At 45.8% G+C, this 57,671-nt stretch carries 53 protein-coding genes, 1 tRNA gene and 1 pseudogene (2 of these 55 only partly in view); 26 read left to right on the plus strand and 29 right to left on the minus strand.

The genetic code is table 11. The features are described 5' to 3' along the window. The 3 genes from JGK20_RS02230 to JGK20_RS02240 all read left to right on the plus strand — a co-directional run. A protein-coding gene (locus JGK20_RS02230) for a CO2 hydration protein (protein ID WP_293185541.1) crosses the window boundary here: on the plus strand, positions 1 to 49 show its 3' portion. It extends 1,118 nt beyond the left edge of the window; the window shows 49 of its 1,167 coding nt (coding positions 1,119-1,167); the start codon falls outside the window, past its left edge; its stop codon occupies positions 47 to 49. A gap of 195 nt (positions 50 to 244) precedes the next feature. Beyond that, complete coding sequence (locus tag JGK20_RS02235; RefSeq protein WP_293185543.1) at positions 245 to 469, plus strand: hypothetical protein; 225 nt, start codon at positions 245 to 247, stop codon at positions 467 to 469. Beyond that, the gene (locus tag JGK20_RS02240; protein ID WP_293185545.1) at positions 462 to 836 is read left to right on the plus strand and encodes a type II toxin-antitoxin system PemK/MazF family toxin; all 375 of its coding nucleotides are present in this window, start codon (positions 462 to 464) and stop codon (positions 834 to 836) included. Before JGK20_RS02235 ends, JGK20_RS02240 begins: the two co-directional genes overlap by 8 nt. A gap of 237 nt (positions 837 to 1,073) precedes the next feature. Here JGK20_RS02240 and JGK20_RS02245 read toward each other — a convergent pair whose 3' ends face one another. The 8 genes from JGK20_RS02245 to JGK20_RS02280 all read right to left on the minus strand — a co-directional run bounded on the left by JGK20_RS02245 (position 1,074) and on the right by JGK20_RS02280 (position 10,371). Next, positions 1,074 to 1,793, minus strand: coding sequence for a PHP domain-containing protein (locus tag JGK20_RS02245; RefSeq protein ID WP_293185546.1), 720 nt, complete (start codon positions 1,791 to 1,793; stop codon positions 1,074 to 1,076). Positions 1,794 to 2,019: 226 nt separating this feature from the next. Continuing rightward, complete coding sequence (locus tag JGK20_RS02250; RefSeq protein WP_293229158.1) at positions 2,020 to 4,491, minus strand: bifunctional serine/threonine-protein kinase/ABC transporter substrate-binding protein; 2,472 nt, start codon at positions 4,489 to 4,491, stop codon at positions 2,020 to 2,022. A gap of 690 nt (positions 4,492 to 5,181) precedes the next feature. Beyond that, entirely contained in the window at positions 5,182 to 5,349 is a 168-nt protein-coding gene (locus tag JGK20_RS02255) for a hypothetical protein (protein WP_293229160.1), read from the minus strand. Positions 5,350 to 5,362: 13 nt separating this feature from the next. Then, positions 5,363 to 6,601 carry a HetZ-related protein gene (locus JGK20_RS02260; protein ID WP_293229162.1) on the minus strand — a complete coding sequence of 413 codons (1,239 nt, stop codon included), beginning with the start codon at positions 6,599 to 6,601 and terminating at the stop codon, positions 5,363 to 5,365. Positions 6,602 to 7,198: 597 nt separating this feature from the next. Further along, a complete protein-coding gene (gene dtd / locus JGK20_RS02265) occupies positions 7,199 to 7,642 on the minus strand; it encodes a D-aminoacyl-tRNA deacylase (RefSeq protein ID WP_293229165.1) in 444 nt (147 codons plus the stop codon). A gap of 298 nt (positions 7,643 to 7,940) precedes the next feature. Continuing rightward, on the minus strand, positions 7,941 to 9,110 hold the full coding sequence (locus JGK20_RS02270) for a GTP-binding protein (protein WP_293185553.1): 1,170 nt from the start codon (positions 9,108 to 9,110) through the stop codon (positions 7,941 to 7,943). Between the two features lie 537 nt (positions 9,111 to 9,647). Further along, the gene (locus JGK20_RS02275; protein WP_293185555.1) at positions 9,648 to 10,049 is read right to left on the minus strand and encodes a fasciclin domain-containing protein; all 402 of its coding nucleotides are present in this window, start codon (positions 10,047 to 10,049) and stop codon (positions 9,648 to 9,650) included. A 79-nt stretch (positions 10,050 to 10,128) separates the two neighbouring features. Then, entirely contained in the window at positions 10,129 to 10,371 is a 243-nt protein-coding gene (locus tag JGK20_RS02280) for a hypothetical protein (RefSeq protein ID WP_293229168.1), read from the minus strand. Between the two features lie 93 nt (positions 10,372 to 10,464). Here JGK20_RS02280 and JGK20_RS02285 point away from each other — a divergent pair, with 93 nt between their 5' ends. Together JGK20_RS02285 and JGK20_RS02290 are read left to right on the plus strand one after the other, a co-directional pair. Further along, the gene (locus JGK20_RS02285) at positions 10,465 to 11,370 is read left to right on the plus strand and encodes a ferritin-like domain-containing protein (protein WP_293185554.1); all 906 of its coding nucleotides are present in this window, start codon (positions 10,465 to 10,467) and stop codon (positions 11,368 to 11,370) included. A gap of 203 nt (positions 11,371 to 11,573) precedes the next feature. Next, positions 11,574 to 12,077, plus strand: a complete 504-nt coding sequence (locus JGK20_RS02290) for a YbjN domain-containing protein (protein ID WP_293176532.1) — start codon at positions 11,574 to 11,576, stop codon at positions 12,075 to 12,077. Positions 12,078 to 12,275: 198 nt separating this feature from the next. Here the strand turns inward: JGK20_RS02290 and JGK20_RS02295 are convergent, their stop codons facing one another. Further along, positions 12,276 to 12,725: a divergent PAP2 family protein gene (locus tag JGK20_RS02295; protein WP_293229171.1), complete on the minus strand. Its 450-nt coding sequence runs from the start codon at positions 12,723 to 12,725 to the stop codon at positions 12,276 to 12,278. 14 nt (positions 12,726 to 12,739) lie between these two features. Beyond that, a complete protein-coding gene (gene crtE / locus JGK20_RS02300; RefSeq protein WP_293176548.1) occupies positions 12,740 to 13,669 on the minus strand; it encodes a geranylgeranyl diphosphate synthase CrtE in 930 nt (309 codons plus the stop codon). A 452-nt stretch (positions 13,670 to 14,121) separates the two neighbouring features. Here crtE and JGK20_RS02305 point away from each other — a divergent pair, with 452 nt between their 5' ends. The 3 genes from JGK20_RS02305 to JGK20_RS02315 all read left to right on the plus strand — a co-directional run bounded on the left by JGK20_RS02305 (position 14,122) and on the right by JGK20_RS02315 (position 19,764). Continuing rightward, positions 14,122 to 16,389: a family 2 encapsulin nanocompartment cargo protein terpene cyclase gene (locus tag JGK20_RS02305; RefSeq protein ID WP_293229174.1), complete on the plus strand. Its 2,268-nt coding sequence runs from the start codon at positions 14,122 to 14,124 to the stop codon at positions 16,387 to 16,389. 156 nt (positions 16,390 to 16,545) lie between these two features. Further along, positions 16,546 to 17,955 carry a family 2B encapsulin nanocompartment shell protein gene (locus tag JGK20_RS02310; protein WP_293229177.1) on the plus strand — a complete coding sequence of 470 codons (1,410 nt, stop codon included), beginning with the start codon at positions 16,546 to 16,548 and terminating at the stop codon, positions 17,953 to 17,955. Positions 17,956 to 18,357: 402 nt separating this feature from the next. Further along, entirely contained in the window at positions 18,358 to 19,764 is a 1,407-nt protein-coding gene (locus JGK20_RS02315; protein WP_293229180.1) for a family 2B encapsulin nanocompartment shell protein, read from the plus strand. 90 nt (positions 19,765 to 19,854) lie between these two features. On the opposite strand, the gene JGK20_RS02320 is transcribed toward JGK20_RS02315, so the two are convergent. Then, on the minus strand, positions 19,855 to 20,742 hold the full coding sequence (locus JGK20_RS02320) for a LysR family transcriptional regulator (protein ID WP_293229183.1): 888 nt from the start codon (positions 20,740 to 20,742) through the stop codon (positions 19,855 to 19,857). Between the two features lie 111 nt (positions 20,743 to 20,853). Here JGK20_RS02320 and JGK20_RS02325 point away from each other — a divergent pair, with 111 nt between their 5' ends. Beyond that, positions 20,854 to 21,342 (plus strand): GNAT family N-acetyltransferase, encoded by a 489-nt coding sequence (locus JGK20_RS02325; protein WP_293229186.1) that lies wholly within the window; start codon positions 20,854 to 20,856, stop codon positions 21,340 to 21,342. A 23-nt stretch (positions 21,343 to 21,365) separates the two neighbouring features. Next, on the plus strand, positions 21,366 to 22,196 hold the full coding sequence (locus tag JGK20_RS02330; protein ID WP_293176546.1) for a class I SAM-dependent methyltransferase: 831 nt from the start codon (positions 21,366 to 21,368) through the stop codon (positions 22,194 to 22,196). Positions 22,197 to 22,499: 303 nt separating this feature from the next. Here the strand turns inward: JGK20_RS02330 and folD are convergent, their stop codons facing one another. After that, on the minus strand, positions 22,500 to 23,375 hold the full coding sequence (gene folD / locus JGK20_RS02335) for a bifunctional methylenetetrahydrofolate dehydrogenase/methenyltetrahydrofolate cyclohydrolase FolD (RefSeq protein ID WP_293176518.1): 876 nt from the start codon (positions 23,373 to 23,375) through the stop codon (positions 22,500 to 22,502). Positions 23,376 to 23,528: 153 nt separating this feature from the next. Between folD and JGK20_RS02340 the strand changes: the two genes are divergently transcribed. Continuing rightward, positions 23,529 to 23,960 (plus strand): DNA-binding protein, encoded by a 432-nt coding sequence (locus JGK20_RS02340; RefSeq protein WP_293176516.1) that lies wholly within the window; start codon positions 23,529 to 23,531, stop codon positions 23,958 to 23,960. A gap of 341 nt (positions 23,961 to 24,301) precedes the next feature. Here the strand turns inward: JGK20_RS02340 and JGK20_RS02345 are convergent, their stop codons facing one another. Then, positions 24,302 to 24,580 carry a hypothetical protein gene (locus tag JGK20_RS02345; protein WP_293229189.1) on the minus strand — a complete coding sequence of 93 codons (279 nt, stop codon included), beginning with the start codon at positions 24,578 to 24,580 and terminating at the stop codon, positions 24,302 to 24,304. Here JGK20_RS02345 and JGK20_RS02350 point away from each other — a divergent pair, their 5' ends adjacent. Next, on the plus strand, positions 24,581 to 24,883 hold the full coding sequence (locus JGK20_RS02350) for an NUDIX domain-containing protein (RefSeq protein ID WP_293229192.1): 303 nt from the start codon (positions 24,581 to 24,583) through the stop codon (positions 24,881 to 24,883). It abuts the gene before it with no gap. A 317-nt stretch (positions 24,884 to 25,200) separates the two neighbouring features. Here the strand turns inward: JGK20_RS02350 and JGK20_RS02355 are convergent, their stop codons facing one another. Then, a complete protein-coding gene (locus JGK20_RS02355) occupies positions 25,201 to 25,749 on the minus strand; it encodes a 3-isopropylmalate dehydratase (RefSeq protein ID WP_293176510.1) in 549 nt (182 codons plus the stop codon). Between the two features lie 178 nt (positions 25,750 to 25,927). Here JGK20_RS02355 and JGK20_RS02360 point away from each other — a divergent pair, with 178 nt between their 5' ends. From JGK20_RS02360 to JGK20_RS02375, 4 genes are all read left to right on the plus strand, one after another. Continuing rightward, positions 25,928 to 26,797 (plus strand): hypothetical protein, encoded by an 870-nt coding sequence (locus JGK20_RS02360; RefSeq protein WP_293176508.1) that lies wholly within the window; start codon positions 25,928 to 25,930, stop codon positions 26,795 to 26,797. Between the two features lie 552 nt (positions 26,798 to 27,349). Further along, positions 27,350 to 28,540 (plus strand): RNA-guided endonuclease TnpB family protein, encoded by a 1,191-nt coding sequence (locus JGK20_RS02365; protein ID WP_293176506.1) that lies wholly within the window; start codon positions 27,350 to 27,352, stop codon positions 28,538 to 28,540. Between the two features lie 110 nt (positions 28,541 to 28,650). Further along, positions 28,651 to 30,864 (plus strand): GAF domain-containing protein, encoded by a 2,214-nt coding sequence (locus tag JGK20_RS02370; RefSeq protein WP_293176504.1) that lies wholly within the window; start codon positions 28,651 to 28,653, stop codon positions 30,862 to 30,864. Positions 30,865 to 31,420: 556 nt separating this feature from the next. Further along, the gene (locus tag JGK20_RS02375) at positions 31,421 to 33,100 is read left to right on the plus strand and encodes an AarF/ABC1/UbiB kinase family protein (protein WP_293210276.1); all 1,680 of its coding nucleotides are present in this window, start codon (positions 31,421 to 31,423) and stop codon (positions 33,098 to 33,100) included. A gap of 78 nt (positions 33,101 to 33,178) precedes the next feature. Here JGK20_RS02375 and JGK20_RS02380 read toward each other — a convergent pair whose 3' ends face one another. After that, the gene (locus tag JGK20_RS02380) at positions 33,179 to 33,478 is read right to left on the minus strand and encodes a DUF433 domain-containing protein (protein WP_293176500.1); all 300 of its coding nucleotides are present in this window, start codon (positions 33,476 to 33,478) and stop codon (positions 33,179 to 33,181) included. A 120-nt stretch (positions 33,479 to 33,598) separates the two neighbouring features. On the opposite strand from JGK20_RS02380, the gene JGK20_RS02385 reads away from it, so the two are divergent. Together JGK20_RS02385 and JGK20_RS02390 are read left to right on the plus strand one after the other, a co-directional pair. Next, complete coding sequence (locus JGK20_RS02385; protein WP_293176498.1) at positions 33,599 to 33,817, plus strand: hypothetical protein; 219 nt, start codon at positions 33,599 to 33,601, stop codon at positions 33,815 to 33,817. Between the two features lie 2 nt (positions 33,818 to 33,819). Further along, positions 33,820 to 34,155 carry a type II toxin-antitoxin system PemK/MazF family toxin gene (locus JGK20_RS02390; RefSeq protein WP_293176496.1) on the plus strand — a complete coding sequence of 112 codons (336 nt, stop codon included), beginning with the start codon at positions 33,820 to 33,822 and terminating at the stop codon, positions 34,153 to 34,155. A gap of 101 nt (positions 34,156 to 34,256) precedes the next feature. Here JGK20_RS02390 and JGK20_RS02395 read toward each other — a convergent pair whose 3' ends face one another. From JGK20_RS02395 to JGK20_RS02415, 5 genes are all read right to left on the minus strand, one after another. Further along, on the minus strand, positions 34,257 to 34,469 hold the full coding sequence (locus JGK20_RS02395) for a type II toxin-antitoxin system HicB family antitoxin (protein WP_325315532.1): 213 nt from the start codon (positions 34,467 to 34,469) through the stop codon (positions 34,257 to 34,259). Between the two features lie 365 nt (positions 34,470 to 34,834). Then, the gene (locus JGK20_RS02400; RefSeq protein WP_293176494.1) at positions 34,835 to 35,224 is read right to left on the minus strand and encodes a hypothetical protein; all 390 of its coding nucleotides are present in this window, start codon (positions 35,222 to 35,224) and stop codon (positions 34,835 to 34,837) included. After that, positions 35,203 to 35,613 carry a HEPN domain-containing protein gene (locus JGK20_RS02405; RefSeq protein WP_293176492.1) on the minus strand — a complete coding sequence of 137 codons (411 nt, stop codon included), beginning with the start codon at positions 35,611 to 35,613 and terminating at the stop codon, positions 35,203 to 35,205. Before JGK20_RS02405 ends, JGK20_RS02400 begins: the two co-directional genes overlap by 22 nt. A gap of 188 nt (positions 35,614 to 35,801) precedes the next feature. Next, positions 35,802 to 35,874 (minus strand) — tRNA-Glu (locus JGK20_RS02410). 90 nt (positions 35,875 to 35,964) lie between these two features. Next, positions 35,965 to 37,011, minus strand: a complete 1,047-nt coding sequence (locus JGK20_RS02415; RefSeq protein WP_293229194.1) for a M28 family peptidase — start codon at positions 37,009 to 37,011, stop codon at positions 35,965 to 35,967. Positions 37,012 to 37,176: 165 nt separating this feature from the next. Between JGK20_RS02415 and JGK20_RS02420 the strand changes: the two genes are divergently transcribed. Continuing rightward, positions 37,177 to 37,923, plus strand: coding sequence for an FkbM family methyltransferase (locus tag JGK20_RS02420; protein ID WP_293176488.1), 747 nt, complete (start codon positions 37,177 to 37,179; stop codon positions 37,921 to 37,923). A 195-nt stretch (positions 37,924 to 38,118) separates the two neighbouring features. Here JGK20_RS02420 and JGK20_RS02425 read toward each other — a convergent pair whose 3' ends face one another. Together JGK20_RS02425 and JGK20_RS02430 are read right to left on the minus strand one after the other, a co-directional pair. Beyond that, positions 38,119 to 39,153 carry a histidine kinase gene (locus JGK20_RS02425; RefSeq protein ID WP_293176486.1) on the minus strand — a complete coding sequence of 345 codons (1,035 nt, stop codon included), beginning with the start codon at positions 39,151 to 39,153 and terminating at the stop codon, positions 38,119 to 38,121. A 493-nt stretch (positions 39,154 to 39,646) separates the two neighbouring features. Then, positions 39,647 to 41,047, minus strand: a complete 1,401-nt coding sequence (locus JGK20_RS02430; RefSeq protein ID WP_293176484.1) for an S-layer homology domain-containing protein — start codon at positions 41,045 to 41,047, stop codon at positions 39,647 to 39,649. A gap of 65 nt (positions 41,048 to 41,112) precedes the next feature. Here JGK20_RS02430 and JGK20_RS02435 point away from each other — a divergent pair, with 65 nt between their 5' ends. Then, entirely contained in the window at positions 41,113 to 41,658 is a 546-nt protein-coding gene (locus tag JGK20_RS02435; RefSeq protein ID WP_293210272.1) for a hypothetical protein, read from the plus strand. Positions 41,659 to 41,745: 87 nt separating this feature from the next. Here the strand turns inward: JGK20_RS02435 and JGK20_RS34415 are convergent. Continuing rightward, positions 41,746 to 41,808: pseudogene (locus tag JGK20_RS34415) on the minus strand (hypothetical protein); the annotation flags it as partial. Between the two features lie 473 nt (positions 41,809 to 42,281). Between JGK20_RS34415 and JGK20_RS02440 the strand changes: the two are divergent. The 5 genes from JGK20_RS02440 (at position 42,282) to speD (ending at position 47,684) form a co-directional block, all read left to right on the plus strand. Next, entirely contained in the window at positions 42,282 to 42,761 is a 480-nt protein-coding gene (locus JGK20_RS02440) for a BON domain-containing protein (protein ID WP_293176480.1), read from the plus strand. Between the two features lie 158 nt (positions 42,762 to 42,919). Beyond that, a complete protein-coding gene (locus JGK20_RS02445; protein WP_293210267.1) occupies positions 42,920 to 43,099 on the plus strand; it encodes a hypothetical protein in 180 nt (59 codons plus the stop codon). Positions 43,100 to 43,178: 79 nt separating this feature from the next. Continuing rightward, complete coding sequence (locus tag JGK20_RS02450; RefSeq protein ID WP_293210265.1) at positions 43,179 to 44,387, plus strand: general stress protein; 1,209 nt, start codon at positions 43,179 to 43,181, stop codon at positions 44,385 to 44,387. A gap of 1,520 nt (positions 44,388 to 45,907) precedes the next feature. Beyond that, entirely contained in the window at positions 45,908 to 46,969 is a 1,062-nt protein-coding gene (locus tag JGK20_RS02455) for a pentapeptide repeat-containing protein (protein WP_293176474.1), read from the plus strand. 292 nt (positions 46,970 to 47,261) lie between these two features. After that, complete coding sequence (gene speD, locus JGK20_RS02460; RefSeq protein ID WP_293176472.1) at positions 47,262 to 47,684, plus strand: adenosylmethionine decarboxylase; 423 nt, start codon at positions 47,262 to 47,264, stop codon at positions 47,682 to 47,684. A 293-nt stretch (positions 47,685 to 47,977) separates the two neighbouring features. Here the strand turns inward: speD and JGK20_RS02465 are convergent, their stop codons facing one another. After that, positions 47,978 to 48,568 carry a hypothetical protein gene (locus tag JGK20_RS02465; protein ID WP_293189527.1) on the minus strand — a complete coding sequence of 197 codons (591 nt, stop codon included), beginning with the start codon at positions 48,566 to 48,568 and terminating at the stop codon, positions 47,978 to 47,980. Positions 48,569 to 48,713: 145 nt separating this feature from the next. Here JGK20_RS02465 and queF point away from each other — a divergent pair, with 145 nt between their 5' ends. After that, complete coding sequence (gene queF / locus JGK20_RS02470) at positions 48,714 to 49,133, plus strand: preQ(1) synthase (RefSeq protein ID WP_293229197.1); 420 nt, start codon at positions 48,714 to 48,716, stop codon at positions 49,131 to 49,133. A 157-nt stretch (positions 49,134 to 49,290) separates the two neighbouring features. Here queF and JGK20_RS02475 read toward each other — a convergent pair whose 3' ends face one another. The 5 genes from JGK20_RS02475 to JGK20_RS02495 form a co-directional block, all read right to left on the minus strand. Beyond that, on the minus strand, positions 49,291 to 49,503 hold the full coding sequence (locus JGK20_RS02475; RefSeq protein ID WP_293229200.1) for a DUF2283 domain-containing protein: 213 nt from the start codon (positions 49,501 to 49,503) through the stop codon (positions 49,291 to 49,293). A 316-nt stretch (positions 49,504 to 49,819) separates the two neighbouring features. Next, positions 49,820 to 51,226 (minus strand): cytochrome c biogenesis protein, encoded by a 1,407-nt coding sequence (locus tag JGK20_RS02480; protein WP_293224025.1) that lies wholly within the window; start codon positions 51,224 to 51,226, stop codon positions 49,820 to 49,822. A gap of 195 nt (positions 51,227 to 51,421) precedes the next feature. Further along, positions 51,422 to 52,153 carry a cytochrome c biogenesis protein CcdA gene (locus tag JGK20_RS02485; protein WP_293145339.1) on the minus strand — a complete coding sequence of 244 codons (732 nt, stop codon included), beginning with the start codon at positions 52,151 to 52,153 and terminating at the stop codon, positions 51,422 to 51,424. Positions 52,154 to 53,272: 1,119 nt separating this feature from the next. Further along, positions 53,273 to 53,566: an ATP-dependent Clp protease adapter ClpS gene (gene clpS / locus JGK20_RS02490; protein ID WP_293145351.1), complete on the minus strand. Its 294-nt coding sequence runs from the start codon at positions 53,564 to 53,566 to the stop codon at positions 53,273 to 53,275. A 469-nt stretch (positions 53,567 to 54,035) separates the two neighbouring features. Next, positions 54,036 to 57,671, minus strand: the 3' portion of a protein-coding gene (locus JGK20_RS02495; protein ID WP_293189525.1) for an amino acid adenylation domain-containing protein. 708 nt of this gene lie beyond the right edge of the window; only the last 3,636 of its 4,344 coding nucleotides appear in the window; its start codon lies beyond the right edge, outside the window; it ends in the stop codon at positions 54,036 to 54,038.

Raw genomic sequence — 57,671 nt, forward strand, 5'->3', positions numbered from 1 at the left:
GGCAAATCAGCCAACTATCAGGGCTTGTCAGTTGTTCCCGGAAAGATGAAAGAGGCTGGATGTCTGTTGCTACGATCGGGAGCGGAAGCAATCTCGATCGGAATCCAGCACGTCACATCTATGAAAGGCTGGGCTCCGGGCTGCTACCTCTTCTTGAAGCTCTAGATTAACCTTGACAAAGGTTGTAGCATTGGTTAGTATGATAGTACAGTCATACTCGTCAGTCGCATGAAATTAATAATTTATGAGCAAAAAAGTCAGTATTACTTTGGATGACACAATTCTAGATTTTGTCGATCGGCTAGCAAGTAATCGTAGTAGTTTCATAAATGAAATTCTCTGGAAGGAAAAAAGGAGGATTATGATGCAAGAGCTGGAAAATGCTTATAAAGAGCAGGCTAGCGATCCTGATTTTCAAGAAGAGATTTCCGTTTGGGATGTTGCGGTAGGCGATGGTTTAAATGCCTAACGGGATATTAACTTACAAACGAGGAGAAATATGGTGGGTCGATCTAGAACCCACGACCGGTCATGAAACCGGTAAGCAGCGTCCTTGTCTAATTTTGCAGAATGATGTTGGCAATCAAAATGGGACAACTACAATAGTTGCCCCTTTATTGCCTTGGAAAAAAACTTATCCATTCGTTGTGAATGTTGTTCCAACTTCGCAAAATGGACTAAACGGAGAACGGCACATAAACTTAAGTCAAATGAGAGCTGTAGATGCTCAAAGAATTAAAAACAAACAGGGAGTTTTAGAAGATTTTTATTGGGAAGAAATTGAGAAGGCTGTCTGTATTGAGCTGGGTTTTAATTTGGTATTTAAAGAAACATGATTGAGGTTTCGTTTTCTCGCTTCGCTCGTTTATCTATAACGTTTGTCAAGCGCTGTGAGGTACGCTGGCTCCTCCGATGCTTTCGATCTGAGAGTACCTCATGTTACTGAGAAAGGCTATAGTTTCCCAAACTCTTTTGAACCAGCAAACGAAAATGCGGTCAGCATGATAATTTCGATCGCCGATCGCCAATCTAAAAGCTCAAATACCAAATCCCATGACGCACCTTAATGCTATCTAGATTCGGACAAGAAGACTCAGGCCGTGAGAATCAGTTCCACAAGTTCCCAGCAAACCATAGGTTTCAGCTAAATCTTTGACTAAAGCAGTTTGTTTGGGACTCGGTTTCCAAGGATTAGGATTACCGTAAGCATAGTAAATTTCTACGCCGTCAATGCCAAGACGGGCTGCTTCTGGGATTAGTTGATCTGCGATCGATCGATACCGGCAAGGATGTGCTAGAACTGCTAAACCTCCTGCTTCCTGAATCGCTTCAATTACCCTGGCTGCGGAATAAGAAGCGTGGCCTTCAGTGCCTTTACCTCGCAAGTAAGGTGTGAGACTGGGATGTTCAGGATCGAAGGCGTAAGCGAGAATGTGTACGTCGTTTTTGAGCAATTCAGCGTTAATTTCAGCGCCAGTCCAAAGAGTCGGCGCTGCGGTAGTCCTGTCGGGATGCTTTAATTTCCAGTTATCCAGCCAAATTTGAGCTTGAACGTAGCCTTTGGTGCTGTGGTGATCGGTGATAGCGAAGCCTTTGAGGCCGCCTGCGATCGCAAGTTCCATCAATTTCTCGGGCTTCAATCGCCCGTCGGAGTAGACTGTGTGCATATGGAAGTTATAGGAACCCGGACAGCTATCGGCATCAATCGTCTGCAAGACTTGTTTGAGTGCCGAGATATTCTGGGATTCTGGTTTGAGGCTAGAACTTGTTGAGGGAGCGAGATTGACCGTCATAAGCATTATTATAAAAAAAACTAGCTTTGTTAACTATATCTAATTTTTTCTTTAAATGTTGGGGGCTGATACCCACAGGTACTTTCAACAGTTGACAGTTGACAGTTGACAGTTGACAGTTTGAGAGAAACCTCTACCCTTAAGTCTGAGGATTGAAGTAATGAATAGTCTGAGTTTAATTTCTCCCGGGCGGGCGGGCTTTCAACCAATTCTTTCTGGCAAAGCGTTAGTCGCACTTTAAACCTGCGGCGGCGGCTGTCGGAAATTCGATCGGCACAAACGTAACACCAAATTGTTCTCTAGCACACGGAACAACGTGCGCTAAAGCTTTAGGAGGGTTTTTCCGATTTCCAGTTGTCAAGTCAAACTCAATTATACCCGTGGCACCGTCAGCTTTAAAGTCTGGAGATGCTAAGGTTTTTTGCATTCCTTCACGGCTGGGTTCTGGCTGTAATTCTAGGGATTTAATCAGCGTTTTAGCGGCATCGTAGGTTAAAGCCGATCGAGTATTGACTGGGCCTCCCCACAATTTTTCAGCATTAACTGGAAACTTTTTATCAAAACTGATTAACGGATGCCAAAACACGGATACGGCGAGTTTTTCAACAGACTTTACCTGTTTTACTGCTTCTAAAGTTCTCGGATCGTATAGAGTCCAAGGGCCGACCATCCAATTGCGATTGTTGTTGATTTTAATCATTTCGATCGCATTTTCTCCAGCCTTAGTAACTTGACCGTCTGGAAAGACAGCTAGGGCTGTTATTCCGGCTTTCTCAACTTCTTTGATTGCTGCTTCGGCGTTAAAATCATTTTTAGATAAGTCGTAATTACTGGTTCTAAAAGTAGAACCTCCTTGGGCTTCAAATTGCTTTTTGAATTCTTCCCACAAAGAAGCGCTAAACGGACTGTTGGGATTGTAAAAAACTGCTACTTTTTTTGCACCGACTTTAATCAGTTGATTTACTAAGCCTTCAGCTTCTTTGCTAGTTGTTGGGGCTGTCCGAAAGAAAAATTTCCGAGGTTTGCGCGTTAGTTCTTCTGTTGTGCTTCCCGGAGAAATGGCGATTAGTTTATTTTGATTGTAAATATCTACTGTTTCCACGGTCATGTCGCTGGTGTAGTGTCCGATGACGGCTAAAATATCGGGCTGAGTGACTAGGTAATTTGCCCTTTGCTTTGCGTAGGATTTGATATTGCCGTCATCCGCGATGATGATTCTGAGACCTTTTTTCCTAATAGCTTTTGGTTCGAGAAAGCCTTGACCGGGAAAATCTTTATTGCTGTTATTTGCAACGAGGAGACCTAAATTAACTTCAGTTTGAGCTTGAGCAAGACCTCGCAGCAGTTCTTCGGCTAAATCTGCGTTGACAATGCTACCGTCCTGATTTCTGCGGATGGGAACAACAATTGCGATGGTATAATACTCTGCATTGATTGCTTTGAGCAGGGCATTGTTCATGTAAATTAAAGTTTCTGGGTCTCTGCGGTCTTCTCGCCAGGACTGTTTGAGCAATTTTAAAGCTTCAGAATAATTGGCTTCGGCAAACTCATTGATTCCCCTTTGTTTTGACCAAAGGGCGGAGGTTTGCACTAGAAGTTTTTCGCCAGAACTTACACCATCTGGGGAGGGTGTAGGTAGCGTTTGTGGCTGGGAAATTCTGGGGATTAGCGGGTAAATTTTGGGGATTGAAATTACGATCGCCCCTGCCGCAATTACCGCAACACCTAACAGCAGCCACCGAAAGCGATCTCGCAACACCCGCTCAGGTTTTGGTGACTGAGGCCCTGGGTTAGCTGGCAGGGGCGAGATCGCTTTATGAGGTTTTGTTTCGGGTGGTGGAGGCGATCGCATCGCGTCCAACTCTTCCAAAACCTCAGTCACAGATTGGTAGCGGTCTTTAAAGTGGTAGCGAACCATTTTATTAAGAATATTTTTTAGACGATCGCTAACTTGTAAAGTCTGTCGATTGTGCATCAAGTAATCCCAGATAATTTCACAAGTCTTGGGATCTTCCGGGAGATCTCTAGGATGCTGCCCAGTTAGAGCTTGAATGACGATCGCTCCTAGGGCGTAAATATCGTTATAAGGTTGAGCTTTACGCCCGTTGGATTGTTCGGCCGGCATATAACCGCTGGTGCCGATCGCCTGCGATGTGAATATTTTACCTGTAGAGTCAGCCGTCAAAGTGCTGATTTCTTTGACAGCCCCAAAATCAATTAAAACAAGTTTTTTATCTGCTTCGCGCCGAATTAAGTTAGAAGGTGTAATATCGCGGTGAATAATATTTTCTTTATGGACAAACTGTAAAATTTCCAGAATTTCTCGCAACAAGGCGATCGCCTCCTCCTCCATCCACTGTTTACCTGGAGTGAGTTCTTCCTTGAGCTGATTTCCTTTAATGTATTCTTGAACTAAGTAAAAATGGTCATTTTCTTCAAAAAAAGCGAATAATTCGGGAATGCACGGGTGATTGCCGAGACGGTACAAAGCGCTAGCTTCTTTTTCAAATCGCATCCTTGCCTTCTGCAAGACGCGCGGATCGTTCGATGAAGGAAAAGGAATTTCCTTAACAACGCACTCGGGATTTCCGGGTTTGGCTAGATCGTTAGCCCTGTAGGTGATCGCAAACCCTCCCCGTCCCAATTCCTTGATAATTTTGTAGTTTTCGTGGAGGATATGCCCTGACTTGAGACACATATATTTTCCAACACCTGTTGACTGGCTGAGGTCTTTGATGTTGATTATAAGCTTTTTTGTTACCAGATACAGCTTGGCAGTATATCAAATTTATGTGGGTGTATGTCAAAAAAAATATAACTGTCAGCAATTCCTCATTCATTAAGCAATTTTTTTAATTATTTATTTGTAGGTATTTATCTGTAGGGTAGGTGAGTTTGAGAAATATTTCAATTCCTAGTCTGAGATTAGATACTGATGCACTGCCACGATATTAGTCAGGTGCGTCAGTTTGTGATACTATTTTGACAAAAAAATGCTACACAATAAATATTATGTTTGTTTACACTGACCCTGTCGATCGGGTGCGTCGCTGTTAATACCAATTTAAAAAAAGAATGCAACAGTATTCTTCCCCCGCAATACAGCGGGGGGGCTAGGGGGGGTCGAAGAGTGTTGCACGATTTTAAAAAAATGGTATAAATTGTCGATATTTTTTAGGGATTGTTGATGGCGACACACCCTACGACTACTGACCTCACCTCTGGTAAAATCATCTTTATAAGTTCGTAGTGAGGACTTCAGTCCTCGGATTTTTATGAGGACTGAAGTCCTCACTACGAACCATTTTTACCTTTTTTTATTACATAAAATATGATAATGATTCCTATAAAAAACAAATTCCCAGGCATAAGCTGGGAAGAAAAAATATTACAAATAATGTTGTTTTAATAAATTGAATTTCCCGGGAAGCGGCGATAATTTGGGTGATAATTGAGCAGCGCTGGTAGATTTGAGAGCGGACTGCGGGGCGGGCATTCCGGTTCCGGTGCCGCACCCGATCGCATTTTCCAATCTCAATAAAACACTTGCGTTCATGTTGGATCACCCGTTAAGCTTGAGTGCTGTTGCGAGTCTGGCTTGCCAGATCCAACAGTTGTGCCCAGCGTTTTTGGACTTGTTTGGGGGTGCAGTTGAGTGCAGTGGCGATCGCCTTATCGCATTCTTGATTCCGCTTCATTGCTAACAGTTCTTGTTGTTCGGGCGACAGTTGAGCGCGAAATGTTTCCCATTTGTCCGAAGTCATGCCCAGTTTTTGATCTACATCAGCACCCAGCCATTCGTGAACGAGTTTCCAGTTTTGAGTGCGGGCAAATTTTTCGACGTGGTACTTAAACCGTTGTTGCAGGTAGTCGCGCTGGCGGGAGGACAAACCGAGAACGCGATCGATTTCCGAAGCCGAAAGGTCTTGCAATTTTAAAGTTAAGTAGCTAACACATTCTGGCTGATTTTGCGATTCCAGATAAGCAATCAATTCAGCGACTACTCGATCGCGCAACACAGCATCAGCCGGATCGACAGTTTCCGAAACCATTTGTTCGCGGACTTGTTGCAGCGCCGGAGAGCGGCTGTACATTTCTGCATCTTCTCCCTTGCCGGATTCTACAGCCATTTCAATGTCGATCGCAGTTTCAGGAGGTTGGCCCTTAGCAAATCCTTGAGCGCGCAGCACGATCAGGCGTTGGCGGTTGCGGCCGGGTAAACCGATTTGGCGCTTGGCGTATTGTTCGGTGAAAGCCATGTACTCAGCCAATTCAATCTGGGTGCGGGGAGTGTAGTTGAGATCCAGTTGGTGTTCGCGGCGGAAAGCGCGCAAAGCTTCGATGTAAAAGCCTTGCAAAAAGTCTTCAATCATGTTGTAGCGAGCTTGGAAGTTCAAGTTCGATCGGAAGGAAGCAACATGACGGTAAATCATCGATGCGAGGTGAGAGTGCAGTTGGACGCGGCCTTGTTTGGAACCGAGGCGGTAGAATTCGAGAGTTTTTTGCAACCGGTGTTCGGCCAAGGTGATTTGCCAAGCTTCAACTTCGCCGGAAATTTGGATGCGATCGCTTTTTTGGCAAATCCGTTCGACTTCCTTAGCAATTCGCATCGCCACTGCTTGAGCGCTGCGGCTGGCAGTTTTCATTTCTGCTTCCAACTCTTTGAGGGCGAATTCAGCCAAAGCCAAGACATCGATGCTGGAAACTGTATTGATTTCGGCGGTTTGTTCGGTGGAGGCGGCTGGAATGAAGTTGAGGTTAGAAACAGTGTTGCAGTTGACGGGGTTGGTGGCAGTTGTGACAGTCATGGCGTTTATCGGGTGGTAGCGCAGTGCGAGGACATTTTTCAGGGAGCGAGGCGGCAGTTGCTGGCGGTTTCGCTTGGCACGGCTGATTCAACTCTCTATGTATTGAATATAGGGAAATACAGATAGGCACAGTGATGCCAGTGTTCCACTCTCTCATGCAACATTTTTTGGCTGCCGAATCTGATTTTAAGCGCTGGCTGTTGACGATAGATTTTATTGCCTTCAAAGCCTGACTGTACAAGCCTTCTGAGCTGTTATGCGGGTGTGGCGATCGCGACAAAGATGGACGGTGTTCCGGGGCCGCTGAGTGGACAATTTAGCAACTGGCCTTTTGAGGGGGTTTTCGGCGTCGGAGATTGCGGAATTGAGACTCGGCAGAATGTAGCGAACTGCACTATCTTCAGAACCTACGCCACAGCAGTTGGGAAACCCGGTCAATTTAGAAATTTTCTTTTAAAAGGGGCAACGGCTTTTTTTGAACGAACCGCGAAGATACTAAAGAAGAGAACAAGAAGTATTAGTGTCAGTCTTGGACGCAACTGGCACATTAAAAAAAGGTACGTTGTTGCGCTTGAGCGCTCAAGCGCAACAACGTACCTACTCTAATACCAAAGTGACTGGGCCGTCATTCTCGATCGACACTTGCATCATGGCTCCAAACAGCCCTGTTTCAACTTTTAAGCCACTCTGGCGCAACTTTTCGACAAATTTTTCATAAAGTTTTTCGGCGGCTTCTGGGGCGGCAGAGCGATCGAAGGAAGGGCGCCGACCTTTGCGACAGTCGCCGTAGAGGGTAAACTGACTGACAACCAGGAACTCGCCGCCGATGTCTTGTACGGATTTGTCCCAGCGCCCGCCGTCGCTGGCCGAGTCGGGAAACAAACGCAATTCTAGGCATTTCCGAGCCATCCAGTCGAGTTCTGCTTCGGTGTCGGTGTCCGCAATACCTACAAGCAAGTTGAGTCCGCAGCCAATTTTGCCGATAATTTTACCGTTAACTTGGACTTGAGATGATTTGACTCGCTGGATGATGACTCGCATGGGAAATCTCAAACAGTCCTGGACATATATAGGGATAAATTCTTAGGTACGTAGTTGCGCTTCAGCGCTCTTTCCGATATCCCAAAAAGAGCGCTTAAGCGCAACTACGTACCTGGATTTTAAGAGCGCTTAAGCGCAACTACGTACCTGGATTTTAAGAGCGCTTAAGCGCAACTACGTACCTGGCGCAACTACGTACCTGGATTTTAAGAGCGCTTAAGCGCAACTACATACCTGGATTTTAAGAGCGCTTAAGCGCAACTACGTACCTGGATTTAATGTGACAGTTGCGTCCAGGTTAGTTTTTTCCGAATCCTTTCCCGCGATTGGGTGCAGGCATACAGAGACAGTTTTCGATTTGCGATCGCAAAGTCTCGGTATCCAAACCCTGACCGATCAGAACAAGTTGGTTTTTCGGCTCACCTTTCCACTGGTCGTCATCCATTGAAAATCGCTTGCCGCTCAAGTGGAAAATATGCCGTTTCGGACTTTCTTCAAACCACATAATCCCTTTCGCGCGAAACACGTTTGTTGGCATTTGGTGGTCTAAGAAATATTGAAATTTCCTCAGAGAAAACGGCTTGTCGCTTTGGAAAGAAATTGAGGTAAATCCGTCATTGTCTAAATGGCCGGAGTGGTCGTGATGGGCATGATCGTGATGATCGTGATGATCGTGATGATCGTGATCGTGATGACCGTGATCGTGATGGTCGTGATCGTGATGGTCGTGATGATCGTGATCGTGATGGTCGTGATCGTGATGATCGTGATCGTGATGATCGTGACTGCTAGAAGTTTCCTCAGATTGGAAATATTTGTCAGATTCAAACAATCCGACGCTGAGGACTAAAGGTAAGGGAACTTGCGATTTTACCGTTCGCAAAATTCGAGCACCTTGTTTGACATCGCGAATCTTAACTTCCAACAAATCTAAATCTGCTTCTTCAACCAAATCTGTTTTGTTGAGAATAATAATATCGCCGTAAGCTATTTGACTGTAGGCTGCTTCTGAGTTGAACAAATCTAAGCTGTAGTTGGCTGCGTCTACTACTGTAACTATTGAATCTAGACGGGTCATGTCGCGCAGTTCTGTGCCTAAAAAAGTCAGAGCTACTGGCAGCGGGTCGGCGAGTCCGGTGGTCTCGACTACTAGATAGTCGAGCTTTTCTTGACGTTCTAAAACTTTGTAAACTGCATTAACCAAATCTTCGTTAATTGTGCAGCAGATGCAGCCGTTGTTCAGCTCAACCATGTTGTCGTCTGTAGTGACAATCAGTTCGTTGTCGATGCCGATTTCACCAAATTCATTGACTAAAACTGCTGTTTTCAAACCTTGCTGGTTGGTCAGGATGTGGTTGAGCAGGGTTGTTTTGCCGCTGCCGAGAAATCCTGTAATGATTGTAACGGGCAATCCGTGTTTGGGAGCGTCCATCGCCGTTTCTGTCTCGGACTGAGTTGTAGATTGCATAACTTGACTGTCAAATAATGTCGATCGCACTTTCCTTGTGGTTCTTATTGTATCTTATTTAAGCTCAGCCCCCATCAACCCGGTTTCTGGGAGAAATTTTGGGTTTCGCGGCATGGCATCTACGCATCAACCGCAAATAAGCTTCAGAGTACGAATGCTATTGGCTTACAGCCTGTTTTTCCGGTAAATCCAGCGGCGACAAATTTGGGGCAGACAATCGCTTCGTGCGATCGACCAATTCCCCCTGCTCTATGATGGTTTTTGCGATCGCGCTGCTTCATTCAGTTGACCGCTTGACAGCTTGTCGTGAGCGAAGTCGAAGGGTTGACCGCTTGACAGTTGATAGCGACATCTACCTGGAAGTCCGAGGATTGGAGTAATGAATAGTCTGATTTTAATTTCTCCTTAAAAGACTTGGGGCTTTCAACCAATTCTTTATGGTAAGATATTTATTTTTAACTATCAATTAAAATCGGGCGGTGGCTAACAACAGCCACCGCCCTCAAGATAGTATTATTGCACTATCTAAATCTGTGCTTACGCAGGAAGCAAGACTGTATCGATGATGTGGATGACGCCATTATCAGCAGCAACATCGGCTGTGGTAACGGTAGAATCATTGATTTTGACGCCATTGGAAGCATCAATTTTCACTTCTGAACCTTCAACTGTTTTGGCAGATTTCAGCTTGACTACATCAGCAGCCATAACTTTGCCAGCAACGACATGATAAGTCAAGATTTTTGTGAGCTTAGGAATGTCCTTAAGCAGTGCTTCTACAGTACCTGCGGGAAGCTTAGCAAAAGCTTCGTCTGTGGGTGCGAAAACTGTGAAGGGCCCGGTGCCTTTGAGAGTATCGACTAAACCAGCAGCTTTGACGGCAGCAACCAGAGTTGTAAAAGAGCCTGCCGAAACGGCGGTATCAACGATGTCAGCCAAGTGAGTCACCTAGGTTTTGTCTTCCATAAATCAATATAACGCTTAAAAGTTAATTTAGCTACCTAAATTTTTCTTTTATTTATTCAGTTATTCTGATATAAATAGCAAAATATTCTTCTAGAAATAACTTATAAAATACCTGTCTAAAGGTAGATAAAAATATCGAAATTTTATTGTATTTTAATGCAAAACAACCTGTTCCTAAATACATTGGTAAGCCGATCGCGAATCGTGCGATCGCCCCTCCGGTGTTAAATGTGAATTCAGGGCGATCGACATAAATAACTGAGCTGGCAAAACCTTCAAGATCGATCTTTGCCAAAAGCGCACACAAAGTTTCTGCCTGCTGAGGTCATTGGTATCCTAAAAACTGCGTTACACTTATACAGGTATCTTTACAAAACAACATACAAACATGACAGTTGCCTATCCCCGCAAGCTTCGCAACGGCATGGGAGCGCGCGAGATTTTAAGTCAAGTGGTGCGCGATCGCGAAATCCACTTGATTACCCTCAACCGCTACCGCTACAGCGAACAGCGCAGTTGCAAAGACCTCACCGACTTGATCGAGCAGCTAGACGGCGAACCGGCCGAACTCGTGCGGGATCTTTCCCGGCATATCTCGGACGAAGCGCGACACGCCATGTGGCTTACAGACTTGCTCGCAGACATCGGCGAGAAGGTGGGAACGCCGCCAGGAGTCTCCTACATTGACGAATTTGAAAGGTTGCTCGACAGCGACCAAAAAGACCCTACCAAAGACCGCGAAGATTTTGTAATTTCTTCCCTAGCGGCGATTAACGTCACCGAGAAGCGGGGATGCGAGTATTTCTCAGCGCACATCCACGCCCTCAAAAATGCTCCTCAAACCGACGAAAACGTCAAAATCCGCGAAACCATCGAAAAGATTTTTCCCGAAGAAGCTGGTCACGTCCGCTGGGGCAACCGCTGGCTGGGTAAAATTGCTGCGAAGAGCCCGGCACACCGCGAGAAGGTGGAACAGGCGAAACGCAAGTATGCAGCGATCGAACAAGCAGCATTTGCATCGGGAATGGATATCATGCTGGGAGCAGAACTGCGTCGCGTCACCCGTCTCGTGGACATTGCCAACACGATGCCGATGTGGGAACGCCCACAATACCTGATGGAACGCTTGCCAGCCACTCTGCTCGCCCCCGATTTGCAAATGACCAGAGTCGATGTAGCTCAGCGGGCCTGGAACCGAGATCCGCAAGCATTTGTGGAGAAATTTGTGCCGATGTTCCTCAATGGATTAAAACCGATTGAGAAGAAGCCCGCGGCTGCTAAGCCCAAGGCTTAGATACAGGTGAGGGAGAGCTCAGGATATGGGTTCCCAGGCACAGCCTGGGAACCACTCATTATTTAAGTCATACCGAATTCTTTAATGTAAAATCCAAAACCTAAAATCCAAAATCCTATAAGTCCTATTTTGCTAAGTCCTGAAGAGGAAGTAAACTGTATTGGTAAAGATTATTGGAACACTTTTCCGTTTAAATATTAATCATGACTAACAGCGAGCCAAACCCACAAACACCTTCCGCAGAAAGCCTCTCTAGCGAAAGCGCGATCGCCTCCGAGCAGGTCGAAAAAGCCACAGCAGTGAGCTATGCCGAAGAAATTGAAACTGTGATTGCCAGCATGGCTGTAGACCAAAAAGTGATGGTCGGTCAAAATGAAGCTGGCGGACATCTTTGGAAATTCAAGTACGGGAGCGTTGAAGTGTTCGTGCAACTCACGGGCGAAACCGAAAATGATACTTTAACTGTTTGGGCTTTTGTGCTTCAGTTGCCGGCAAAGAATGAAGCTGAATTAATGCGGAAACTGCTAGAAATGAATTGGCTGGCTACTTTAGAATCTCATTTTGCGATCGTTGACAACCAAGTTGCCGTAATATCAACTCGGACGATCGCCGAAATCTCTGCTGGGGAAATGTCACGCGCTATTACTATTGTAGCCACCATCGCCGATGACAACGATGACTTGCTGCAAGCAGAATTTGGTAATTAGTCATTAGTCATTAGTCATTAGTCATTAGTCATTAGTCATTAGTCATTAGTCATTGGTAATTAGTCATTAGTCATTGGTCATTGGTCATTGGTCATTAGTCATTGGTAATTTGAACCAACTGTCAACTGTCAACTGTCAACTGTCAACTGTCAACTGTCAACTGTCAACTGTCAACTGTCAACTGTCAACTGTCAACTGTCAACTGTCAACTGTAGAAATCGCGATTCCCAGCCCCAAACCGACGAACACTTGAAAAGGAGTGTGTCCCAGCAACTCTTTCAGGCGAGCCTCATTAAAGTTGTGGTCTTCCTCAAAAAACTCGTCGATAATTTGGTTGAGGATTTGAGCTTGTTTCCCTGCTGCTTGGCGGACTCCAGCAGCGTCGTACATGACAATAATTGCAAAGATGGCTGCGATCGCAAATTCTGGACTTTCCCATCCCATCGTTTGTCCGACTCCCGCAGCCAAAGCGCCCACAAAAGATGAGTGAGAGCTGGGCATTCCGCCCGTTGTTACCAAATACCGCAGATTAAACTTACGATTTTTGATTAATTCGATCGGCAATTTAATGATTTGAGCCGACAGACAAGCGATCAAAGCAACTATCAGTACATGATTGTGTAAGATGCCGCTGCAAATTTCCTGCATATTCTTTAGTATTTCTAGTTACTGCGGCTGGTAATAAAATCGGCGATTCCCAATAAAGGCTGGGCTTTACTTCCAAACACTGCCAATTGAGCCTTAGCATCAGCAACAAGCTCTTTGGCTTGGCGCCGAGACTCCTCAATTCCCCACAAACTCGGATAAGTCACCTTTCCGGCTTGAACATCTTTGCCAGCGGTTTTGCCCAATTCTTCTTGAGTAGCAGTAATATCCAGAATGTCATCAATTATCTGGAAAGCCAGCCCAATATTTTTAGCAAAACGCGAAAGCCGCTGCAAATCCGCAGCAGAAGCCCCAGCCAGAATTCCCCCACAAACCACGCAGGCTTCTAACAGCGCGCCGGTTTTGTGAGCGTGAATGTAGGTCAAAGTTTCTATAGAAACATCTTTCAATCCTTCCGATTCCAGGTCAAGTACCTGACCGCCTACGAGTCCAGCAGCGCCGGACGCGCGCGCCAAATGGGCGATCGTCTGCAACACCTGTAGGGGGGGTACGTTCTCAGTTTTAGTGGCGATAAATTCAAAGGCATAGCTCAACAAACCATCGCCAGCCAAAATTGCGATGTCTTCGCCGTAGACTTTGTGGTTAGTCAGTTTGCCGCGCCGATAGTCATCATTGTCCATTGCCGGCAAATCGTCGTGAATTAGCGACATGGTGTGGATCATTTCCAAAGCGCAAGCTGTGGGCATTGCCATTTGGGAAGTGCCACCGGCGATTTCGCACCCAGCCAGACACAGGATCGGACGTAGCCGTTTGCCCCCTGCTAGCAGTGAGTAGCGCATGGCTTCGTAAATTTTCTCTGGGTAGATGACCTGGATCGCACCGTCGAGAGCTACCTCGATCGCCTTTTTTTGTTCGACTAGGTAAGTAGATAAGTCGAAAGCGGATTCCGGTTGAGACGAATCCATTTCTGTTGCTGCAAATACCATCCCTTGCTCTCTTGTACTGAATGTGACGAAAGGATACTGTGAGTTGTTTTGGTCGATCGCGCCGACTTTTAGGGGGGCGATCGCTCGAAATCTGAGACTCAATTTAATCATTTTACGGGTGTTGTTGCACAGAAACTTATTAGTGTGGATGTCAAGGATTTAGTTTTGCTTGAGGGTTGGGATATGAAGTTGTTGACACCGGAACAGATTCGGGACTGAATCTGCTTTTCTGAGCAGTCAAGAGATGTGCGATCGATCGCTCTGCTTCACCAAACTATTTTGTTAAATTTTATTGAGTCGAGCGCTACCGTGGATATGAACTAGCCTACTGTACAATCACAAACCACATATTGGACTTGGCTAGGCCGACGAGAGCGATCGCCAACCGCCACAACTCAGCCGTTGGTCGGCAAAAATACCAATAAGACTCAACAGAAGGTTACACGCCGATTATGCAACCATTTAAATTGCCAGAATTTTATATGCCTTGGCCGGCGCGGCTGAACCCTAATCTGGAAGCCGCGCGAGTTCATTCCAAAGCATGGGCTTACGAGATGGGGATACTTGGCTCAAAAGAAGAAGCCCAAGGCCAGCCTATTTGGGACGAACGCAAATTCGATGCCCATGACTACGCCTTGCTTTGCTCCTATACCCATCCAGACGCACCAGCAACGGAACTAGACTTAGTAACCGACTGGTATGTGTGGGTATTCTTTTTTGACGACCACTTTCTGGAAATCTACAAGCGTAGTCAAGACATGGTTGGGGCGAAGGAATACCTCGATCGACTGCCAGCATTTATGCCGATCTACCCTAACGACACCCCTCCCGTTCCCACCAACCCAGTAGAGCGGGGCTTGGCAAACCTGTGGTCTCGCACCGCCTTTACTAAGTCTGTGGAATGGCGGCAACGATTCTTTGAGAGTACCAAAAACCTCTTGGATGAGTCGATGTGGGAACTTGACAATATCAACCAAAATCGAATTGCCAACCCCATCGAATACATTGAGATGCGGCGTAAAGTTGGCGGCGCACCCTGGTCTGCGGATCTGGTGGAACACGCCGCGTTTGTAGAAGTTCCGGCCAAAATTGCCGCAACTCGACCAATGCGGGTCTTGAAAGAAACATTTGCCGATGGAGTACATCTACGCAACGACCTATTCTCCTATCAAAGAGAAGTAGAAGATGAAGGCGAGAACTCGAACTGTGTATTGGTCTTAGAACGCTTCCTCAATGTGAGTACCCAAGAGGCGGCTAACCTCACTAATGAACTGCTGAACTCACGGTTATATCAGTTTGATAATACTGCTGTCACCGAGTTACCTTCCCTGTTTGAGGAGTACGGAGTAGATCCAGTAGAGCGTGCCCATGTTCTCCTTTATATCAAAGGACTTCAGGACTGGCAGTCGGGCGGTCACGAGTGGCATATGCGATCGAGCCGCTACATGAACAAACAGGAAGCGGATAATTCTGCGACACCAACGATTCTGGGTGGGCCTACTGGACTAGGCACATCGGCGGCGCGGCTTGAGTCGTTATACGCCAACTTGGGTTTAGGAAGGTTCAAGAGCTTTACTCACGTTCCCTACCAGGCTGTAGGGCCAGTGAAATTGCCCAATTTTTATATGCCCTTCTCTACTACTTTGAATCCCAATCTGGATGCCGCGCGGAATCATTCTAAGGAATGGGCGCGCCGGATGGGGATGCTGGACTCACTACCAGGCATTCCTGATGCTTTCATCTGGAATGACCACAAGTTTGATGTTGCTGATGTAGCCCTATGCGGTGCGTGGATACATCCGAATGGGTCTGAGCATGAGCTAAATTTAACAGCTTGCTGGCTGGTTTGGGGAACCTATGCCGATGATTACTTCCCAGCACTCTACGGGAATAACCGCGACATGGCTGGCGCGAAAGTGTTCAACGCCCGACTGTCGGCGTTTATGCCTCTCGACGACTCCACCCCCCCAGCGGTGCCGACTAATCCGGTGGAACGTGGCTTGGCAGATATTTGGTCTCGAACTGCTGGCCCGATGTCTGCTAATGCGCGGACTGAGTTCCGCCGTGCGATCCAGGATATGACTGACAGTTGGGTGTGGGAACTTGCCAATCAAACTCAAAATCGGATTCCAGACCCGATCGATTATATTGAAATGCGTCGTAAGACGTTTGGTTCGGATTTGACAATGAGCTTGTCTCGACTAGCCCAGGGCGGCGAGATACCAATGGAGATTTACTACAGTCGGCCAATGCGATCGCTGGAAAATTCCGCGGCCGACTTTGCCTGTTTCACTAACGATATCTTCTCCTACCAGAAAGAAATCGAATTTGAAGGGGAAATCCATAATATCGTACTGGTTGTGCAGAATTTCCTCAACTGCGATATAATCCAGGCTGTCGAGATTGTGAACAATCTGATGACCGCGCGGGCGCAACAGTTTCAACACATTGTCGCCACCGAACTGCCAGCCCTTTTTGACGATTTCAACCTGGATGAAAGCACTCGCGAGAAACTGCTTGCATATGTCGAGAAACTAGAACAATGGATGTGTGGCGTACTCAAGTGGCATACGAAAGTAGACCGCTATAAAGAGTTTGAATTGCGTAATAGTGCTTCGCCAATAGTGCGACTGCTCAACGGGCCCACAGGGTTTGGCACTTCGGCAGCACACATCAAATCTTTGGTCGGTGCAAGCAGTTTTTTGGCCAATAATCGGTAAATTTGAATCGAATTGTATCTTTTTGTCAAAGATACGATTTGATTGTCTCTTTTTACAAGATAATCTGTCTTGCTAACTTAGGTTTTTCTCGATCGCCCATTCGGTGAAGTAAAACCAAGTTGTTTTTTGAGTAACTAGAAAGTGAAGAATTAGTTTATGACCTATTCCAATGATTCGGGTTCAGATGTTGAGAATCAGCAGCCTCAGTTGAGTTTAAGTACAGCAGCAGCCCGTAATTTGGCGACGACCACCAAATCTGCACCGCAGATGCAGGAAATTACCTCGCGGTGGTTGTTGAAACTGTTGCCGTGGGTGCAAACAAAGGGTGGTGTATATCGAGTTAACCGTCGATTAAGTTATACCGTAGGTGATGGAAGAGTCTCTTTCACCAACACTGGCGCAACTGTACAAGTAATTCCCCAAGAACTTACTGAGTTGCCATTGCTCAGAGGGTTTGAGGACACAGAAGTTTTAACTGCGTTGGCCAACCAGTTTGTGCAGGAAGAGTACGCTGCCGGGGACACGATCGTTGAAATAGGTCAAGCAGCCGATCGAGTATTATTGATCGCCCGTGGTAAAGTTAACAAGATTGGTCTTGGCAAGTATGACGAACAGGTTGTTTTAGATGTACTCGCTGATGGCGATCGTTTCGGTGATGAATCTCTAGTAGAATCTCAAGACACCTGGCAGTATACCCTCAAAGCTCTTACCAGATGTATCGTATTAGCATTACCTCAACAGGCGTTTGAGCAAATCCTTAACCAGTCCGAAGCTTTACAAACTCAGGTCGATCAGTTCCGCGCCATCCTCAGCCAGCCACAAACTACTGAAGGTGAAGCTGCTATTAATGTATCTGCGGGACATCGCGGCGAGACTGAGTTGCCTGGTACTTTCGTTGATTACGATCTCTCACCCCGCCAATATGATTTGAGCATTGCCCAAACCGTGTTGCGGATCAGTACCAGGGTAGCCGATCTGTACAATGAACCAATGAATCAGACCGAGCAACAATTGCGTCTGACTGTTGAGGCATTACGGGAACGTCAAGAACACGAAATGATCAACAACCCAGAATTTGGGTTGCTGCATAACGCTGACCTCAAACAACGCATCTACAGTAGCACTGGCGCACCTACGCCGGACGACATGGACGAATTGCTGGCTACGGTATGGAAAGACCCTGGCTTCTTCCTGGCTCATCCCCGCACGATCGCAGCCTTTGCTCGCGAGTGTAACCGCATAGGCATCTATCCACAAAGCATTGACATGGGCGGCCACCAAGTACCGGCTTGGCGTGGTGTACCGATCTTTCCCTGCAACAAGATCCCCATCACAAATACCCGCACCAGTTCTATCCTCTTACTCCGCACTGGTCTTGAAAAACAAGGCGTTATCGGTTTACATCAAACTGGTATCCCTGACGAATATCAACCTAGCTTGTCTGTCCGCTTCATGGGCATCAGCGAAAAGGCAATTATGTCTTATCTCGTCACAGCTTACTACTCCGCAGCCGTCCTAGTACCTGACGCCCTCGGCATTCTCGAAGATGTAGAAGTCGGTCGTTAATTAGACCTCGACCAGATTTATTGTGGAACAGGCATCCTGCCTGTTCAAAACTTGCTTTTCCAATAATTATTGTGGAACAGGCATCCTGCCTGTTCAAAACTTGCTTTTCCAATAATTATTGTGGAACAGGCATCCTGCCTGTTCAAAACTTGCTTTTTTGGAGAGGTCTAAGAGGTCTATTGGTGCTGAGAGGTTAAGGCAAATGATTTTTGTCGATCGGTAATTACGCTCTATTTTAAGCGTTAAATCCAGTAGACTTCTCTCAAAAAGCTTGTCTGGAACAGGCAAGATGCCTGTTCCACAATAATTATGGGAGATGTCTAGTAATTATTGACAAAACAATTGCCTTAACCTCTCACCTATTAGAGCGGGTATTTTTGTTAGTAAGTAAAGGATGAGGTAATGACATATTCTAATGATTCGAGTTTGGAAGTTGAAGGTCAGCAACCTCAACTGAGTTTAGGTACAGCCGCAGCCCGTAATTTGGCGACGACAACCAAATCTGCACCGCAAATGCAGGAAATTACCTCGCGGTGGTTGTTGAAGATGTTGCCATGGGTGCAGATCAAAGGTGGTAATTATCGGGTAAACCGTCGTTTAACCTATACCGTGGGTGATGGGAGAATTACTTTCACCAATACAGGCGCGACTGTGCAGGTAATTCCCCAAGAACTTTGTGAATTGCCCTTGCTGCGAGGGTTTGATGATGTTGAAGTGTTGACGGCTTTGGCCAGTCGATTTGTGCAACAGGAGTTTGCACCCGATGACATCATCGTACAGTCAGGTCAACCAGTCGATCGGCTTTTCCTGATCGCTCATGGTAAAGTTAATAAATTTGGTCTTCCCAAATATGAAGAAGAACCTTTATTGGGCGCGTTAGCTGATGGGGATCATTTTGGCGATGAGGTTTTAGTAGCGTCTCAAAGCAATTGGAAGTTTACGGTTAAAGCTGTGACTCGATGCACAGTATTAAGCTTACCACAACAAGCGTTTAGGGAAATTCTGAACCAGTCGGCGGCTTTGCAGACTCAGATCGATCGAGCCGTAACTCGCGCACAATTACCACAGAATAAGCAGGGTGAAGCCACCATTGCTTTATCTTCAGGACATACTGGAGAAACTCAATTACCAGGGACTTTCGTTGACTACGAACTTTCTCCCCGCGAATATGAGTTAAGTATTGCCCAAACTGTGTTAAGGATCAATACTCGCGTCGCTGATTTGTATAATGAACCAATGAACCAGATGGAACAACAATTACGTCTGACGATTGAGGCATTACGGGAACGTCAAGAATATGAATTGATCAATAACCGTGAATTTGGTTTACTGCACAATGCCGATCTTAAACAGCGTCTTCACCCCCGCACTGGTGCGCCTACTCCTGATGACTTAGATGAATTGCTTACTCGCCGCAGAAAGTCGAAGTTCTTCCTAGCTCATCCTCGCACTATTGCAGCCTTCGGCCGGCAGTGTAACCGCCTCGGTATCTATCCACAAAACATCGACATGGACGGAAGTAAAGTTATTGCGTGGCGCGGTGTACCTCTTCTTCCTTGCAATAAGATACCCATCACCAAAAACCAAACCAGTTCTATTCTTGTGATGCGTACTGGTGAAGAAGATCAGGGCGTGATCGGTTTACAGCAAACAGGAATACCCGACGAATATCAACCAGGCCTATCTGTTAGATTTATGGGTATTAGTGAAAAGGCCATTATGTCCTACCTTGTTACTGCATATTACTCCGCAGCCGTGCTAGTACCTGACGCACTTGGTATCCTTGAAGATGTTGAAATCGGGCGTTAGGAGGGATTCCGGTTGGGACTAATCGATCGGCGATCGAGGTCGATCGCGCCGACTTTTACGGTGGCCGATCGATCGGTACGACTCTAATCCCTAATATTGAAGACTTGATAAGTCTCTGGCTGTCTGCAAAAACCGCTGCACCGCTGGCGTGGGATTGTCGCGCCAAATTAGAGCAATTGAGACGATCGGACTTGGTTCTTGTAAATGTTTGTAAACAACCCCAGTGCGCTGGAAGTTTTGCATCGATGCGGGGACGATCGCCACCCCCATCTCGGCGGCTACCAAGCTGATAATTGTCTGCATTTGAATCGCTTCTTGACCGGCGATCGGGCTAAAACCTGCTTGCAGACACAGACTGACGATCGGATCGTACAATCCTGGAGCTAGGGAACGGGGAAATAGTATGAAAGGTTCGGCAGAAAGTTCGCGCAATTCTACAACAGCGCGATCGGCTAAATAATGCGTTTCTGGCAGCGCCACGATCAGAGGTTCTCGAAAAACGATTTCGGAATTTATGCCATCTTCCTCGATTGGAGGGCGCACGAAGCCGATATCAATGCGCCCGAACCGCAGTCGCTGCAATTGTTCGTTAGTTGTGAGTTCGTGCAGTTCGAGCTTGACGGCGGGACACCGAGTGCGAAACGCCTGCAAGATGGCTGGAACTACATTGTGCGCGGCGGAACTCACAAAGCCTACAGTGAGTTGACCGAGTTCCCCGCGGCTGGTTTGTTTGCCAAGTTGAATAGCGCGATCGACTTGTAGCAGAATTTTCTGTGCTTCCTCAAAAAAAACCTGTCCGGCTTCCGTTAGCACAACTGTCCGCTTGGTGCGACGAAAAAGTTGAAAGCCCAACTCTGCCTCCAAATGCTGAATTTGTTGACTTAGCGGAGGTTGAGCCATGTGCAGTCTTTCCGCTGCGCGAGTGAAATTCAGTTCCTCTGCAACGGCAATAAAGTAACGCAAATGTCGCAGTTCCATAGCTTCCCAATCATTAATATTTTAAAAGTATAAGTTATTAGCTAAAAAGATATTGGACATTGATGATGGCATTTAATACAGTAATTAATAGGTGAGATTGAGAATTAAACAATGGTTAATTTGGATATTAAAATCAGAGAAGCAGAACTTGCAGACTTAGAATTAATTCTGACTTTTATCGCGCACAAAAGCGAGTTCGACGGAGCTAGAAATCTGTTGGCAGCAACAGCCGAGAAATTGCAACGAGCGTTATTTTGTCAGTCTCCGCTAGTGCGGGTATTGTTGGCGGAAGTTGCAGGCACTGCTGTAGGATTTGCGATGTTTTATGCTACCTATTCAAGTTTGTTGACCCAGCCTTGTCTGTGGCTTGATGATTTATTTGTGCAAGCTCCCATGCGCGGTATGGGAGTGGGTACAGCTTTGTTGAAACATTTGGCACAAATTGCTGAATCCACAAATTGCGGGCGAATTGAATGGACTGTTAATGCTAAAAATTCAGCGGGAGTTGCTTTTTATGAGAAGCAGGGAGCGCGGATTTTGGAAAATATTAGGGTTTGCAGGATTGATGAAAATGCGATCGCGGAACTCGCTAGCAAATGATTCGCTCGCTTTTGTGAAGGAGGATTTTTTTATTAACCGCAGAGAACACAGAGAACACAGAGAGAGAAGAAAGGTTTAGAGTAGTTATGATGACACAAGATTCTTGGAATACGGATCTCTACGAACAGCAACACGCTTTTGTTTGGCAATACGGCGAATCGCTCTTAGAATTACTGGCTCCGCAGGCGGGAGAAGGAATTCTGGATTTGGGCTGCGGTACGGGACAGTTAACTGCAAAGATTGCTGAAAGTGGTGCTTTTGTGCAAGGTATTGATTCTTCTTTGGCGATGATTTCCACTGCTAAATCAAATTATCCTCACATTAACTTTGTGGCGGCGGATGCGAGGAATTTTCAAGTGGAAGAGCCGTTAGATGCTGTGTTTTCTAATGCGGTTTTGCACTGGATAAAACAACCGGATGCTGCGATCGCTTGCGTGGAAAAAGCGCTGAAGCCGGGAGGGCGTTTTGTGGCTGAGTTTGGCGGTAAGGGGAATGTGGGGGCGATCGCCCGCGCGCTTTTGAATGTTTTGTCGGAAATTGGCTGCGAGGAGCCCCAATCGCTTAATCCTTGGTATTTTCCGAGTATCGGCGAGTATGCTCTGCTGCTGGAAAACCACGGTTTTGATGTGAGTTATGCGGTTTTGTTCGATCGCCCGACTCCCCTAGAAGGCGGCAGCGCTGGTATGGTAAATTGGATCGAGATGTTTGCAGGCGGGTTTTTGTCGGGTTTGTCGCCGTTCGTGCGATCGCGCGCAATTAAACAAGTTGAAGAACGTTTGCGGCCCGCTCTTTACCGCGATGGTAATTGGAGTGCAGATTATCGCCGAATTCGCGTTGTTGCTGTCAAGAAATAGTCGGCATTACCCAAATTAGCCGGAATTATCTCAGTAGGAACCGCTCATTTTTGTAAAAAGCATTTGGGTACATCTGGGTTTGGAAAATATTTTTGTAGGGGCGAAGCATGACCTCCGTCAATATGAGATTATAACGAATAACTTATATGCGGTCATGCTTCGCCCTCTTCACAAGTTAGATGTACCGAAAGCATTTTCTGATTTTATTCCTGTATCCGCTCCTGCTTCTGCAATCAAAAGAGCGGATACAGCAATCTCATGTCAAGGCAAAACTGCACATTTCTGCTATGATTCGCGCGCTCGTCAAACCATCTTTTTCGTATAACTAGAAACTGTATTTTCCAACAACATAGCAACAGTCATCGGCCCGATTCCTCCCGGCACCGGCGTAATCGCTCCGGCTACTGTTTTCACAGCATTAAAATCTACATCTCCGGCCAAACGGCTAGTACCATCTGGATTGACGACGCGGTTAATGCCAACATCAATTACTACTGCTCCCGGTTTTACCATATTAGCTGCAATCATTTCGGTGCGGCCGACGGCGGCAATTAAAATATCGGCTTGGCTGGTAATTGATTCTAGGTTTTGCGATCGCGAATGAGCTACAGTAACAGTGCAATCGGCTTCTAACAGCATCAGCGCCATCGGTTTACCCACCAAAATACTGCGGCCCAAAACAACAGCATTTTTTCCTTTCAAATCAATCTGGTATTCCTGCAATAACCGCATCACTCCGGCGGGAGTACAACTCCGCAAACCTTGCTCACCCCGTACCAAGCTACCTAAATTTACCGGGTGAAGTCCGTCAGCATCTTTGTCAGGTGCAATTTGGTACAGCAGCGAAATTGCGTCTAGGTTTTCTGGTAGCGGAAGTTGTACTAAAATGCCGTCTACTCGATCGTCCTCGTTGAGTGCATGAATTGCAAGTTCGAGTTCCGCTTGAGTCACGTTTGCTGGATAATGCTGGCCAAAGGAAGCTATGCCAACTTTAGCGCAGGCTCGCTCTTTGTTACGCACGTAAGCCGCGCTGGCTGGGTTGTCGCCCACCATCAGCACCGCAAGTCCCGGAGGACGCCCAATCTGGGGTTGTAGGGCGCGGACTTTTTCGCTCAGTTCGCTTTGAATCTTTGTCGCTAAAGCTTTGCCATCTAGTATTTGAGCAGTTTTGGCATCCATTGTAGACTCTAGGTTAGGGGCTGACGAGTTTAAATTTTAGCTTAACTGCCGTCAAGGACTACAAAGCGAGAAATTTCTGACTCGCGATCGACTCTGAGGATTCTGTTACAGTAAGTCGTATCTCACAATCTAAAATATCAAATCCTTTGACAAATGACTACTATAATTCAGCAAGTTTGGATTCAAAGATACTCCATAGGCTCTTTATTGCTAATACTGACTAGCGGTTTGCTCAGTTGTGGCAATGTACCCATGTCTCAACTCAATCTCGGTTTGAATGTTGCTAGCATTGGCGACATTCAACAAAAGCGGCAAGTTGATGGTGAAGTTTATCTCCGAGGGAAGGTGGAAAATCGCGCTCCGTTTGTGGGGAATGCGGCTTATCAAATTCAAGACGGTACTGGTAAGATTTGGATTTTAACTAAGCAAGCTTTGCCCAAGCTTGGCGATGAAGTGTTGCTCAAGGGAGAAGTCCGCTTTAAGAGTATCACCGTCAAGGAATTGGCAGGGAAGGATTTAGGTGAAGTTTATATTGAGGAAATGGAACAATTAAACCGCACTCCAGCGGCTGATAAAGCAAAATAGCTACACGCTAATTTTTTTTCAATAATTAAGTACCTGTATTTCATGAAAATCCAAGGTATGTAGTTGCGCTTGGGCGCTTTGGCTTTGGTTATTGGTGATGAAATGCGATCGCGTTTACGAGCTCTTTCGTTTATATTACAGATTGGGTGAAACAAAGTTTTGACTGGGCTTGTTTATGAGCTTGTTCGTTTTTATTACAAATTTGGGTGAACCCGTCTCTAGTCAAAATTCTTCCCTCTTCCTTCTTCCTTCTTCCTTCTCGGTGCATTTCACTTTTGAAGAGAAGAGGGCGAAGCATGACCGCATATAAGTTATTAGCTATCATCTCATATTGATTGCGGTCATGCTTCGCCCCTACACACATATTTGCCAAACGCCAAACTGAGATGCACCCCTTCCCTCTTCCTTCTTTTCTCTTCCTTCTTCCTTCTTCCCTCTTCCTTCTTCCTTCTTCCTTCTTCCCTCTTCCTTCTTCCTTCTTCCTTCTTCCTTCTTCCTTCTTCCTTCTTCCCTCTTCCTTCTTCCTTCTTCCTTCTTCCTTCTTCCTTCTTCCTTCTTCCTTCTTCCTTCTTCCTTCTTCCTTCTTCCTTCTTCCTTCTTCCTTCTTCCTTGGCGGACACTTGGAACCGGGAGAAACTGCCGAAGTGGCTCTGCTGCGCGAGTTACTAGAGGAAATTTCCTGGGTTCCTGCAAGTGCCTCTTTTTTCTGTCGCGATGTCGAAGGAGATATTGTGCGCCATGTTTTTCACTCACAACTTACTGCGGATGTCAACGATTTAGTGTTGCACGAGGGTTGGGATATGCAGTTGTTGACAGCCGAGGATATTCGGGCTGGTAAATGCTATTCTGAAAAGTCTGGAGATGTACGACCTTTTGGCATTCCTCACCAGCGGATTTTATTGAATTTTATTGAGTCGATTTGATATTCTATTAATAGACCTCTTGCAAAAGTCCTTTTAATCATATTTTGGGACGGGCTAGAAGCCCATCCCACAAGAAAAAAAAATTGTGGGATGGGCTTCTAGCCCGTCCTAAATATTTTTGCAAGAAGTCTAATGATTTGTAAGGTGCTTGTGGCGCACCCTACATTAGACCTCCTGCGAAAGTATTTTATCGATCCTTTAACAGTCGCCATTTCAGCCATTATTAACTAATAATAAAAGATTGGCCAGACATACTGGTAATTATCGGTTTTGTCGATTAGGTGAGGACTTTCGCAGGAGGTCTATTAACTTAGCAGTTAAGAACGAGCCGCAATCATTCCCGTTTGGCGTGCGTAGGCAAACAGCCCTCCGGCATCAATCACCGGCCCGACATCTCCTAAAGGCTTGAGGGAGTAAGTGAGATTTTGAGTGTGGTTGATAATTTTATCGCCCGCAAAGTCGATCGTCACTTCTTGGCCTGTTACAAATAGGTCGCAAAGTCGATCGACCGATTCGATCGGATACAATTCGCCAGTCGCCGAGCAATTGCGAAAGAAAATCCGCGCGTAAGACAAGGCTACCACCGCTGTGACGCCCGCAGCCCCCAGAGCGATCGGAGCGTGCTCCCGCGAAGAACCGCAACCAAAATTTTCGCCCGCAATGATAATCGGATACCGGGTTTTGGTTTCGCCGGCTTCCATAAACTTGCCGTAGCGATCGGGCAACCCAATCATCGCATAACTGCCTAGTTTCTCGTACTCGTCCGGCTTCGAGGGAACCAAGGTCAGGTATTCGGCTGGGATAATTTGATCTGTATCGATGTTGTCATCTAGAACAAAAATTTGACCGCTAATTACTTTACCCATAGTTTATTTCCTGTTGTCTCGCTCAATTCTGTGGCGATCGTGTTAAGTGGGATCGGTATGCAAGATTTGCATCTGTTCATTTTAACCTGGCACTGTCAGTGATAACGTGTATAGATAAAAATTAGATCCGAGACTTTGGATTAAAAATTAACAGATTGCGAAGCGTCAAAATAGTGTTATGGCGAATCAAATAGATGACATTGCTCGGCAAGCTCGCGAGGGCTCCGTTGCATCGATTATTCAAATCCTTAACGACAAACTGGCACACGTAGGTGTCAGAGCTAGAGCCGTGTTTGCTTCTGGGATACTGCAACTGCTGTGCGAAGCTGCAACACCCCAACTGCTCGAACAGTCTAGTTTGGTCGATCGCATCCGAGAAATTTTGGAGAATCTCTCGCCCCGCAATATTCGCCGAGTCAACATCAACACCCGGCTGGTGCGAGAACACCAACTGCTGTGGCTCGAAGAAATTAGCCGCGATCCAGAAAATCAATTGCTGTGGTCCCAAGAAATTAAACTCAGAAAGCCAAATTTGTTCAAGCGTTTGGCCGCCGCCCATCACGAACGCCAAGCTGAAGAGCGGGCTTTGCCCAGAATCGCTGCTCCTCGATCGATGCAGCAACCGCGGCAATTTAAGCGCGGTATCGTCGGCGGCGTCAGCTTGAGCGTGTTGTTGCTGGTTGCGGTGGCCGCCATCTACAAAGGACTCAATTCCCCAGTGCCAAACAGCACAGCCGCCACCACCCAAGCAGTTGCCAGTCCCAGTTCCTCAGAAGCAACACCTGCTGTCAAAACTTCTAAGGAAAATCCTAATTCTGCTGTTGACTCTTTTTCCCAAGCAGTGCGGGTGGCAGAGCAAGCAGCCACCCAGGGCAAAACCGCTCAATCTCGCGAAAATTGGTTAGTAGTGGCCGCTAAGTGGCAGCAAGCTTCGGATTTGATGGCCGCCGTATCCCCAAATCATCCCCGCTCTGCAACGGCTGTTAACCGGACGGTACTTTATCGCCAAAATAGCGATCGAGCCCAACAGGAAGCACAAAATAAGTAAGCAGGGAAGTCGGATAAATTTAACAATAGAACTAGCAAGCGCGTTTCTAGAACTTGCGATCGATGAGTAGTCGAGCAAAAACTTCGTAACTCTCAGATCGATCCTGAGGGAGGATTTTTTATTTTTTATTTTTTGCGATCGGCGTCACTCGATCGCATGATTTATATCACAATAAAATTTTATCAGGATCACAAACTTAAATAAGAAACATCACAGAATCAGGAGAGGGGTCTCACAAAGCAGTCTCAAAAATAAATTCATTCTCAGAACAGTTCAAATTAGTGGGAATGGGATTTATCCTCATCTGGTCAAGGATGCTAAAGTTCATCCCGTACAGATCCAAGGGTAGAAAACAGCAAAATAGAACTCGGTCGGATCTGAGTAAGTCTTTTAAAGATTTAGTTACCCGCCGACGGGCTGCGCCAACGCAGAAAGCAGGCTCATAACAGTCCAACCGACTGTTATCAGAAAACTGGGTTGAAAACCCGTCGTTCTACGACGGCTTTACAAGATTTTACAGGCAGCTTACGATTGAGGTGTGAAACTGGAAACATGACACTCAAAGCCTTCAGCTATCGATTCTACCCAACGCCAGAACAGGAAAGCCTGTTGCGACGCACGATAGGTTGTGTTCGTTTGGTCTACAACCGTGCCTTAGCTGCAAAGACTCAAGCTTGGTATGAAGAACAAAAACGGGTAGCATATACTGAGACTTCAAGTATGCTAACTTCCTGGAAGAAAACTCTTGAATTAGAATTCCTAAATGAAGTTTCTTCAGTACCGTTGCAGCAGTGCTTGCGACATTTGCAAACTGCTTACAATAACTTCTTTGACGGGCGAGCAAAATATCCCAATTTCAAGAAAAAACGCAACGGTGGCAGCGCGCAATTTGCTGCGTCGGCATTTAAGTTCAAGGACGGACAAGTTTACTTAGCCAAGTCTGTTGACCCCTTACCTATTCGTTGGAGTCGAACACTACCGGACGGTTGCCGACCATCAACGATTACGGTAAAGCTGGCACCATCTGGTAGGTGGTCAGTTTCTTTGTTGGTAAATGTGGAAATTGAAACATTACCCGACGAGTCAGACAACCAAATCGGTATTGACTTGGGAATTACCAGTTTGCTGGCACTGAGCACAGGCGAAAAAATTGTCAACCCCAAAGGATTTAAGGCAAAATATCGCCAACTTAGAAGAGCGCAGAAAGCTTTAAGTCGAAAACAGAAGGGGTCAAATAACCGACACAAAGCAAGGCTGAAAGTAGGGAGAGTGCATCAAGAAATTGCCGATGCAAGGAAAGATAATCTTCACAAGTTAACAACGCGGTTGGTGCGTGAAAACCAAACCATCGCCGTAGAAAATTTAGCTGTGAAGAACATGGTAAAAAATCGAAAACTGGCTCTTGCCATCAGCGACGCAAGTTGGGGTGAATTGGTCAGGCAACTTGAATACAAGTGCAATTGGTACGGTCGCACTTTAATCAAGATTGACCGATGGTTCCCGAGTTCAAAACGGTGTTTTGAGTGCGGATATATTGTTGAAAAACTGCCGTTAAATGTTCGGGAGTGGAAGTGTCCTAATTGCGGGTCACACCATGACCGAGACATCAACGCCAGTAAGAATATTCTGGCCGCAGGGCTTGCGGTAACAGTCTGTGGAGCGACTGTAAGACCAGAACAGAGTAAATCTGTTAAGGCAGGTGCGAAAAACCGATCCGGAAGGAAGCAGAAACCCAAATCGTGAGGCTTGGGAATCCTCGCTCTTCTAAGGCGGGGAGGATGTCAAAGATAGGTTCTATATATGCAGCACGAATCTGCTTAAACATCATTAAAAAAAAGAAAGACTTCGTTGCCATGATCGATTACCAGGGAAATCAAGACTTTACTCCGATCGACCAATCGCCTTCAGAGTCTCGCACTTTGCATCTACCACAAATGGCAGAACCAGTATCAGTCCAAAAATTTCTGGATCGTCTTATGCAGTACCAGGTCGATCCTGCCCTTGTCGGGCGGCAAATTTACCAAATTCTCGCGACCAACATCGATCGAGAAATCCTGCTGCTACAAATAGCAAAAACTTTGGGGGTTGCTTGTGGGGTAGATTTCTGTTTGGTTGCTGCTGTAGCTGACCAGAAAGTAGTAATTCCGAATGCTTGCTGGCTTCAGAAGAGCGATCTGCTAAACGCTGCGGATGCAAGTAAGATACCCGAAGACTCCCAAAGCACAAAATTAGAATCGCCTAGCATATCGCTCGAACATCCTGTTTTCGCAAACCTGCTAGCAGACGGCGAGATAGTAGGGATCTCCGACTATCTTGATACTCCTTTGACAGCTTCATCGCCCAATTCCCCTGTGACACCGCTGCCTTGTCGGGCAATTTTGGCAGCGCCTGCGCGATTTGGAGGGGCTGTAAATGGGACGATCGTTCTTGGTAAGTTGCAACCTCACGAGTGGTCAGCAACCGATCGCCAGCGCTTAGAAGCAGCATCAGAGGCGATCGGTATCGCGATTGCTCACATTCAAAAAACTCAAGAAATTGCCAGTTTAAACGAACAGTTACAGCAACAAGCTAAATACAAAAATCTACTCAGGTCAGTGGCTACTGCGATCGACACCAGTTCAGAAGTCGATCAATTTTTGCAGCAAATTATTGAAAATACCGTCAATACCTTGCAAGTAGATAGAGGTCAAATACTGCTGTTCAAAGATACAGACTTCCCCTTAACAAAAGCCTCCGTCAATCAAACTCCCAAAGCAAAAATAGTATTAATTGGCGAATCTGCATCAACCAAAAATGAAGGTAAACTAACAATAGAACCAAAAAATTCTGGAAAACAAAGCTCGAAAGCCAAACCCAAAACCCAGGCAAAAAGTGCTAATTCCAAATCCAAAAGTTCTAACTCCAAACAAAATAACTCTCCCGCTTTTTGGCTGTCGGAATCTAATTTGTGCGGTCAAGCATTCCAGAGCGCACCCCAACCTCTCGCCCTTGCTGACGCCAGCGAATTAATCGACAAGGAAGAAGAGGGAGCCGCAGAAATCTTGAAACTCCAAGGTATTCGGGGGTTGCTGGTAATTCCCATCATGCACGCAAGCAGACAGGAAATTGTCTTAGGGTTCTTGGTTTTGCAGCACTCCGAGCCGCGCCCTTGGAACCCTGAAGAATTAGAAATTCTGGAATCAGTCTGCGCTCAAGCGAGCAGGGCGATTATTCAAACTCAGATATTCAAGGAAGTGCAAACCCAAGTCCAAAAAAGAGATGCTGAGTTGGAAGAAAGTATCAACGTGCAGGAGAAACTGCACGAACAATCTGCCAATCAACTAGATCAACTACGCAAATTGAAGCTGATCAAAGACGAGTTTATCGACAATGTTAGTCACGAGTTGCGAACCCCTTTGACAATCATGAATCTGGCGATTCTGATGCTCAAACAGGCCGAACAGCCATCAGCAAGTCGGGCTAATTATCTCGACATTCTAGAGCAGCATTGTGCTAAGGAAGCCGCCCTGGTTCAGGATTTGCTAACCTTCAAGCAATTAGAGCGTCAGCCACTCCCTCTTTATCCAGTCAACATCGATCTCAACCTTTTAATTAAAGATTTAGTTGTGGATTTTGAGAAAAAGTGGGCGGATAAGGGATTGACTCTGAAGGTGGATGTGCCGAAGTTTACCCCTTCCTTGGAAAGCGACCCGGACAGTCTTAAGCGGGTACTACTGGAACTGCTGACGAATGCTGGAAAATACTCGACTTCAGAAACAACGGTAGTTTTCAAGGCGTCTGAGGTAGCCAGCGATATTGTCCTGAGTGTGTCTAATTTCGGGCGTGGCATTCCTGATGCTGATTTGCCCCACATCTTTGAAAAGTTCCGTCGCGGTACTGGCATTACCAACAAAGCGATCGCCGGTACGGGTTTGGGTCTAGCCCTGGTAAAGTCTTTAGTGCAGCACTTGAATGGTACTATTGATGTGTCTAGTTGTCCGGCAGAAAGTTCTGAATCTGACGAGTTGTGCCGCACATCTTTTACTCTGACTTTGCCAAAAATTCCAGCGGAACTGTTGAATCTATAATAATAGTTCGGTTGAGAAGCGGCCCTGAATTGCCAGCGAACAGGCTAAAACTTGCGTTAATAGGGAGATTAGAAAATATAGCAAACCTTACCCAATCATCCTTTTTGATTTGTTTGTCTGATTGCGGGAACTTCTCTGAGTTTCGCGTGGGAAGAGGGGCTGTTTACCGGATAGCCGACGACTCGACACCCGTACCGGTACCGGAGGGGACTGTAATTCCCGGCTTAGCATTGGAATTGGATTGTTGATTCAAAAACGCAAGCATCTGGCTGTGAAATAAACTGACCAGAAAGAATTGGTTAAAAGCCCCAAGTCTTTGAGGGAGAAATTAAAATCAGACTATTCATTACTCCAATCCTCTTCCTTCTAGGTAGAGTTCGCTTTCAAACTGTCCCAGGTCAACTGTCAACTGTCCCAGGTCAACTGTCAACTGTTGAAGGTGTTTGGCTGCAAGTAAATTCCGTTATTTGTCGGGTATTTCTATCTGAGCCGATCGCTTGCTGCAATTTCCAGTTAAAATCGTTGCGGTGCACCTCAATAGATCGCGACGAATCTTATGCTCACAAAAGCTGCACCTAAACTCCTGCGTTGGCAACGTTCTAAATATTCGCCGCTGGCACGACAAATAGACGTTTTTGCTGCGACGGCAAAGTTTATGTTTTTTTTGTGGTGGGATGGACTGCTGCAAGATAAGTCTGCTCATACTAGAAGAATTCGTGCCCATTGGTTGGTCAATACTTTGCTGGATTTGGGCCCGACTTTTATTAAAATCGGGCAGTCTCTCTCCACTCGCGCGGATTTGCTGCCGCTGGAGTACGTGAAGGAGTTGGAACAGTTGCAGGATCGGGTTCCTGAGTTTAGTTCCGAAGAGGCGATCGCCCTTGTAGAATCAGAGTTAGGCAAAGATATTTACGCTTTGTACCGGGATTTTGACCCGTTGCCCATTGCTGCGGCGAGTCTGGGACAGGTGCACAAAGCGAGGCTGCACACGGGGGAAGATGTGATTGTGAAGGTGCAGCGTCCGGGTTTGGAAAGGTTATTCGATTTGGATGTCAAGGCGGTGCGCCAAGTAATGCGTTTGTGCGATCGCTATTTACCAGGGACGCGCAAGTACGACTTAGAATCTCTTTATCACGAGTTTTTTAAGATTTTATATCAAGAGATTGACTACGTACAAGAAGGCAAAAATTCCGATCGCTTCAGCCATAATTTTCAAGAATATCCTCAGATTATTGTCCCGAAAGTCTACTGGCAATACACGACTAAAAAAGTGCTGACTTTAGAATACGCGCCGGGGATTAAGGTGGACGACAGGATCAGTTTAGAGGCGATTGGAGTAGATATTACGAAGCTCAATCAACTCGGAATTTCCTGTTACTTGAAGCAGTTGTTAATTGACGGTTTTTTTCAAGCTGACCCGCATCCGGGAAATTTGGCGGTAACAGAAGATGGTAGCTTGATTTTTTACGATTTTGGGATGATGGCAGAAGTGAAGTCTCTGGCTAAGGACGAAATGGTCAAGACTTTTTTTGCTGTGCTGAGAAAGGATACCGATCGGGTACTGGATACTTTAATTGCGATCGGCTTAGTGGAGCCGATGCCGGATATGATGCCGGTACGCAGGCTGATTGCTTTTCTGTTGGATAAGTTTATTGATAAGCCGATCGACTTTCAAGCATTCAATGAAATCAAGAACGAACTGTACATCATGTTCGAGCAACAACCGTTTCGCTTACCAGCAGAAATGATGTTTATTGTCAAGTCGCTGACGACTCTCGACGGCATTGCTAGAACTCTCGACCCTCACTACAATTTCCTATCATGCGCTCAGCCTTTTGTCAAGAGTATTGCGGTGAGTAAAGGGCGCAGAAGTGCGATCGGAGAATTGGCTCTCCAAGCACGAAATTTTATCACCTACAAGTTACAGCAGCCGAGTAAATCGCAAGTTTTTATCAAGCGTTTGGAACAGCGGATAGAAGATGGGGAGTTGCAAATTCGAGTCCGCAATATCGAGAGCGATCGCGCCCTGAAACGCATCAATCTCGCCCTGAAAACTCTGATTTTTGCCTGTATGGCTGGTTTTGGGGGGCTGACGGGTGCAGTGCTGCTGGTGGGCGGATATCAAACGGGGGCGATCGTAGCTTTTGCTGTGTCGGGATGCGCTGGCTTGTTTGTGCTGCGTGCTTTGCTAGATTTGTTGGTGAGGGAAAAGCTCGATCGAATAGCCGAAAAATAAATATACTTACTTGGTAATTAGGTTCGTAGTGAGGACTTTAGTCCTCATTTAAAACACTAAAGTAAAGACGAATTCAGCTCATGCTGTCTCCTGCATTTTTAGCAGATTTAATGCTGCAAAACGTTCATATTCTGCTTGTTGGGTCGCTAAATTTGCTTCTATTTCTGGTCGATTTGCGTGATAATAAGTCAGTGCAGCATAAACCTGCGCTAGGGTGAGATGATCCAGATCCGCTGCTATTTCCTCAGCACTATTACCTTGTTTGTATAAGACTACGATTCGCTGCACCGATGTGGCAGTACCTGCAATAATAGGGATGCCACCGCGAAGGTGCGGATCGCGGATAATGAGAGTGCCAATATCAGTTAAAGTTGGCATAGGTGAATCTGGGGTTAAAAATTAGAATTCAATTCTAGCATAAATTTATTAATTTTTTAAGCTATAATCTAATCAACCTGCCCTAAGTGTTCCAGAAGATAAGCAGCAGGAGGATTTGCTATGTCAACTACTGTTCGAGAAGTTTACGATCGCGTTCTTTCTACCCTTTCACCAAAGGATAGACTGCGCTTGGCAACTCTTATTCTCAACGATTTGGTGCAGCAAAATCTATCGGTTGTCGATGAAAGCGAGACTTGGACTGAAGAAGATAAACTCGATGTGACTACATTTTCTTTGCAGTATGCGGCCACCATTTTTCCTGAAAACGAGGAGATTTAATAGTGTCTTTTAATCCTGGTGATGTGGTGACAGTAGATTTTCCTGGTGTCACTGGCATTAAACGTCGTCCGGCGGTAATTCTATCATCAGTTACCTATAACACAACCCGCCGCGATGTAATAGCTGGACTACTGACTACACAGACAACTGCTTTAGGTATAACTGATTATATACTCCAAGATTGGGCCACAGCAGGTTTACGAGTCGTTTCGGTTTTTCGCAGTTTTATTGTCACTCTACCGCCATCTTCCAACTTAGTTCTAATTGGTCATCTGTCGGAACGTGACTGGAAGGAAGTTCGTGCTTGCTTGAAAGTCGCTCTTGCGGATTTGGAATGATATAGTTGTTACTGTTGGACGAAGAAGTGTTCGACAATATCCTCTTTAGAGTAGATTATCCTTGAATTTTGCCGACTTAATTTATGAAATATTTTGTCCTACTACCGTGCTTCTAGATACTCACAGAGAGTAGTTGGTTCGGGAATTGGTAAACCCTCCTCTCGCAACCCTTCTAAGTGAAATTCGATCGCTTCTTTAATTTCCTGCTGTACTTCCGCAAGGGTAGCGCCTGTGGCTGCACATCCAGGTAAATCTGGCGCATAAGCTGAATAGTTATTGGGTGTTTTTTCAATGACGATCGCATAACGCATCATTTAGTCTCGAATTTAGAGTTGATTAGTTAATTGTAGGGTGTGTGACGGCGATAAATCTTTACATCAAAACCAGGAAAATATGTACAGTCAATCGATTTTAGATTTTAGATTTTAGATTTTAGATTTTAGATTAACCCCACGGATAAATTCGGGGGAAGAGAGGATTTTAGATTTTCGATTTGGGACGATCTGAATTTCAACAAAAAAATACTGCCGAATAAATGTTGTGTTTATTTATAAAACCATTGTGTTCAGGTGCGGATATCTTAAATTGTCGATAGGTAGCTAGGAATTTTTCGTGGATCCACACCCTACGAATTAAGTAAACATTATTGCATGATATATCAGCTCGATCGAGAGTTGATTCACTTGATTTGATAAATGTAAGCATCATCAATGTACCTATGATTGACGCTTTGATTCGTTATCCGTCTCCCTGAGAAACTTGATTTGAAACGTTGTTGTAACTCGCGCAATCCCTGAATTAATTCATCTTTGACACTGACTGCGACAAGGGCTGTCCAATCAATTTTCAATTCTGGCTCTACCTCGCGAAAGACTGATAGTATCTCGTGGTAAGTTTTAAGTGGGCCTTTCTTATCATATGAAGGCGATGTGAGCATCAATCGCCAGGTTTCGGGTTCTGGTGCGTAGAACCAGAGAGCAGAATCAACTGATACACCTGCTGCATTAAGAGCGTCTATTAGTCTTTGACCTTCTGCTATTTCTTGACTTACCAATGTTGCTGTACCCATTGTAAAATTCCGTGATTGCTGTCGGTAATTGCTGAGTAAATATCGAGGGCTTTTTGTCGGTCATGTTTTTGGTAACGGCTTTCTTCTGACCAGTCTTTAAGAACTACCCATGCAGTTAAAAACTCTACATCTTTTAGCAGAGTTTTTAATTCGGAATCAAGTTTAGCAACTTTAACAAGTTTTTCTAAATCGTGGGTGTAACTGTCGAAAACAGTTTTTTTGTCAGGAAAGTCGAATTTCCGCGTTTGTTTTGCGATGCAAGCTTTTAAAGCGCATTCAACAACATAACCGCTGAGATAGTAAGCACCAGAGTATTGACGATTTTCGAGCAGCACTTCTACTTCTTTAAGTCGAGTGAGTGCGATGTTTTGTAAATCTCGTCTATTCACAAGTTTAGCTTACCTCCATGAAATCAGCAAGAAGACCGGGCGGTTGAAACCGCGTCTGGATTTACAATTATCCAATACGAGAGGAAGTTCAACCAACCAAATGCAAAAATGATACCTAGCGTGTGGGTTGGGGTTGTTGCCTTTACCACTTGCTAGATATCATTTTGATATCAGAGTTAGATTTTCAATACCCCCAGGGGAATTCGAATCCCCGTCGCATCCGTGAAAGGGATGTGTCCTAGGCCTCTAGACGATGGGGGCGCGTTTTTCGTTGCGTTTGCTTGTGTTCCGCACCTTTATTACCTTAACTAATCTTTCTGAATTTGTCAACTACTTTGCGAAAGTTTTTTTCTAGTCGTCCGAAAGTTGCTCGCAGTAGGCTTTGAGGATGGCGGCGCAATTGCCGATCGCCCCGAGATGAGCAATTTCAAACCCGTGGGTATTCTGGGTGGGGAAAGCCAAACAAGCGGCGCGGGCCACATGGCCGAACTTCATGGCGATCGAAGCATCGCTTCCAAAACCGCTAATCACCGCCAACTGCACCTCTACATCGACTGCTGCGGCTGCTGCGCCTAATTGGCCGTTCAATCCTTCATCGTAGACTCCGTAGCCGTCCTGAACCAGCAACACCGGGTTTTCGCCATCTGCGATCGGGTATTCCGGCGCGATCGGGCAAATTTCCAAAGCAATCAGCGCATCCAACGGCTGGCGCTGCGTGAAATACAAAGCCCCGATCGCCCCAACCTCCTCCTTCGCCGACGCCACCAAATAAACATTCACCGCAGGCTCTTTCAAATATTCCGCCAGAGCCAGCAAAATCGCCACAGAAGCCTTGTTGTCAAGGGTGTAGCTCGCGATCCAATCCTTCAAGCGCAGCGGGCGTTTGCGGTGCTTTCCCACCACCATCCGGGTGCCCGGCCGAATTCCGGCCTCGGCTAATTCCTCGGCGGTACACTTGGTTTCGATCCAGGCATTTTCCCACTTGACAGCAGCATCTTCCTGCTGAGCTTTTTGCGGTGATTCGTGAGAAACGTGGCGACTCCCGAAGCTGAGAATGCCGCTAATTGTTTGCTTGTCGCCCAATAAATCGACGACGCCTTCGCCATAAACCCAAGGAAACGCGCCACCCAACCTGCGGACTTCGACGCGGCCGATCTCGCCTATTGTTTTAACTAGGGCGCCAATTTCGTCTTTGTGGGCGGTAATGGCGATCGACTTGGAGGGATTGCGCCCGGGAATGAGGGCGATCGCATTGTCAGCGCGATCGATCCAAGCATTCACTCCCAGGGCGGCGAACTTTTCCATCAACCGCTGGTTAATTTCCGACTCCGCACCGCTGGGTGAGTGCAGCATGACTAATTCTTCGATTGTTTGAAATAGGCGATCGAACTCTAACATTTTTGATTCCCGGATTTGGGAGCGTATTTTGACATATATTAAAGCAGATTTTTTCTGGGTAGGAATCGTATTTTCTGAAGTGAATCTGATTTTTTTTGAACCGCAGAGGGCGCAGAGGGCGCAGAGAGCGTTATTATAAAAATGATTTTTTTTTAATATTCTTCTATGCTTGTCAATAAAATACTGCAACTTTTGCAACGTAAAATCCGCGCCCAAAAGTTAGGTGTAGAATTCAAGAGAGTTGCTAGCTTTAATTTGCCCGGTAATTTAATTGTGCAAGGAAATCGCCAACAAGTAAACTTGCCGGAGGAGAAAGGCATGGATGGAGAATTTATTGAAGTGCTTTTAGATGACTGTTACGGAGTGGAACAATTATCTGAATCGCTGATGAAAGTTCTCGATATCGGGGCGAATGTCGGGTTATTTCCGATCGCCGCCCGGAATCGATTTCCTCAAGCTGTAATTCACGCCTACGAAGCTAATCCAAACTTAGAAATTTACCTCAAACATCAATCTGAAATTGCCAATTTTACCTATTTTATGGAGGCTGTGGGAGCCGAAGATGGTAGAGTAGTTCTGGATATTCGGGAAGTATCGGGAAAAACGCGATCGCGCGTCAGCGAAAACGGTGATGTACCGATGGTATCGTTGAAAAGGGCGATCGATCGCATTGGCGGCAGCGTCGATTTAGCCAAAGTAGACTGCGAAGGTGCAGAATGGCTGTTATTTGAAGACCGAGATTCTTGGCAACTCGTGCAAAACCTGTCTTTAGAATATCACTTGTGGTCTGGTCACACTCACGCCGAAACCCGACAAGTTATTGAAAATTTAGGATTTCGGGTCACAAAGCAAACGCCAATAGATAAATGGTACGGCTCGATCTTAGCATCCCGAACCCCCAACCCTAAATAAGGTTCGTAGTTAGGACTTCAGTCCTCAGACTTTTTGAAGGACTGAAGTCCTAACTACAAACCAATTTTAACAGAATAGGACTTACGCGCGGGAGCCAGAAACCGGGTTTTTTCGAGAAAACTTTGTTGTGATTCGCAGATTTAGGGAAAAACCCGGTTTCTTTGTCGGAGTGCGCCCAGGACTGCTGAACTTGGATTAAATCAGTTCTTCACCTTGATTAAAACTGTGCATTCCTTGATTTTCCTCGACGCGCACAATAACATCTTCGGGAGTATTGATGATGCCTTTGAATGATTCTTGACTTGCTTGCAAAGCTTGTTCCTTGTTTTTGCGATCGGCAAGTTCGCGCTGCAACTTATCAATTATCCGTTCAAAACGAGCTGCTTGCCTGAGCATTTCCTGCTCCGAAAAATCCAGCAATTGAATCAAACTAGCAATTTGATTTTCCAGTAATTGATTTTCGTAAGCATTGTGAGATTGCACAATATTTGCCGATGTTTTTGAATTATTAAAAACATCTTTTTCGTCAGACAAAGACAGAGCCGTTTTGACACTAAGTGCAAAATGTTTAAACAATTGAGCTGTGCTATGGGGAATTTTTACTTTAAGGAAAATGACTACAGTAAACAAACTTCCCGATCGCAAAAGTCCCCCAAATGCCAAGACAGACTTGACTTTGTACGGGATAATTAAGGAATCTTGTTCCGGAATAAAGGGGCTGCCTTTTGCCTCGGATACGTGAAAAATATTTAATACTGCTGGTTCTAATTGCAGAAACCTTTCTCCCTCGATGCCGAGGACTGTAGGAATATCTAAACCGAACTGTCTGATGGTTTCCGAAATCGCCGGCATTTTGGCTACTACTTCGGTGCTAACTAAGGGAATAGCTGTATTTTCTACTGCTGTGTGCCGAGAATTCCACTGCGGTTCTATGCCTGCGGTTGCTAGTAGAGTCCAGCATTTCATGTCGGCGGCAGGGGATTTGCCATTCATTAAGCGGCGGGCGGATTGTTGCAATGATTCTTCTAATTCCCCGTAGGGATGAGTTTTGAACAAACGCACCAAAACACAGCTATTTTCTCCAGTTTGCGAATCGCAAAAATGTTGGTAAATATACTTGACAATTTTCTGGCTGCTAGCTTCCATACTAGCAGAATTTCTACCGAACTGGCGCAGCACTAAACTGCATTTCGCGATGTCTTGCGGGGTAAATAGGGTAATATCGTACATTAGAAAACGCTCTCCCAGACTCAAACACTCTTTTTCATTTATCCTTACGTCCGTTACCCCATCCGGAATTCTACTGAGAGTTTTTCCAAGTGTTAGTTAAAATATGTACAAAGTTTGCCAGCCAAATGCAGCGCTTGTCTGGCAGGATACAGAAATTAAGACTAAGCAAGAGTAATAGAAAACATCTATCCCGTAGCGCGCGCACCGCGCACAGAGAGGCAGATGTATGATTTATGGCGTTTGCAAGGATTTGTGGCGGTGACTCGGGCAGAGAAATTAAAGTAGCGAGACTTTTCTACCAGAGTCAGGATGATAATCTAACAGGTTTTTAGTGAGGACTTCAGTCCTCAGCAAAAGAAGGACTTAAGTCCTCACTACGAACCTGTAGTGAGGACTTAAGTCCTCAGCAAAAGAAGGACTTAAGTCCTCACTACGAACCTTTTTTTGTTTAAGTTGAGGCTTTGTTTAAAATTTTTAATCATCCCAAACAACTCTACTGGGCTGGTTGAGACTTGGCTTGCAGAGCATCTTTAGCCGACAATCCCTGATCTTGAACGCCAAAATACCACAAACTTGCAGCAGCTTCGGCGCGAGTCACGGATTTCTTCGGCTGAAAGAGAGTAGTAAAACCAAAAACCCGACGAATATTCGCCAAATCTCCATTGTTGAAATCAGCTAAAACTGCTCGCGACGCCTGGGAATCAATCTTAGAAGCATCTTGAAAACCCCATTTTTCTTTTACTCCGTCAATGTTGGCTGTAGGCAAAACTTGACGAGTATCTAATGGTACTTTCCAAAGAATCATTGTTTCGCGGGTTAAAGGTGCATCCGGACGAAATTTCATATCTTTCGTTTCTCCAGAAAGCGAACTCGGAATTAAACCGGCTTCTGCTAAACCTTGAATTGCTGCAAAATCTGGATCTGTTTTGGGTATGTCAGAAAAGGCCGGTTCGCTAGATTCTACTGCTAATCTAATTTGTTTGGCTTGACGGCTGGCATAAATCTGATTGTTTGCTGCTACTAACCAGCGGGCGTATTCGCGGCGGGTGACAATTTTGTTGGGTTCGGGTAAACTGTTGCCAGTTTCTAAATTGGCACCGCTTTTAGATCGCACTTTCAGTGCTTCTAACTGAGCCAAATCTGCCACGTACTGCTGCAACTGTTGAGGAATTTTGGTGTCTAGTTGGCTAACTTTTTCTGATTTTGGCGAGGCGGATGGGGTTGGAGTAGTTCCTTCTGAATTTGATGGACTTGGTGAAGCGGTTGGAGATGGGCTAGACTCGGAATTGTTAGGTTGGGGACTGGCTGCTATTTCTGGGCCCTCTTTGCTGTAGTCGATCGCAAATTCTGTAGAACCTCCTACTTTTTGAGTCCCAGAAAGCGACACTGTTACCCGCAATTTATCTCGGGTTGCTACCAAAGAACCTTGTCCTTCGGCGGTTGGGCGGCTGACTATTTGCCAATTCCTGCGCCCAAATTCTGTCTGATAAAAGTTCTGAACCGAATTAACCGGATCTGTGCTTTCCCAGCGCAGCCGCACGTTTTTTGACTGTCCATCGCTGGGCGCACCAACTTCGATTAACTGAGCATTAGGATAGAGTGGAATCTCTGTCGGGAAATCGGCAGGAAGTTTGGCGGTTGTGCTGGTTTCAACTGCTGTCGCTGGGGGAGCAACAGGGACGGGAAGCGGAGTTTCGGTTAATTTCGGATCGGCGGCTACCGATTCTTCGAGGGCTTTGCTGTTGGGGCTGTTTGCACAAGCTGTCACAGAAACCAGCAGACTGATAGCCAGCCAAGTCTTTGCAGTAGCGAGTATATTGGTTTTATTAGTTTTACTGGTTTTGGTTGGGCCGATCGAGTTGCCTCGCCGTTGAGTACGTATAATATTCAGCATAAATCCCTCGTTTGCGGATATATTTCTAGGCTAGCGCAGATCGGACAAATATAATTTTTACCCAAATGAAATTTCTGCATATAATCCTAGTTACTGCTACGTTACTTGTTTCGGCCGTCAAGTTTGGCAGTCCCGCAAAAGCTGAAGCAGCCCCGCTGCGGGCGCCACTTCCTCAGCCGGAGTGGCAGCCGTTTTGCTCGGCAATGGGTCAGTTTGCGATCGATATGCCGGGAAATCCCAAAATTAATACTGAAACTTTTTCAACTCAAATTACCACTCATACATACAGGTCGATCTTAAAAAACAAAGAAACTTATTTACTTCAATATTTTGACCTAGATTTTCGGACTAGCAACAAGAATATCAAAATTACTTTAAATAATGCAGTAGATTTTTTTGTCGTGGCTGCAAATGCTAAATTGCTGCAAGTGCGTGATATTTCCCTGGGCGGCTACCCGGGAAAAGAGTTTGAGTTTCAGCCACTTTCTCCCAAGGAACCTATAGGTGTCGGTCAAGTTTTTTTGGTCGAAAAGCGCGTTTACGGGCTGGTTGCTACTACTCCAGAGCCAGAAAATGCTCAAAAATTTCTCGACTCTTTTCGTTTGTATTGAAGCAGGAAGTTCGGCAACGGATGTCAGCGATCGGTCATCAGTCATCAGTCATTAGTCATTGGTAATTGGTAATTGGTAATTGGTAATTGGTAATTGGTAATTGGTAATTGGTAATTGGTAATTGGTAATTGGTAATTGGTAATTGGTAATTGGTAATCTCTAAAAATATTAGCTTTGGTAACTAAAAATATCGAATCAACCTGATTGATGATGAATAGTGCGTCCCGGAATAATTAAGTTAAATTTAATCTAATACCCGTTTGAAAAAAGAATGCAACTGCTTTGTCAGCTTCAAACCAATATTCAGTAACTCATCCCTAATCGCAAATCCTTCGACACTTCGACAAGCGCTCGCGCCGAAATCTAAAATCTAAAATCGTTCGACGCTCGCGCCGAAATCTAAAATCTAAAATGCTATAAGACCTTATTTTATTTTTTGTACTCTATCTAAGGACAGAGGTAAATTTTACACCTGTGGAGCGATGTAGCGGATTCCTAAATTTTATATGTTTGAGATAAGGCTTTTTAGAGAGCAGAAAGCAGCAGCTAAAATTCTGTGTGGCTTAATCTCACTCAACGAAGTCTCACTCATCGACAGCTTACCCGGAGGGTATTAACATATTATGAATAAACTAACACCAATTCTCATCAGCGGTCTCCTATTATTTGGAGCTGCTGCTTGCACTGAGGGGGCTAAAACTAGCGCCGATGCTCCTAATTCTACCACAGAAAATGTCAAGAGCCCGCCCCCAGCCGAGAATGTTCAAAAAACTCAGTCCGACGCAACTAGCGATGTTCGCAAAGCCCAAGCAAATTCTGATATCAGGGCCAGAGAACAGCGCAACAATGTGACTGGTGGCGATGCAATCAGAGCCGATGGCGACCTGAAAAGTGAAGTTCGTTCTAAGTTGGAAGTGAACATTACTAAAGGTGCGCTCACTGTTGAGGCAAAAGACGGGGCTGTTACCGTAGGTGGCACAGTTCCAAATCAAACTGATTTAGCTAAAATAGAGCCGCTAGCTAAAGAAATTAAGGGTGTCAAAAGCGTGAATGTTACGGCTGTTGTCGCCCCCGCTGCACCCGCCGCATCGCCTACCAAGTAATAAATTAGAAGGAAGTTAGGCAACGGATTTGGTAACGGATAGTTTGACGGATTTAACCGATACAAGTAAGAGGGAAAATTGGGGATTTCAAAAGTGCTTTCGCAGTGGATTACAACGCTTACGTGAATCTTCCGGTTGCGTTTTTTTGAGTTAAAGAGTTGAAGATTAACCCACTCAAAAATCCGCGTTCCAAACTCGCGCAATACCTGCAATTTGCCATTGGCAATTTGCCATTGGCAATTTACGATTTAAAATTCCCGATGATTAGTGGAAACCTGTCGGAAGATAGAGGTCGAGGTTATTCCCAGCGACCGATGAAAAATGTGGGGAAAAAATGACTAAATGTGATTGATGGCAGCAAGCAGATCGTAAATTCTGTAGTTGTGTAAAAACAGTATTTTTTGAAGGAGAAAAGAAATGGCTTTAGGTCAACACAAACGGGCTGTAGGATCGTTTTCTAATTACCGCGATACGGAACTAGCCTTGATGGAACTGCAAAGTAGCGGGTTTCCGATGAATAAGGTTTCGGTAGTTGGAGAAAATCTCGATCGCAGCGAAATTGCGGGCGCTACCGCTGGTAAGAGTACCGACGAGAAAGTCGGCGGCGGCGTAAAAGCAGGCGCGACAGCGGGAGTCGTGACGGGCGGTTTGATTGGGTTGCTCGGAAGTATTGGGGCGCTGGCGATTCCGGGAGTTGGCCCGGTGATGGCGGGGGGCGCGATCGCCACTCTGCTTGCTGATACTGTAGTCGGAGGCGCGATCGGGGCTGCTGCTGGCGGTTTGGTCGGCGGTTTGGTCGGTTTGGGTGTTCCCGAAGCCAAAGCTCAGGTTTATAACGATCGCCTCTCGCGCGGAGAATATTTGGTATTCGTAGAAGGAACGGATGCTGAGTTGGCCACCGCCGAAGGAATTATGAGCGTGCGGGGCATTCAGGATTGGGGCATTTACGATGTGCCTACAGACACCGGCCGCAGATCGATGGGTCGCCACAAGCGCGCTGTGGGCGTGTTTTCCACTCGCCGCGAGACTGAACACGCGCTGGGAGAACTGAGAACAGGGGGTTTCGACATGGATCGGGTTTCGGTCATTGCTAAGGATGGCGATTCTAAAGGGGATATCGCAGGCATTGACGTGCACGACAGCGCAGACAACAAGGCCGATGAAGGGGCGACTAAGGGTGCGCTCACAGGCGGAACCCTGGGCGGTTTGACTGGCTTGTTGGTAGGTCTCGGCTTGGTGGCAATTCCGGGTATCGGGCCGATTATGCTGGCTGGAGCCTCGGCTACGGCGATCGCCACTACGCTAGCAGGTACTGCTTTGGGTGCGGCTGCGGGTAGCTTGATCGGAGCTTTAGTCGGTTTGGGAATTCCTGAAGAGGAAGCCAGAGCTTATAACGATCGAGTGGCGAGGGGAGATTACTTGGTACTGGTTGACGGCAGCGAAGCAGAAGTCGCTAAAGCTGGGGCTGTTCTGAGCCGCGGAGGCATTCAGGATTGGAACACCTACGACTCTCCCAGCGTGGATACCGCTCGGGCAGATTACGGCACTCCCGGCACTCCCGGCGCTGATACTACGCCTGGTATTTACGACCCCAATCAGGGCGTTGCTGGCAAGCGTCGGGTTTGATCCTTCAGACTTTGTTTGGGTATTAGATCTCTCCAAAAAAGCAAGTCTGGAACAGGCAAGATGCCTGTTCCACAATAATTATTGGAGATGTCTATTATTTCTACCGACGGCTGGGACGATCGCACTGGCGCACTCGGATTGTTTAGGGCGCAGGCGTTTAGCCGAATGCGGGTAAAATTCTCTCAAAAGTCGGCTTTTTCTGTGAAAGCCGGCTTTTGTTTTGTTCGGGAAACCTCAAAAAAGCGACCAAGCAAAAGTTGAATTTTGAGAGTGCGAGCTGGGCTTTGGGTCGGCTGGTCGATCGGCTCTATAAATTTTTACACTCTAAATCCGCAGCGATTTGTGAGTCTGTAACACTCACTACTGCAAGGGTTGCAAACCCTGGAGTATTATCAAATTGGATGACTAAAATTGCAGCAGAGATTGCCCCGTTAGTCAAAGAGCGACTATCTTTAATTATGGGGTGGCTAATTTCAGCAAATTATATCAGGTGAAGTAGCCAGTCCCGCGCGCCGAGTACGGCCTGCGGTGGTCGGCAATTATTAGAATAATTATTGTCGTCGCCTTGGGGCAAGACTTAGGCTGGTCATTGGTTGGCTGTAGCAGCCCAATTGCCTTAGGCAAGACCGGCTAAAGGAATATAGTTTTTCTGGGAATGCCTCAGCGAAGCATTTTTTCCAGCCCAGGAACAGCTTTTATGTCCGGGAGCGCGTCTGGTGTCGGGCGTTCTGTTAATTAGAAGCGCAAGCGCTCATGGATCGAGTAAACATTAACAACAAGCACAGCAGCGCGGGAGTACGGGAACGGCTCGCGGCGCTTTTTTTGGCGAAATCTCAGGCCCATGGCAGCCTATTGCTGGTTTCGCCTGGGACTCGATCGGCCAGGCGAGCGAAACAGCCTTCCTGTTCGATTTCACGCTGCATTGAGCACAGTGGGGGGAGGTGACACTAGCTGAGCTGACCGGGCTCTGCTTTCATGGGCGATCGAAGAAAGAAGGCAAAAACTAAAAGATATTCGGAGTTGAAGCTTCGAGTCCTTATTTCTTTCGGGAACTAATAGAATAGATTTGCTCCCCTGTACCAGCAATTTGTGGGCTGTGAATGTGGCGCGGGTGCCGCCAGCAAGAACCCCAAAAATATGCGATCGACAACTTATCGATTTATCGATATTTTGTAAATAGTTAGTAGTTAATAGTTAGTGATTAGCAGTTAGTATAAATACAACTAACAATTAACAACTAACATCAGCCGCAACTAACTCTTAGCAGCATAAGACTTACAGGCGGAAGCGAGAAACTCGGTTTCTTCATAAATGCCCCTAGCCAAGCCCTACTTTTACGAAAAACCGGGTGGCTTTTCGTGAGTTCTACGTAAATTATCAGGGTGATGCTAGAAATCAACCAGTTTTGATAATTATTACTGCGGCAGTATTGGTTTAAGAACTGACTAGCAAACACGAGCATACAAACTTTCAGACAACATTGAACATCGAGAAATTAAGGAAACTCACTCAATTTTTTTATGAATTTCACTGAGATTTTAAGTGCCGATGAACTTGTAACTAGACATAGAAACGGGGAACGAGATTTTCGAGGAGCCAACCTCATTGCCGCTCATTTGATTGAATCTAATCTCAGTCGAACTAATTTGAGCAGCACTAATTTGAAAGGGGCCAACTTAATTAGAAGTAAACTAATAGGAGCTAATTTAAATGGTGCCGACTTGAGCGGGGCTAATTTATCTAAGGCGAAATTAATTGAAGCGAACCTAGGCAGTTGTAGTTTAACGGGAACTGTGGCGATCGGAGCCGATTTTAGCGGAGCAAATCTCAGCGGAGCAATATTGTCTCGCGCTGACTTGAGCAAAGCTGTGATGACTGGAGCGAGTTTAGTCGGAGCTTGTTTGCTAAGTGGCTCGAAACTAATTGAGGCTAATTTGAGCGGGGCGACGCTGAGCCGAGCAATTATGAGCGGGGTTGATTTAAGCAGAGCAAATCTGACTAGAGCAATTATGAGCGAAGTAGATTTGAACGGAGCAAACCTGAGCGGTGCAAATCTAATTCGGGCTTATCTCAATCGCGGAAATCTCAGCGGTGTCAATTTGGTTGGGGCGATTTTGAGCGAAGCAAGTCTGCGGGAGGCTTGTATTTGTGCTGCTAATTTGAGCGGTGCTGACTTGAGCGGTGCTGACTTGAAAGGAGCTAATTTAAATGGTTCTAATTTGAGCGGTGCTGACTTGCAAGGCGCTAATTTGAGTAAAGCTAATTTGAATGGTTTAATTCTGCATAATGCTGATTTGAGGGCTGCGAATTTGAACAAAGCTTCTCTCAGGGGAGCTGATTTGAGCGGTGCAAATTTATCGGGTGCTAGCTTGCTGGAAGCAGATTTGCGGGGAGCGAATTTGAGTCACGCCAATTTGTCGGGAGCGGGTTTGCTGCTGAGTTCTTTGACAGGGGCAAATTTGACAGGAACTAATTTGTCGGAGGCTAATTTGATTGGGGCTAGCTTGAATGTTGCTAATTTGAACCAAGCGGCTTTGAGCGGGGCTATTTTGCCGAATGGGGCTACTCACAGCCGCGATTGATCGGATGTCCGGTAGCGTGTTGATTGTCAGTTGCGAGCAGGCTAGCGATCGATCGCGCGTGAAGTCAAAAGCTTCACTTACGTTACGTCGCTTTTTTGCAGTGGCGCGCTACTCGCCGGTGCGAGATCTCGCACCGGCGTTTGACTGGCGACAAAGCGCCCCAAAAAATAGTTGCGAGGGCCCTCGCAACTATTTTTTGGAATTTTTTTGGTAATTTACTTGAAAATTTCTAGAATCCGTGCTATTGTCAAAAGGTTTGAGACATTGTGAGTTAGAGGTAAAACCCCGCAGAATGAAACAATTGGGAACCCATCTGGTCGCTGATGCTTGGGAGTCTCCTGGAGACCTCCTCAACGATCCTGAACGTATCCGCCGCGCCATACTCGATGCGATCGAAGCCGGAGGAGCTACTCTCATCGATTTGTGCGTACACCAGTTTAGTCCTCACGGAGTGACGGCTACTGCAACTTTGGCAGAGTCTCATATAGCAATCCATACTTGGCCTGAACACGGTTATTTTGCAGCAGACTTATTTTTCTGCGGAGCCGGCGACCCTCACCGAGCCATGAAGGTGCTACAGACAGCTTTGGAAGCTAAACAGGTAAAACTCACTGAGTTCACGCGCGGTTTCGAGCCCGGGGTGGGCATTCTAGGTTCTGCTTGTGAAGAGCAGTATGCACCTCGTTTAGTAGAAACGAGTGCAGCCAGAGGATGATAGCCAATTAGCGTAACTTTGAATATTTTATGCTAGGTTTTCGTTAAAATCCCACGGTTCGAGCCGTGGGATTCTTGTTGAAATTTACCGAAGAATTGGGTCTAAAGTCCCGCCGTTCTAGGGCGGCTTTCAAAATCTTTTGTGGCGTTGCTGATTTACGGTATGAAAGGCTAAATATGCCAGTCATAGAAACCACTATCGACAAAGCTTGGGGATTTTTAACTTATTTTTTTTCATACCCTGATTAAGCAACGCCGGAACCAAGAATCCCCACGCGTTTAGGACGCGGAGTGTCACTTTCCCTTTAACAAAGGGCGAACAACTAAATAACCTGCACCGAAGGCAGCAATAACAATCAGAAAAATGGCGATCGCCAACCACAATCCACTTAAGTCTGAGGCTTTTTTGGGTTGAGATCGAATGCGGTAAGGAGTTTCCGGCACCTCTGCAAATAATTTTTCTGGCAGTGTATCCGGCATGGGAGGGGCTGTTGGCTCCGGTAGAGGGAAGGGGAAAGCCACTTTCTGAGGTGGTTGAGGTACGGCAGAGCTAGTCCGCGAGGTTACAGGTGCTGGGGGCTCCGGTTCAACGCTGAAATTGAATTTGACTGAGGGCATTTGAGGCATCCCAGTCTGGGTGACGTTCTGAGCCGAGTTGACTACTTGTTGTAGCTGCTGGGATACTTGAACTACTGTTTCTACTTCTCGCCGCAGTTGTTGATTTTGTTGAACTAATTGCTGGTTGTGGGTTTTGAGGGAGTCGAGCATTGCTTGGGCTGCTTGCAATTCCGCCGTGACTTCTCGATAGAGGGAAATCGGTACCGATGGAGAGTAACTATTTGAGTTTTCAGGGTTCGTATTGTCAGATAAGGTAGTATTTTGCATAATTGTAGATGGCGAGGGTGAACTTTTTTAAGTTTAGCCTGAGAGTATTTGCAATTAGATCGATCGCAACACAATTCGTCAAGATATTTGTTACAGATTTTGAGAGTGAGTTTAATTAAATCTTAGAAGTTTTCAGTCGATCGCTATGAACAACCACCCAACTGCACAAAGTATGTCGCAAAAGTCAAGTACCGAGGAAATGAAATACGGCGAACGCGAGATTTTGGAAGGAGAGTTAATTACTTTCCCGAACCCGCGAGTCGGGCGGCGCTATACGATTAACATTACTTTGCCGGAGTTTACTTGCAAGTGTCCGTTTTCAGGCTATCCCGATTTTGCGGCGATTCACGTTACTTACGTGCCCGACGAGCGGGTGGTCGAGTTGAAGGCGCTGAAGCTCTACGTTAACAGTTATCGCGATCGCTACATTTCTCACGAAGAATCGATCAATCAAATTTTAGATGATTTTGTCGCAGCTTGCGCGCCGCTGTACGTGACGATTAAGGGGGATTTTCTGCCACGGGGGAACGTGCATACCGTGGTTGAGGTGCGGCACGAGAAGTAGAAGGTTGAGTCTTCTGCGGCTGGTACTGATTGCGGTAGGGGCGTCCTTGAGATTCTCAATCAGCACCGAAAGCATGATTCTGACGCACCGTTTTTTGCTTTCGGTGCGTCAGTGAGATTGTTGGTTTGGCTCGAAAATAACGCTAGAGTAGAACACCCTACTTAATTGCTTCGGAGAGAGATTCTAAGGAGATAAATTGTTTCACATCTAATATTTCGATCAATACCAGTTCTCCGCTGCTAGAATAGTGCAGAATCATTTGCCCTTCATCTTCGGCATAGGCGATCGGGCGATGGCGTTCCGCCCCGCAAGCTACGGAAATTTCGATCAGCATCGCATCTACATCTTGGCTGTATCTAATCTTTTTCATATCTTGACCTCTTACCCGGATAAGCAGTAATTACTAAAATTTTATCATTATATTATTGGTAAACCACTCTCAGGACAAGTCCATTCAATCTTTGTTGACAAATAAACTTTCCTTCACCACTTGCTTCTAACTTACTAGGAGTTCTAATAGTTTCACAGATAAAATCTGTTGATATTGTCACCCCGCGACTTTCTAGAATTTCTATTTTTAGTAAGGCGTGTTGACTGAATTCAATCCTTTTTATCACCTTTATTTCCTGTTTAATTATCGTTTTTACCCGGATGTAAGATGGGCATTGCCCACCCTACAATTAGTTTTAATTAGCTAGAGAAGTCTCAGTAATCGCACTTTTGGTCTCTGCTGTTTTCAATTCTGCCAACTTGTCCAAAATCTCCACAACTTCTCGTTCAAATATCACCTGAGCGCGATTAGTGCGCCCGCCGACGTATAGCTTGCCATTTTTTTCCAAAGCCCAAATCTGCGAGTGAGACAGATAGCTCATCATCACGCTGAGCATTAGCAACCCAAAGCCAGTATAAACGAGCGGAATTCCTGGATCGGCTTTAATTTGCAATCCCGTGCTGCCAACAACTTCATCAATTGCCAGCATCACTCCGTTAACTTCCACCGCTGTACCGGCGCGAACTGTAGTTAACAATTTGCCATCAGTACCGTAGACTAACATTGTACCTTGCAAGTCCTTTGCTAGCAGAGAAACTCCTGCACTCAAATCTGGTTTTGTCGGAATCCAAGCACCCCAAATTCGGCCTTTACCTTGGGTATCTAACTGAGCCATTGGCAATTGTAAAACCGGGCTTTTGTTGAGGCGAACTCGGACAGCGGCTAGGCTCCAATCTGCTTGATAAAAGGTGACTCCCCGGTATCTGAGGGGCTCGTTAACGTGAATGGTTTTCCGATCGACCTCTTGGCCTGTTTTGTCCAAAACTGACAGATCCGAGTAAAATTGGTCGATCGCCCCGCTCGGACTATAATCGATCCAGAACCGATTCACACGCACCGACCAATCCTTCGGTATTTGTGGCCCCGCCCAAGGCCCAGCATCAGTGATATTCTGCACCCGAAACGTTTCACCGCTAGGAACCAATTCTTGACCCATAAATCCAGTCATCGAGCCAAACATCGACCCAGCTAAAATAATTAGCATACTCGCGTGAACAATAATCGGGCCGATTTTACCAATTATGCCCTTGCGAGCATAAACTTTTTCACCTTCTCGAAATATGCGGTAATTTTTTTGCTGCAAAAGTTGTTCTAACGAACTCAAAGAACTTGTTTCTAATTCCGCACTGAGAGCTAATTTTTCAAACTGCTTCGGTTCTTCATAAAATTTCCAGCGGCGGGCGGCTTTTAGGGCAGGAAATTGTCGGGTAAAAGTGCAAGCTGTCAAGCTGCTGCCGAACAAAATTAGGATTGACAAAAACCACCAAGTGCGGTATACGTGGTCTAGTCCTGAAATCAGCACAACTTTCCAAGTTAGGAAGCCGAACAAAGCCGGGTGTTCTGGATAGTTGGATTGGTAAAATTCTACAGATTGACCTTGTTCGATGACGGTGCCGGAAATGCTGAAAAATGCGATCGCCAGCAGCAAGATAATTGCCAGCCGCAAATCTGCCAGCACTGGCAAAAGTTCTCGCTTGAAAAACTTTAGAGGCGCAGTCGCCCAGTCTGATAATTTAGATAGAAATACTTCTTTTGATATCATTGGAAATTGGTAATTGGTAATTGGTAATTGGTAATTGGTAATTGGTAATTGGTAATTGGTAATTGGTAATTGGGTAACACACTACCAATCACAATTAATTAATTCTCTGTATCCTTCAATTTTGTATTGTTTTCGGTAATTCTTAAAGGAGTGAAGTCCTTACTACGAACCTTACTACGAATCTTACTGCGAATTTTAGGCGGGAAGAATGCGGGAAAGCAGAGAAAACACGCCAAATCCTACTAATAAAACGCCACTAACAGGCGTAATCCAACTCGACCAACGGCGCAATTCTAACAACTTTTTAATGCTCGCGGTAAAAGTACCTGCTACAATCAGCGGAGCCACGTAGCCCGCAGCGTAAAACAGCAGCAACACACCGCCTAAAACCAGATCTCCCGTTTTGGAAACCCAAGCTAATAGGGTAGCTAAAACCGGCGTGCTACAGGGAGAAGCTACTAAACCAAAAGTTAAGCCTAATAAGTACGATCGCACGCCCGCAGGCAAATCTTTCGGAACCCAGCCCACAGCGTCAAAAGACGGCATTTGTAAGGGTAAGGCTTCCAGTAAATTCAGCCCCATTAAAATCGCGATGATGCTGACAACGATCGGCAAACCCAGACCAATTTTGCCATAAACTTGACCAGCAAATGATGCTACAATGCCTAAACCCGCAAGAGTTGTCGCCAATCCCAGGGCAAACCATGCCGACTGGGCAGCAGCTTGCAGGCGGCTTTTTGCTTCGTATCCGCCGATGTAGCCGATCGTGATCGGCAACATGGAAAGCATACAGGGCGTCAAGCTCGTTAGCAACCCTGCCAGAAAAATCACTCCGACACTGACTAAACTCAGGTGTGTCAGTTGAGTGTTGACTAAATTATTAGCAAATTGTGCGAGTTGATAAAGTTGGGTTTGCAGGGTTTCCATCGGTCGATTTTAGATTTTAGATTTTAGATTTTAGATTGACTCCGGTGTCATCGAATTGAGATTTTAGATTTTAGATTGACTCTACAGATGAATCTGGGATATTCAACTAAATATCTATTTTTTCGGTTCTCCACGACTTAAGTCGGGGCTTATATCCCTATGCAAGTGAGTTCCGGCGAGTGTGATGTTCTGGCTATGTTGAAAATTGTAACAGATTCGGGTCGCTTCGGTTCAAGATTTGAGATGTGAGCGCGATCGCCTGATTGAGAGTGCTCGCGGGCGATCGTCAACTGCGATAATAGACTTGTTGCAAAAATAGCTAGGACGGGTTCGCCAGCCCATCCACAATTTTTTTTTCTTGTGGGATGGACAGACGAACCCGTCCGAAAATTTGATTCAAAGGACTTTGGCAATTCCAGCCCAATAAGCATCGCGAATTAAATAATTTATACATATTTGTGGGATGGGCGTCCCGCCAGTCATGAGAGGACGGGCGGGACGCCCATCCCACAAAAACCATCAATTTGTAAGTTATTTAATTCTCATTCCTAAGTGATTGCAAGATTATTCACCTTTTCCAATAATCTAAATCATCAAGATAGAGTCATGTTGCCATTTTGGCAGGTTTCAAATTTAGCTAAGCGGACTCCAATAAGTTCTGGGTTTAAATCAGCCTGTAGATCTATAGTGGTTCTCAAAAAAGTGAGGTACGTTGTTGGGATGCGAGCGCTCTTATATTTATTATATAGTAAGCGAGGTCGCATTAAAAACTCCATTTATAGTCATACCTCATCTTTCTAAGAAAGGCTATATGTATTAACCAAAGTGTGGTCTTAAAAATTTAAGTAGATAAATACACTAAACGCTCTTCTAAACCCGGTTTGTGCGAGAAATATTGGTGTGGAAGCGCAGTATTTAAGAAGAAACCGGGTTTCTCACCCGCGCGTGTAAATCCTAAAATATCAACAATTTGAGTTGGTAAATCAGCACCAACACCAAGATTCCTTGTCTGAGGTGCAATACGATGAAAGCAATCTCTTTGAGGCTGAGATTGCTTTCATCGCACGGCTAGCCCAGGAGAGATTTTGGTTAAAATGCGTCCAGGATTGCCAATAGCAGTTAAGTAGACTCTAGGGGAGCCATTGTCAGCCCAGCACGGCTCAATTGCATATGATAAAGTTCTGCTTGCTCTTGCGGGCCAACCCAGACGGTGGCCTGGCCTTCGTTGTGGATTTGGTCGGCGAGTTTCCAAGCTCGATCGCTCGTCATGCCTGGAATGTACTTAGTCAGACATTCCACAACGTGCTGAAACGTGTTGAAATCGTCGTTGAGGACTATTACCCGATAATTTGGATAAGGCTTGCGGGTAACTTGACTCGATCGAACGGGTGCTATGGTTGGTGAAGAGGTCATCGCGCGAACAGCCACTGAAACTACAAAATTTGTAAAAGAGTTACCGATAGCACTATAACACAATTTGAGATTTCTGAACCGAACTCGGCACTTACTGTCCCCTTCGCGGATTTTAGATTTTAGATTCGGGAATGACTTACGGGATTTTGAATGGGAGCATCTCAGTTTTGCATTTACTATAGTGCTATCCCCGAAGAGCGAGTATTGCAGCACTCGCGAGCTCGCGACAGGGCGCACTATAATAATTAATTTTTTCAAAAAAGAGATGCTCCCTTTTGAATTCCTCCACTAAAATACCGGTTATTCGCAAACAGTATCAGGATTTTAGATTTCCTGTACGATAGCAACTGCATTGGCAAAATACCATTTTCAGATTGGATTTGCGCCGCCAGATTGGCGACGCTTTGACGCATTGTTCGATCTGTCATAGCCTGTTGAATCGCTTTTATAAGTCGTTCAACTCAACAGCCTAAAGTTTTGCTAAGGCTCGATCGATATGCACTTTCATTTTTTCGGCCAAGACAGGGACATTGGGTTCTTGAAGAATACTTAGATGATCTCCAGGGATATCATATATGTCTAATCCTCCAACTGCCAGATCCTTCCAGTTTTCCAAAGTGCTAAAGTGACTTTCATCCTTCGCTCGGAACAAAACCGCCCTGCCTGGATAAGGTTGTGGCTTGTAACTGTTGAAAGCGTAATTCCGAAACTCTACTCCAGGATCTACCTTATGATTATTAATCATCATGCCAGAAGTCGATTTAGTCTTCGATTTTAGGATCTTTTTTAACAAATAGGGAAGCCCTTGTTGGCGCAGCTTTTTGAGATGAAAAGCCAGCTTCTGGCTGAATGACAGTTTGTTTTTTCCTGGAATCGCACTATCCAAAAGACCCAGTAAAGCTACCTCCTCACCCTGTAAATGAAGTAGATGTGCCATTTCAAAGGCTACTAAGCCACCTAATGACTCACCCGCTAGGAGGTAAGGCCCTTTAGGTTGATGTTTTTGGATTTCTTTGAGATAGCGAGTTGCCATATCTGCAACACTCACTAAATCCGTTGGTGATTTGTCAAGTTTATCCTTTTGGAACATACTGACTTCCTCGTTGAGATAAACTCCATAACAGGTCTGGTCTTTGCCGAGGTGTCTTGACAAATCATAGTAAAGAAATATGCCGTAAATGAAGAATAAAGGTAGTTTGGAACTGCCTTCCTGAATCGTGACTAAAGCCTGTGCAGAAGACAAACATCCTTCTTCGCGAAGGGTGTTAGCCAACTGCTGAATCGTTGGTGATTGGAAAAGAATAGCTAAAGATAGCTCTTTCTTGTAGGTTTCCTCTATTTCACGAATTAGCGATATCGCTAATAGGGAATGTCCTCCCAACTCGAAAAAATTATCTGTGGTACTGATGGGTGAAGTATGCAATACTTTTTCCCAAATCTTGATGAGTTGAATTTCCAAATCATCCTGGGGACGGGCCAATTCTCTTGGCTTTTCTTGCTGTACTTTATTTGTCGTCTCGGAGGGAGCGGGAGGATTGGGTGTGGCGGATTCGACTGGTTTTGCTTCGCGAGATTGTTCGGGTACGGGTAGAGCTTTACGATCGACCTTACCATTAGGTGTTAGGGGTAGAGCTTCCAAGAAAACAAAGATAGACGGCACCATATATTCTGGTACGTAGTCTTTGAGCAGACTTCGCAGTTCTTGGATGGTGGGGTTCTGATTGTTGAGGGCGACAATATAACCCACTAGACGCTTGTCGCCTGGAACATCTTCCCTGACGATGACAACGGCCTGCTGCACCTTGGGGTGTTTGACCAAAACAGACTCGATTTCACCGAGTTCGATCCGAAAACCGCGAATTTTGACTTGAAAATCTAGGCGACCCAAACACTCAATATTTCCATCTGGCAAATAACGCGCTAAGTCCCCCGTCTTGTAGATTCGTTCGCTTTCCCGAAATGGATTAGGAATAAATCTCTCTGTGGTTAAATCGTCACGCTGCAAATAGCCCCGGGCTAATCCTGAACCACCAATATGTAATTCCCCAGCCACCCCAATGGGAACGGGTTGCAGGAGAGGATCTAAGATGTAGATATCGGTGTTGGCGATCGGCTTACCAATTAAAATTCGCTGTTCGGCATCTTTGACTTGATAAACCGTTGACCAAACTGTTGTTTCTGTCGGCCCGTACATATTCCAAAGTTCTGTACCTTTGGTTAACAATTGGGCAGCCAATTCTTTGGGCATGGCTTCCCCACCGGAGAGCATTTTCATCCGGGACTGACCTTCCCAACCCGGTTCCAGCAATAATAATCGCCAAGTCGCTGGGGTAGCTTGCAGGATCGTAATCCCCAATTGGACGATCGTCCTTAATAACTTTCTGCCATCCATGGCAGCTTCCCGACTCAGGATGACAACCTGCGCTCCCACAGTCAGGGGTAAGTACAGTTCTAAGACTGCAATATCAAACGAGAGAGTGGTGACAGACAGCAAAATATCCGCCTCACAGATTCCCGGTTGCTCGCGCATCGAACGTAAAAAATTGACTGCGCCGCGGTGAAGAACTTGTACGCCTTTGGGCTTACCCGTAGAACCAGACGTGTAAATGACGTAGGCCATATTTTCTGGCGTAACACTTGCGATCGGTGTTTCCTGACTCTCTTGGGCAATGAGAGACCAATCCGCATCCAAACAGATGACCAATGCTTCTTTGGCTGCTTTGGTAGGCAGGTTCTTGACAAGCTGCTGTTGTGTTAACAATAGTTTGGCTTCGGAATTCTCGATCATGTATTCCACGCGATCGTCCGGGTAGTTCGGGTCTATGGGAACATAGGCTCCGCCCGCCTTCAGCACACCTAATAATCCCACCAGCATTTCCAGAGAACGATCGACACAAATGCCAACTAAATCATCTGGTTTTACCCCTTTTTTTTGTAAATAGTGGGCTAGTTGATTGGAGCGTTGATGCAGTTCTTGGTAAGTTAATGTTTGACCTTCAAAGGAAACCGCAATTTTCTCTGGAGTTGCTTCTGCTTGTTGAGTCACTAAGTGGTGGAGGCATCGATCTTGTGACTCATCTGTTTGAGTCTGATTCCATTCCACAAGCAACAAATTTTTCTCTTTGTCTGGCAACAACGGCAATGCAGAAATCGGTTGTTCTGCATGAGCCACAATCCCAGCCAACAAAATCTGGAAATGCTCGTTCATTCGTTCAATGGTTTCTGCATCAAACAAATCCCTGCTGTAAGACCAACTCCCCTCCAATCCTTCGCTGGTTGGTTTTAAGTACAAAGTTAAGTCAAACTTCCCTTCGTTATTTTCAATCACCCAAGGACTTGCTGTTAATTTTGACAGATCGATCGTTTGGAAGGGAATATTTTCCTCAAAGACAAAGGTCACTTGAAACAGAGGAGAATAGCTCAAATCGATCTCGGGACAAAATTGATCGACCAACAAACAATAGGGTACATCTTGATAGGCTTGCGCTAACAAAACGACTTTCCGCACTCGTCCCAGAAACTCTAGGAACGTGGGATTGCCGGACATATCTGTACGAAGGGGGACAGCATTCACAAAATTTTCTGAATTCACACGGCTCACAAAAGGGGAGCCAACAATCACGTCTTCTGTACCTGTATAGCGATACAGCAAAATATTAAAGGCGGCTAACAGGGTTGTTGAGAGAGTGACCCCTTCCTGCTCGGCCAATATACCTAAGGCAGTCGCGATTTCCCCAGAAATGCCAAAAGACAGAGAAGCTTCCCGAAAGGATTGCTCTGGGGGGCGCGGTCGGTCAGTGGGTAGGGGTAATAAAGGAGGGGCTCCAGCAAGTTGTTTTTTCCAATAGGCTAAGGAGTCTTGAAGGGGGAGCTTTCGTACCTCTGACATCAGAGTTGCATAGGATGTTTCGTAGATTGCCCGATCGATAGATTGGAATTTGGGATCGTAATACAAGATTAATCTCAGGATCCCCAAGGCTGCAACCCATTCTTTAGCTCGTATATATTTCTGGATTTCGTAAGGCAATCGATCGCCAAAAAGCTTAGTCCAGTGTTTTTTTCCTTCTTCATAGGCAACTAGATATTCTTCTTTTTTAGTTTGTTC

The sequence above is a fragment of the Microcoleus sp. PH2017_05_CCC_O_A genome (assembly GCF_020738785.1).
GTDB lineage: Bacteria > Cyanobacteriota > Cyanobacteriia > Cyanobacteriales > Microcoleaceae > Microcoleus.

Excerpts from the sequence above, each read along its gene's own strand:
- JGK20_RS02235 (WP_293185543.1), top strand. The coding sequence starts at position 245 with ATGAGCAAAAAAGTCAGTATTACTTTGGATGACACAATTCTAGATTTT.
- JGK20_RS02240 (WP_293185545.1), top strand. The coding sequence starts at position 462 with ATGCCTAACGGGATATTAACTTACAAACGAGGAGAAATATGGTGGGTC.
- JGK20_RS02245 (WP_293185546.1), bottom strand. The coding sequence starts at position 1,793 with ATGACGGTCAATCTCGCTCCCTCAACAAGTTCTAGCCTCAAACCAGAA.
- JGK20_RS02250 (WP_293229158.1), bottom strand. The coding sequence starts at position 4,491 with ATGTGTCTCAAGTCAGGGCATATCCTCCACGAAAACTACAAAATTATC.
- JGK20_RS02255 (WP_293229160.1), bottom strand. The coding sequence starts at position 5,349 with ATGAACGCAAGTGTTTTATTGAGATTGGAAAATGCGATCGGGTGCGGC.
- JGK20_RS02260 (WP_293229162.1), bottom strand. The coding sequence starts at position 6,601 with ATGACTGTCACAACTGCCACCAACCCCGTCAACTGCAACACTGTTTCT.
- dtd (WP_293229165.1), bottom strand. The coding sequence starts at position 7,642 with ATGCGAGTCATCATCCAGCGAGTCAAATCATCTCAAGTCCAAGTTAAC.
- JGK20_RS02270 (WP_293185553.1), bottom strand. The coding sequence starts at position 9,110 with ATGCAATCTACAACTCAGTCCGAGACAGAAACGGCGATGGACGCTCCC.
- JGK20_RS02285 (WP_293185554.1), top strand. The coding sequence starts at position 10,465 with ATGACAGTTGCCTATCCCCGCAAGCTTCGCAACGGCATGGGAGCGCGC.
- JGK20_RS02290 (WP_293176532.1), top strand. The coding sequence starts at position 11,574 with ATGACTAACAGCGAGCCAAACCCACAAACACCTTCCGCAGAAAGCCTC.
- JGK20_RS02295 (WP_293229171.1), bottom strand. The coding sequence starts at position 12,725 with ATGCAGGAAATTTGCAGCGGCATCTTACACAATCATGTACTGATAGTT.
- crtE (WP_293176548.1), bottom strand. The coding sequence starts at position 13,669 with ATGGTATTTGCAGCAACAGAAATGGATTCGTCTCAACCGGAATCCGCT.
- JGK20_RS02305 (WP_293229174.1), top strand. The coding sequence starts at position 14,122 with ATGCAACCATTTAAATTGCCAGAATTTTATATGCCTTGGCCGGCGCGG.
- JGK20_RS02310 (WP_293229177.1), top strand. The coding sequence starts at position 16,546 with ATGACCTATTCCAATGATTCGGGTTCAGATGTTGAGAATCAGCAGCCT.
- JGK20_RS02315 (WP_293229180.1), top strand. The coding sequence starts at position 18,358 with ATGACATATTCTAATGATTCGAGTTTGGAAGTTGAAGGTCAGCAACCT.
- JGK20_RS02320 (WP_293229183.1), bottom strand. The coding sequence starts at position 20,742 with ATGGAACTGCGACATTTGCGTTACTTTATTGCCGTTGCAGAGGAACTG.
- JGK20_RS02325 (WP_293229186.1), top strand. The coding sequence starts at position 20,854 with ATGGTTAATTTGGATATTAAAATCAGAGAAGCAGAACTTGCAGACTTA.
- folD (WP_293176518.1), bottom strand. The coding sequence starts at position 23,375 with ATGGATGCCAAAACTGCTCAAATACTAGATGGCAAAGCTTTAGCGACA.
- JGK20_RS02340 (WP_293176516.1), top strand. The coding sequence starts at position 23,529 with ATGACTACTATAATTCAGCAAGTTTGGATTCAAAGATACTCCATAGGC.
- JGK20_RS02355 (WP_293176510.1), bottom strand. The coding sequence starts at position 25,749 with ATGGGTAAAGTAATTAGCGGTCAAATTTTTGTTCTAGATGACAACATC.
- JGK20_RS02360 (WP_293176508.1), top strand. The coding sequence starts at position 25,928 with ATGGCGAATCAAATAGATGACATTGCTCGGCAAGCTCGCGAGGGCTCC.
- JGK20_RS02365 (WP_293176506.1), top strand. The coding sequence starts at position 27,350 with ATGACACTCAAAGCCTTCAGCTATCGATTCTACCCAACGCCAGAACAG.
- JGK20_RS02370 (WP_293176504.1), top strand. The coding sequence starts at position 28,651 with ATGATCGATTACCAGGGAAATCAAGACTTTACTCCGATCGACCAATCG.
- JGK20_RS02375 (WP_293210276.1), top strand. The coding sequence starts at position 31,421 with ATGCTCACAAAAGCTGCACCTAAACTCCTGCGTTGGCAACGTTCTAAA.
- JGK20_RS02380 (WP_293176500.1), bottom strand. The coding sequence starts at position 33,478 with ATGCCAACTTTAACTGATATTGGCACTCTCATTATCCGCGATCCGCAC.
- JGK20_RS02385 (WP_293176498.1), top strand. The coding sequence starts at position 33,599 with ATGTCAACTACTGTTCGAGAAGTTTACGATCGCGTTCTTTCTACCCTT.
- JGK20_RS02395 (WP_325315532.1), bottom strand. The coding sequence starts at position 34,469 with ATGATGCGTTATGCGATCGTCATTGAAAAAACACCCAATAACTATTCA.
- JGK20_RS02400 (WP_293176494.1), bottom strand. The coding sequence starts at position 35,224 with ATGGGTACAGCAACATTGGTAAGTCAAGAAATAGCAGAAGGTCAAAGA.
- JGK20_RS02415 (WP_293229194.1), bottom strand. The coding sequence starts at position 37,011 with ATGTTAGAGTTCGATCGCCTATTTCAAACAATCGAAGAATTAGTCATG.
- JGK20_RS02420 (WP_293176488.1), top strand. The coding sequence starts at position 37,177 with ATGCTTGTCAATAAAATACTGCAACTTTTGCAACGTAAAATCCGCGCC.
- JGK20_RS02425 (WP_293176486.1), bottom strand. The coding sequence starts at position 39,153 with ATGTACGATATTACCCTATTTACCCCGCAAGACATCGCGAAATGCAGT.
- JGK20_RS02430 (WP_293176484.1), bottom strand. The coding sequence starts at position 41,047 with ATGCTGAATATTATACGTACTCAACGGCGAGGCAACTCGATCGGCCCA.
- JGK20_RS02435 (WP_293210272.1), top strand. The coding sequence starts at position 41,113 with ATGAAATTTCTGCATATAATCCTAGTTACTGCTACGTTACTTGTTTCG.
- JGK20_RS02440 (WP_293176480.1), top strand. The coding sequence starts at position 42,282 with ATGAATAAACTAACACCAATTCTCATCAGCGGTCTCCTATTATTTGGA.
- JGK20_RS02450 (WP_293210265.1), top strand. The coding sequence starts at position 43,179 with ATGGCTTTAGGTCAACACAAACGGGCTGTAGGATCGTTTTCTAATTAC.
- JGK20_RS02455 (WP_293176474.1), top strand. The coding sequence starts at position 45,908 with ATGAATTTCACTGAGATTTTAAGTGCCGATGAACTTGTAACTAGACAT.
- speD (WP_293176472.1), top strand. The coding sequence starts at position 47,262 with ATGAAACAATTGGGAACCCATCTGGTCGCTGATGCTTGGGAGTCTCCT.
- JGK20_RS02465 (WP_293189527.1), bottom strand. The coding sequence starts at position 48,568 with ATGCAAAATACTACCTTATCTGACAATACGAACCCTGAAAACTCAAAT.
- queF (WP_293229197.1), top strand. The coding sequence starts at position 48,714 with ATGAACAACCACCCAACTGCACAAAGTATGTCGCAAAAGTCAAGTACC.
- JGK20_RS02475 (WP_293229200.1), bottom strand. The coding sequence starts at position 49,503 with ATGAAAAAGATTAGATACAGCCAAGATGTAGATGCGATGCTGATCGAA.
- JGK20_RS02480 (WP_293224025.1), bottom strand. The coding sequence starts at position 51,226 with ATGATATCAAAAGAAGTATTTCTATCTAAATTATCAGACTGGGCGACT.
- JGK20_RS02485 (WP_293145339.1), bottom strand. The coding sequence starts at position 52,153 with ATGGAAACCCTGCAAACCCAACTTTATCAACTCGCACAATTTGCTAAT.
- clpS (WP_293145351.1), bottom strand. The coding sequence starts at position 53,566 with ATGACCTCTTCACCAACCATAGCACCCGTTCGATCGAGTCAAGTTACC.